The sequence below is a fragment of the Phoenicibacter congonensis genome (assembly GCF_902386915.1).
Classification (GTDB): domain Bacteria; phylum Actinomycetota; class Coriobacteriia; order Coriobacteriales; family Eggerthellaceae; genus Phoenicibacter; species Phoenicibacter congonensis.
In genome coordinates, this window is sequence record NZ_LR698997.1 from 1,038,087 (window position 1) to 1,095,757 (window position 57,671).

At 41.0% G+C, this 57,671-nt stretch carries 50 protein-coding genes, 4 tRNA genes and 1 pseudogene (2 of these 55 cut by a window edge); 13 read left to right on the top strand and 42 right to left on the bottom strand.

Annotation, left to right across the window (positions count from 1 at the left end):
* A protein-coding gene (locus FXZ76_RS04470) for a phosphate ABC transporter substrate-binding protein (protein ID WP_079536003.1) crosses the window boundary here: on the bottom strand, positions 1–711 show its 5' portion. 138 nt of this gene lie to the left of the window's left edge; the window shows 711 of its 849 coding nt (coding positions 1–711); the start codon lies at positions 709–711; the stop codon falls past the left edge of the window.
* Between the two features lie 187 nt (positions 712–898).
* On the opposite strand from FXZ76_RS04470, the gene FXZ76_RS04475 reads away from it, so the two are divergent.
* The 3 genes from FXZ76_RS04475 (at position 899) to FXZ76_RS04485 (ending at position 2,755) form a co-directional block, all read left to right on the top strand.
* A complete protein-coding gene (locus tag FXZ76_RS04475) occupies positions 899–1,600 on the top strand; it encodes a response regulator transcription factor (protein ID WP_079536005.1) in 702 nt (233 codons plus the stop codon).
* Entirely contained in the window at positions 1,597–2,643 is a 1,047-nt protein-coding gene (locus tag FXZ76_RS04480; protein WP_079536008.1) for a sensor histidine kinase, read from the top strand. Before FXZ76_RS04475 ends, FXZ76_RS04480 begins: the two co-directional genes overlap by 4 nt.
* Positions 2,644–2,678: 35 nt before the next feature.
* Positions 2,679–2,755, top strand: a tRNA-Pro gene (locus tag FXZ76_RS04485).
* Positions 2,756–3,022: 267 nt separating this feature from the next.
* Here the strand turns inward: FXZ76_RS04485 and FXZ76_RS04490 are convergent.
* The 18 genes and pseudogenes from FXZ76_RS04490 to ileS all read right to left on the bottom strand — a co-directional run bounded on the left by FXZ76_RS04490 (position 3,023) and on the right by ileS (position 23,749).
* A complete protein-coding gene (locus FXZ76_RS04490; RefSeq protein ID WP_079536011.1) occupies positions 3,023–3,376 on the bottom strand; it encodes a DUF2513 domain-containing protein in 354 nt (117 codons plus the stop codon).
* A gap of 108 nt (positions 3,377–3,484) precedes the next feature.
* A pseudogene (locus FXZ76_RS06525) lies at positions 3,485–3,733 on the bottom strand (CdiA C-terminal domain-containing protein); the annotation flags it as partial.
* A gap of 268 nt (positions 3,734–4,001) precedes the next feature.
* Complete coding sequence (locus FXZ76_RS04495) at positions 4,002–4,913, bottom strand: LysR family transcriptional regulator (RefSeq protein ID WP_079536013.1); 912 nt, start codon at positions 4,911–4,913, stop codon at positions 4,002–4,004.
* Between the two features lie 97 nt (positions 4,914–5,010).
* Entirely contained in the window at positions 5,011–6,849 is a 1,839-nt protein-coding gene (locus FXZ76_RS04500; protein WP_079536016.1) for an ABC transporter ATP-binding protein, read from the bottom strand.
* On the bottom strand, positions 6,839–8,599 hold the full coding sequence (locus FXZ76_RS04505; RefSeq protein WP_079536019.1) for an ABC transporter ATP-binding protein: 1,761 nt from the start codon (positions 8,597–8,599) through the stop codon (positions 6,839–6,841). The genes FXZ76_RS04500 and FXZ76_RS04505 overlap by 11 nt, the downstream gene beginning before the upstream one ends.
* A gap of 149 nt (positions 8,600–8,748) precedes the next feature.
* On the bottom strand, positions 8,749–9,705 hold the full coding sequence (locus FXZ76_RS04510; RefSeq protein WP_079536022.1) for an ABC transporter ATP-binding protein: 957 nt from the start codon (positions 9,703–9,705) through the stop codon (positions 8,749–8,751).
* Positions 9,705–10,682: an ABC transporter ATP-binding protein gene (locus FXZ76_RS04515; protein ID WP_079536026.1), complete on the bottom strand. Its 978-nt coding sequence runs from the start codon at positions 10,680–10,682 to the stop codon at positions 9,705–9,707. Before FXZ76_RS04515 ends, FXZ76_RS04510 begins: the two co-directional genes overlap by 1 nt.
* Positions 10,682–11,503, bottom strand: coding sequence for an ABC transporter permease (locus FXZ76_RS04520; protein WP_079536029.1), 822 nt, complete (start codon positions 11,501–11,503; stop codon positions 10,682–10,684). The genes FXZ76_RS04515 and FXZ76_RS04520 overlap by 1 nt, the downstream gene beginning before the upstream one ends.
* The gene (locus FXZ76_RS04525) at positions 11,503–12,462 is read right to left on the bottom strand and encodes an ABC transporter permease (RefSeq protein ID WP_079536033.1); all 960 of its coding nucleotides are present in this window, start codon (positions 12,460–12,462) and stop codon (positions 11,503–11,505) included. The genes FXZ76_RS04520 and FXZ76_RS04525 overlap by 1 nt, the downstream gene beginning before the upstream one ends.
* 94 nt (positions 12,463–12,556) lie before the next feature.
* A complete protein-coding gene (locus FXZ76_RS04530; RefSeq protein ID WP_079536035.1) occupies positions 12,557–14,176 on the bottom strand; it encodes an ABC transporter substrate-binding protein in 1,620 nt (539 codons plus the stop codon).
* A gap of 163 nt (positions 14,177–14,339) precedes the next feature.
* Complete coding sequence (locus FXZ76_RS04535) at positions 14,340–15,539, bottom strand: MalY/PatB family protein (RefSeq protein ID WP_079536038.1); 1,200 nt, start codon at positions 15,537–15,539, stop codon at positions 14,340–14,342.
* 31 nt (positions 15,540–15,570) lie between these two features.
* Positions 15,571–16,725, bottom strand: coding sequence for a double-cubane-cluster-containing anaerobic reductase (locus FXZ76_RS04540; RefSeq protein ID WP_079536040.1), 1,155 nt, complete (start codon positions 16,723–16,725; stop codon positions 15,571–15,573).
* Between the two features lie 79 nt (positions 16,726–16,804).
* Positions 16,805–17,575: an acyl-CoA dehydratase activase gene (locus FXZ76_RS04545; protein WP_079536042.1), complete on the bottom strand. Its 771-nt coding sequence runs from the start codon at positions 17,573–17,575 to the stop codon at positions 16,805–16,807.
* A gap of 507 nt (positions 17,576–18,082) precedes the next feature.
* Positions 18,083–18,787: a bifunctional phosphopantothenoylcysteine decarboxylase/phosphopantothenate--cysteine ligase CoaBC gene (coaBC, locus tag FXZ76_RS04550; protein WP_269457053.1), complete on the bottom strand. Its 705-nt coding sequence runs from the start codon at positions 18,785–18,787 to the stop codon at positions 18,083–18,085.
* A 75-nt stretch (positions 18,788–18,862) separates the two neighbouring features.
* Complete coding sequence (locus tag FXZ76_RS04555; protein WP_079536047.1) at positions 18,863–19,399, bottom strand: flavoprotein; 537 nt, start codon at positions 19,397–19,399, stop codon at positions 18,863–18,865.
* A 16-nt stretch (positions 19,400–19,415) separates the two neighbouring features.
* Positions 19,416–20,426, bottom strand: a complete 1,011-nt coding sequence (locus tag FXZ76_RS04560; RefSeq protein WP_231961753.1) for an RluA family pseudouridine synthase — start codon at positions 20,424–20,426, stop codon at positions 19,416–19,418.
* Between the two features lie 5 nt (positions 20,427–20,431).
* Positions 20,432–20,884 carry a signal peptidase II gene (lspA, locus tag FXZ76_RS04565; protein WP_157887297.1) on the bottom strand — a complete coding sequence of 151 codons (453 nt, stop codon included), beginning with the start codon at positions 20,882–20,884 and terminating at the stop codon, positions 20,432–20,434.
* Positions 20,885–20,917: 33 nt separating this feature from the next.
* Positions 20,918–23,749 carry an isoleucine--tRNA ligase gene (gene ileS, locus FXZ76_RS04570; RefSeq protein ID WP_079536052.1) on the bottom strand — a complete coding sequence of 944 codons (2,832 nt, stop codon included), beginning with the start codon at positions 23,747–23,749 and terminating at the stop codon, positions 20,918–20,920.
* A gap of 165 nt (positions 23,750–23,914) precedes the next feature.
* On the opposite strand from ileS, the gene FXZ76_RS04575 reads away from it, so the two are divergent.
* Positions 23,915–24,784, top strand: coding sequence for a DegV family protein (locus FXZ76_RS04575; RefSeq protein WP_172618933.1), 870 nt, complete (start codon positions 23,915–23,917; stop codon positions 24,782–24,784).
* A gap of 143 nt (positions 24,785–24,927) precedes the next feature.
* Entirely contained in the window at positions 24,928–25,806 is an 879-nt protein-coding gene (locus FXZ76_RS04580; RefSeq protein ID WP_079536055.1) for a DegV family protein, read from the top strand.
* 116 nt (positions 25,807–25,922) lie between these two features.
* On the opposite strand, the gene pta is transcribed toward FXZ76_RS04580, so the two are convergent.
* Positions 25,923–26,864, bottom strand: a complete 942-nt coding sequence (gene pta / locus FXZ76_RS04585) for a phosphate acetyltransferase (RefSeq protein WP_079536057.1) — start codon at positions 26,862–26,864, stop codon at positions 25,923–25,925.
* Positions 26,865–26,985: 121 nt separating this feature from the next.
* On the opposite strand from pta, the gene glf reads away from it, so the two are divergent.
* Both glf and FXZ76_RS04595 read left to right on the top strand, forming a co-directional pair.
* Complete coding sequence (gene glf, locus FXZ76_RS04590; RefSeq protein WP_079536059.1) at positions 26,986–28,200, top strand: UDP-galactopyranose mutase; 1,215 nt, start codon at positions 26,986–26,988, stop codon at positions 28,198–28,200.
* Between the two features lie 30 nt (positions 28,201–28,230).
* A complete protein-coding gene (locus tag FXZ76_RS04595; protein ID WP_079536061.1) occupies positions 28,231–29,271 on the top strand; it encodes a glycosyltransferase in 1,041 nt (346 codons plus the stop codon).
* A 117-nt stretch (positions 29,272–29,388) separates the two neighbouring features.
* On the opposite strand, the gene FXZ76_RS04600 is transcribed toward FXZ76_RS04595, so the two are convergent.
* From FXZ76_RS04600 to rnd, 6 genes are all read right to left on the bottom strand, one after another.
* Positions 29,389–30,576, bottom strand: coding sequence for an acetate/propionate family kinase (locus FXZ76_RS04600; protein ID WP_079536064.1), 1,188 nt, complete (start codon positions 30,574–30,576; stop codon positions 29,389–29,391).
* Between the two features lie 73 nt (positions 30,577–30,649).
* The gene (locus FXZ76_RS04605) at positions 30,650–31,018 is read right to left on the bottom strand and encodes a histidine triad nucleotide-binding protein (RefSeq protein ID WP_079536066.1); all 369 of its coding nucleotides are present in this window, start codon (positions 31,016–31,018) and stop codon (positions 30,650–30,652) included.
* A 26-nt stretch (positions 31,019–31,044) separates the two neighbouring features.
* Positions 31,045–31,299, bottom strand: a complete 255-nt coding sequence (gene xseB, locus FXZ76_RS04610) for an exodeoxyribonuclease VII small subunit (protein ID WP_079536068.1) — start codon at positions 31,297–31,299, stop codon at positions 31,045–31,047.
* Positions 31,277–32,536, bottom strand: coding sequence for an exodeoxyribonuclease VII large subunit (xseA, locus tag FXZ76_RS04615; protein WP_079536071.1), 1,260 nt, complete (start codon positions 32,534–32,536; stop codon positions 31,277–31,279). Before xseA ends, xseB begins: the two co-directional genes overlap by 23 nt.
* Positions 32,537–32,552: 16 nt before the next feature.
* The gene (locus FXZ76_RS04620) at positions 32,553–33,212 is read right to left on the bottom strand and encodes a zinc metallopeptidase (RefSeq protein WP_079536074.1); all 660 of its coding nucleotides are present in this window, start codon (positions 33,210–33,212) and stop codon (positions 32,553–32,555) included.
* An 81-nt stretch (positions 33,213–33,293) separates the two neighbouring features.
* Positions 33,294–34,442: a ribonuclease D gene (rnd, locus tag FXZ76_RS04625; RefSeq protein WP_157887298.1), complete on the bottom strand. Its 1,149-nt coding sequence runs from the start codon at positions 34,440–34,442 to the stop codon at positions 33,294–33,296.
* Positions 34,443–34,498: 56 nt separating this feature from the next.
* Here rnd and FXZ76_RS04630 point away from each other — a divergent pair, with 56 nt between their 5' ends.
* The gene (locus FXZ76_RS04630; RefSeq protein ID WP_079536080.1) at positions 34,499–35,413 is read left to right on the top strand and encodes a diacylglycerol/lipid kinase family protein; all 915 of its coding nucleotides are present in this window, start codon (positions 34,499–34,501) and stop codon (positions 35,411–35,413) included.
* 701 nt (positions 35,414–36,114) lie between these two features.
* On the opposite strand, the gene FXZ76_RS04635 is transcribed toward FXZ76_RS04630, so the two are convergent.
* The 16 genes from FXZ76_RS04635 to hyfB all read right to left on the bottom strand — a co-directional run bounded on the left by FXZ76_RS04635 (position 36,115) and on the right by hyfB (position 51,581).
* Positions 36,115–36,188 (bottom strand) — tRNA-Cys (locus FXZ76_RS04635).
* Between the two features lie 51 nt (positions 36,189–36,239).
* Positions 36,240–36,315, bottom strand: a tRNA-Gly gene (locus FXZ76_RS04640).
* Positions 36,316–36,406: 91 nt separating this feature from the next.
* A complete protein-coding gene (locus FXZ76_RS04645) occupies positions 36,407–37,225 on the bottom strand; it encodes a formate/nitrite transporter family protein (RefSeq protein WP_172618934.1) in 819 nt (272 codons plus the stop codon).
* Between the two features lie 39 nt (positions 37,226–37,264).
* The gene (hycI, locus tag FXZ76_RS04650; protein ID WP_079536082.1) at positions 37,265–37,786 is read right to left on the bottom strand and encodes a hydrogenase maturation peptidase HycI; all 522 of its coding nucleotides are present in this window, start codon (positions 37,784–37,786) and stop codon (positions 37,265–37,267) included.
* A complete protein-coding gene (locus tag FXZ76_RS04655; RefSeq protein ID WP_157887299.1) occupies positions 37,786–38,328 on the bottom strand; it encodes a formate hydrogenlyase maturation HycH family protein in 543 nt (180 codons plus the stop codon). Before FXZ76_RS04655 ends, hycI begins: the two co-directional genes overlap by 1 nt.
* 2 nt (positions 38,329–38,330) lie before the next feature.
* Complete coding sequence (locus FXZ76_RS06530; RefSeq protein ID WP_079536087.1) at positions 38,331–39,104, bottom strand: NADH-quinone oxidoreductase subunit B family protein; 774 nt, start codon at positions 39,102–39,104, stop codon at positions 38,331–38,333.
* Positions 39,104–39,634, bottom strand: coding sequence for a 4Fe-4S dicluster domain-containing protein (locus FXZ76_RS04665; RefSeq protein ID WP_079536089.1), 531 nt, complete (start codon positions 39,632–39,634; stop codon positions 39,104–39,106). Before FXZ76_RS04665 ends, FXZ76_RS06530 begins: the two co-directional genes overlap by 1 nt.
* An 18-nt stretch (positions 39,635–39,652) precedes the next feature.
* Positions 39,653–41,416, bottom strand: a complete 1,764-nt coding sequence (locus FXZ76_RS04670; RefSeq protein ID WP_269457038.1) for a hydrogenase large subunit — start codon at positions 41,414–41,416, stop codon at positions 39,653–39,655.
* Positions 41,409–42,044, bottom strand: a complete 636-nt coding sequence (locus FXZ76_RS04675) for a 4Fe-4S dicluster domain-containing protein (RefSeq protein WP_079536091.1) — start codon at positions 42,042–42,044, stop codon at positions 41,409–41,411. The genes FXZ76_RS04670 and FXZ76_RS04675 overlap by 8 nt, the downstream gene beginning before the upstream one ends.
* Positions 42,045–42,108: 64 nt before the next feature.
* Positions 42,109–44,283, bottom strand: coding sequence for a formate dehydrogenase subunit alpha (gene fdhF / locus FXZ76_RS04680; RefSeq protein ID WP_079536094.1), 2,175 nt, complete (start codon positions 44,281–44,283; stop codon positions 42,109–42,111).
* A gap of 22 nt (positions 44,284–44,305) precedes the next feature.
* Positions 44,306–44,854: a 4Fe-4S dicluster domain-containing protein gene (locus FXZ76_RS04685; RefSeq protein ID WP_197682106.1), complete on the bottom strand. Its 549-nt coding sequence runs from the start codon at positions 44,852–44,854 to the stop codon at positions 44,306–44,308.
* An 84-nt stretch (positions 44,855–44,938) separates the two neighbouring features.
* On the bottom strand, positions 44,939–46,492 hold the full coding sequence (locus FXZ76_RS04690) for a hydrogenase 4 subunit F (protein ID WP_079536097.1): 1,554 nt from the start codon (positions 46,490–46,492) through the stop codon (positions 44,939–44,941).
* A 9-nt stretch (positions 46,493–46,501) separates the two neighbouring features.
* Complete coding sequence (gene hyfE, locus FXZ76_RS04695) at positions 46,502–47,155, bottom strand: hydrogenase 4 membrane subunit (protein WP_079536100.1); 654 nt, start codon at positions 47,153–47,155, stop codon at positions 46,502–46,504.
* 10 nt (positions 47,156–47,165) lie between these two features.
* Positions 47,166–48,614 (bottom strand): hydrogenase 4 subunit D, encoded by a 1,449-nt coding sequence (locus FXZ76_RS04700; protein ID WP_079536102.1) that lies wholly within the window; start codon positions 48,612–48,614, stop codon positions 47,166–47,168.
* A 12-nt stretch (positions 48,615–48,626) separates the two neighbouring features.
* Positions 48,627–49,556 carry a respiratory chain complex I subunit 1 family protein gene (locus tag FXZ76_RS04705; RefSeq protein ID WP_197682107.1) on the bottom strand — a complete coding sequence of 310 codons (930 nt, stop codon included), beginning with the start codon at positions 49,554–49,556 and terminating at the stop codon, positions 48,627–48,629.
* A gap of 15 nt (positions 49,557–49,571) precedes the next feature.
* Positions 49,572–51,581 (bottom strand): hydrogenase 4 subunit B, encoded by a 2,010-nt coding sequence (gene hyfB, locus FXZ76_RS04710; protein WP_079536105.1) that lies wholly within the window; start codon positions 51,579–51,581, stop codon positions 49,572–49,574.
* A gap of 499 nt (positions 51,582–52,080) precedes the next feature.
* Between hyfB and selA the strand changes: the two genes are divergently transcribed.
* From selA to FXZ76_RS04735, 5 genes are all read left to right on the top strand, one after another.
* The gene (gene selA / locus FXZ76_RS04715; RefSeq protein ID WP_231961755.1) at positions 52,081–53,610 is read left to right on the top strand and encodes an L-seryl-tRNA(Sec) selenium transferase; all 1,530 of its coding nucleotides are present in this window, start codon (positions 52,081–52,083) and stop codon (positions 53,608–53,610) included.
* Between the two features lie 3 nt (positions 53,611–53,613).
* Positions 53,614–55,536, top strand: a complete 1,923-nt coding sequence (selB, locus tag FXZ76_RS04720; RefSeq protein ID WP_079536108.1) for a selenocysteine-specific translation elongation factor — start codon at positions 53,614–53,616, stop codon at positions 55,534–55,536.
* Between the two features lie 85 nt (positions 55,537–55,621).
* A tRNA-Sec gene (locus FXZ76_RS04725) sits at positions 55,622–55,719 on the top strand.
* A gap of 35 nt (positions 55,720–55,754) precedes the next feature.
* Positions 55,755–56,849: a selenide, water dikinase SelD gene (selD, locus tag FXZ76_RS04730; protein ID WP_079536111.1), complete on the top strand. Its 1,095-nt coding sequence runs from the start codon at positions 55,755–55,757 to the stop codon at positions 56,847–56,849.
* A gap of 17 nt (positions 56,850–56,866) precedes the next feature.
* Positions 56,867–57,671: the 5' portion of a glutamine synthetase family protein gene (locus FXZ76_RS04735; protein WP_079536114.1), read on the top strand. It continues 518 nt past the right edge of the window; the window shows 805 of its 1,323 coding nt (coding positions 1–805); the start codon lies at positions 56,867–56,869; the stop codon falls past the right edge of the window.

Below are 57,671 nucleotides of genomic sequence, written 5' to 3' on the forward strand. Positions count from 1 at the left end.
TTTGTAGGTCCCATCTAAGACAGTGTCTTCGGTGCTAGCAACTCCATCAACAGTTACAGCTTTAATGCCACTTTGACCTTCTACTGCTGAAAGCGAAGCATAACCAATTGCATTCTTTGAACTAGAGCAAGCTGTGATTACAGCTCCTGTTGAAGTGAGCTCCTGTGAAAGCTTGCATTTATCTTTTGTCTTAGTGATTGATTCAAATCCATCTCTCGTGCCAGAGCCTGATTCGCGACCGATGCAAGCGATGTCAAGATCTTCGCCGCCAACTTCTTTCCAGTTCGTAATTTTTCCAGTGAAGATGTCGGTAATTTGATCGAGTGTTAGGTTTCTTACTCCACAGTTGGAGTTAACAATGATGGCAATACCGTCTAGAGCAACAGTTGTTGCTTTGAGTCCAGTTTCGGAGTCTTTTAACTTACGTGAAGAAAGCCCAAGGTCGCAAGAACCGTTCTTTGCGCTTTCAATTCCTGTGCCAGAACCCGTTGCATCATATGTAACAGTCACTCCACTGTTTTCCTGCATAAAAGCTTCGCTTAAAGCTCCAATAACTTTTTCCATGGAAGTTGAACCATTTGTTGACACTGCACCAGACAACTTAGTTTGGTCAGAGCTGTTGTCGCTTGACCCGCATGCGTAAAGACCAAATAGCATGGCAACTGTCACGAACAGAACGGAAGCACTTTTTAGTACCGATTTCGTTTTCATTCTTTTCCTTTCAATTTTTTCTAACGAAATGTCTCTCCCCTTTTTGGGGCCTATCTAATTGAATGACTTACAGGAAAAGAAAATGTGGTTGCTCTGAAATAGTTTTGCAATTGAATTTCAAAGATTTTGTAAAGTTGAGCATGTGAAAATTGACAAAACATTTTCACAAGGTATGTAAAATGTAGGCATGATTTATTACGTAGAAGATGATGAAAACATTCGTGGACTTGCTTTGTATGCATTAAAGCAAGCTGGCCTCGACGCGCTCGGCTTTGAAGACGGCGAATCTTTTTTTCAGGAAGTTGACAAGAACAAGTGCGATTTAATCTTGCTTGACATAATGTTGCCTGGAACAGATGGTCTGACTTTATTGAGCGAGATTCGAGCAAACAAGCAAATCTTTAATACTCCAGTCATGATGCTTTCTGCAAAGGGAACTGAATATGATAAAGTGAGTGCTCTTGATGCAGGGGCTGACGACTATCTTGCAAAGCCTTTTGGGATGATGGAACTTGTGAGCAGATGCAAGGCATTACTCAGAAGAAATGGGCAAATTGCAAATAGCGATGATTCAACGTTGAGGTGTGGCCCAATAGAAATTAATGCTGCCGCACATGAGGCACTTTCTAATGGGACGCCTCTCGATTTGTCACCAAAAGAGTTTGAGCTTTTGCATGTTTTGGTTGAAAACCAAGGCAGAGTTCTCACACGCACACAATTGCTCGAAGACATTTGGGGAATTACTTTTGTTGGGGAAACACGAACGGTCGACACTCACATTCAAACGTTGAGAAGAAAACTTAATCATGCTTGTGAATTGTCAGGCAATGTAATTCAAACAGTACACGGAGTTGGTTATCGAGCTAAAGCCAGCGGGTTTACTCGATGAAGAAACGCAGGAGTCTATATTCCCTTTTGTTCATCGCATTATTTTCGTTAGGAATTTTTGTTGCTGTAGCAGTGACAATCGTTGTTACCTATTTAAACTATGCAGCATTAGGTGACGAATCAAACATATTTTCTTTTTTACTTTCATCGACAACTCAATTTGCTTCTTTTGCTTTAGTTCTTCTCATTCTGACGCTTGTGATTTCTCGAATTTTGACAGAAATAATCACTCGCCCTTTTAAAGACATAGATTTAAATCATCCTCTCACCAATGATTCATATGAAGAAGTTCAGCCTTTATTAAAAAGAGTTGATGATCAGAGAAAAATGCTTCAAGAACAAAATAAACTTCTTGAAGACACCAACATTATGCGACGCGAATTTACAGGTAACGTTTCACACGAAATGAAAACACCACTTCAAGTTATTGGTGGATATGCAGAATTAATGGAAAACGACATGGTTCCCCCTGAAGACATCAAGAAAACTGCAAAGTTGATTCGTCGTGAAGCAGAAACTATGCGTGATTTAATCGATGATGTGCTAACACTTTCAAAACTTGATGAAAATGCTTCTTTAGATGGAGATTTAATTTTACTTTCTGACACAATTGAGCGAGTTTCCGGAAGACTCGAGCAAAAAGCGTGTTCGCGAGGTCAGGTCATTAGGTTGAATCTTGATCAAAAACTCACCATAAAAGGCAGTTCCTCCCTAGCCGAACAAATTGTTTATAACCTGGTAGATAACGCAATTAAATACAACAAAGATGATGGAGTTGTTACTGTTGATTTATTTACAGATGGCAACAGAGCAAAACTTGTCGTTTCTGATGAAGGTCCTGGCATACCAATTTCCCAGCGAGAGAGAGTTTTTGAGCGTTTTTATCGCGTTGATAGCAGCCGATCTCGTCAAACTGGAGGCACGGGCCTTGGCCTTGCAATCGTAAAACACTCTGTTGAAGTCTTGCATGGGCGAATAAAAATTGTCGATAATCCTAATAGTGAAACTGGTTCAAGTTTCGTTGTCAACTTGCCACTAGCCTAAACCAGACGTTTGATTTAAAATTAACGAGTGTGTTTCGGGTTGTGGCGCAGTTTGGTAGCGCACTTGACTGGGGGTCAAGGGGTCGCAGGTTCAAATCCTGTCAACCCGACCATTTCTTTCCGCTTTTCTGGCAAAAACAATTTCGATTAGCTGAAAAAAACCCAAAGCGGGATTTTATATTGCAAAAGTTCAGACAGTCCCAAAACACTACTTTTAACTTTTCATAAGAATTTGTTCGCTCACTGTCATTTTCACACCGCTTAGGAATCAGTGATGTCTATATTTCTAATTAAAAAAATGCTTTTTAGTGCCAAGTGGTGTTAAATCTTTTAAATAAGTTATTTTTTGAAAGCATTTTTTCTCGTTTTATTTAGCTCAATTATTTGCATAGAGAGCTTCTTTCGGATTCATTTATTCGCCATTTACTACAACCTTTAAACAGATCTCCTAAAGCTTCTTCAATCCTCAGCGACCTACTGTGAATGTCATCTCCATCCCAAGTTAAACCATTTATGCAACTGTCTATAATTTCGCCGCTCAGGTCGCGCGTTAATTTTCCATCAATAAAGCCATGGGCAATCAAAAGTTCAACATGATAGATGATTTCGTTATTAGTGAATTCGCAGTCTTTAATTTTTCCGCGAGCTTCGAATAAATCGGCAAGTTCGAGATAATCCTCGGATTTTTCGACTTTTAAAAGAATACTGCGAACTAAATCTAAATTTCTTTTCATGTGAAAACTCCTACGTTGAAGGTTGTCAACAACAAACACGCCACTTTCTGCTAAGATGTCGCATGAGGGGTAAGTCCCGCCGAACTGTCGGGGGGAGTGCCCCTTAATTTATTTGGAAACTTTTAAGCTCGTACCATCTTTAGTTATTAATCTAACTTCGTCAAAACTCCACTGCTTCCCCTTATTTTTCCCCGTCCTGATTTTGTGATTCCAGTTAATGAATTTCATTACCTTTTCGTATGAGTCAACAATATCTAAAGAAGAGTTTGATAAGTCAATAACTAAGTTATTTGATTGCCCTGCGGCTTCTTCAAACTGATGATAAATAGTTTGTCCACCTCCGCCAGTAGGGGATTTAAATTCAAGAGTTCTCTTTTTTAAACCATTAGTGACATCATAGACATCACTGGATTTATCTTCGTCTTTATTTTTGTGGGCTTAAAAATTACTTTATCATGCTCGTCATCCACTAATGACAAATAATAATTAGTGAACTCTTTAGGCTCATAAATTGGATTGGTGCCATCTCACAAAAAACATTTCTGGTTTGATAGCTAGGTTTACGACTTGGTTAAAACTCTTAGAGTTTTTAAATCTTTTTTTGAGTAGAGAAAGGAATTAAAAACTACGCAATTGCTTGTTCTAGCCTTCCTTCTTTTTTAGGGATGTTCGCAAACACCTCTTCTGAAATTTTAATGATGTTGTCTACGAGAGGATTCTCGACATTGATGTTTGAGAAAATACCATAGCTTGCGCTGTAGTCTCCTTTCCATGGCAAGATCACCCTGTTGACGCCTGGAGATGCAAAAGCTGTTGGAATTAGTGTAAATCCATAGCCTGCATCCACTAAGGATAGTGCTTCTACGGTCGTTTCACAATATATTGTCTCTGGACCTGAAGCCTCGGGTAATGCTAGACGGAATTTAGCAGCGCGTCTGCGATATGCCAAAGGGACACACACAATTTGTTGTTGCCCCACGAGATCACTAGCCTGCAAAACATCATAATTCGCAAATTTAGAAGCAACGTTTGTCACAAAGCAAAGGTTATCCAACAGAATTTCGTTATAAAAAACGCTTTCTGTAACCAGTGAGTCGCCATAGAATCCAAAATATAAATCGAGAAACCCACGATTTAGACTTTCACTTGAATCATCGCGTGTTCCAAGTTTTAAAGTGATGCCAACATTCGGATGTTCTTCATGGAAGATTTTCATGACTTTTGATATGTGGTAGAGTTGCCCGCAATCGTTGTATCCAACGACGAGATGGCCTCCTGTAGCCTTCTTTTTTGCTTTTTCCGAGGCATCTGACATAATCTGTAAAATTTCACGCGCATCTGGCAGAAATGCTTCCCCTAGGTCAGTGAGGGACACTGTTCGTGTGCTGCGAGCAAAAAGCGTGCCACCAAGCTCATTTTCAAGTGTGGCAATGTGTTTTGTAACGCTTGGTTGTGAAAGTTCAAGTTCTTCTGCTGCGCGACGAAAACTTAGGCATTGCGCAACACTGACGAAGCACAAAAGCTGAGTATCATTCATTATTTACCTTTTCATTAATTCATTATTTCTATCAATAATAGCCATTTAATAGAAAAAATAATTTTGATTTCGTTAAGTGAAATTTACATGAATCAACTCATTCTTCAAATTGTGAGTTATATAACTCAGCATATTTGCCATCTTTCTTCAGCAATTTTTCATGAGTTCCACTCTCTACAATTTCTCCTTGACTCATTACCAGAATAAGATTTGCATTTTTAATTGTTGAAAGGCGGTGAGCAATTACAAAAGAAGTTCTTCCGCTCATTAATTTATCCATTGCATTTTCAATTAGTTGCTCAGTGCGTGTGTCAATTGAACTTGTTGCTTCGTCTAGAATAAGCATTGATGCGTTGCGAATCATTGCTCGAGCAATGGTAATTAATTGTTTTTGCCCAGCAGAAAGTGATTCGGTTCCATTCAAAACCGTGTTGTAACCGTTTGGAAGTGTCGTTATGTAGTGATGCAGACCAACAGCTTTGCAAGCATCGATTACCTGTTTATCGGTAACATTTTGTTCGCAATATATAATGTTTTCTTTAATCGTCCCGTCGAATATCCAAGTGTCTTGCAAAACCATACAAAACTGATTATGAACTGAAGCTCTTGTCATTTTAGTTGTCGGAATTCCGTCAATTTTAATGGAACCATCATTTAACTCATAGAATCTCATCAACAAATTCACGAGCGTTGTTTTACCAGCACCTGTTGGACCCACAATTGCAATTTTTTGTCCTGGTCTTGCTACTGCTGAAAAATCTTTGATAATAATCTTTTCTGGTTTATAACCAAATTTAACATGATCAAATTCAACTTCGCCTTTTGCATAGTCGATAGCTACGGAGTTTGAATCGTCGGGCTGTATTTCTTCTTGTTCAAGAAGCTCTGAAATGCGTTCTGTTGCAGCAGCTGCACTTTGAAGCGATGTTATAGCTTGGGCAATTTGACTTAAAGGCTCAGTAAACTGTCGCACATAAATCATAAATGCGACTACCACACCAAATGAGATGATGTGATTTAGCGTGAGTACAGCCCCCAGAATGCACACAACGACATAACCAAAATTCCCTACAAAACCCATCAAGGGTTGCATGAGGCCACTCAAGAATTGCGACTTCCATGCATTTTCAAATAGACGCTCGTTTGTCTTTACAAACTCTTCTTTTGATACAGATTCAGCATTACAGGCATGGACCACAGTGTGCCCTGCGTAGGTTTCTTCAATAATTCCATTGAGTTTACCAAGTTCTTCCTGCTGTTCATTGAAATATTTTTGAGAATGAGAAACTATTCCAAAAACGATAAAAAAACCAATCAGAGATGAAAGCACAGCTGCAATTGCCATTGTCCAGTTTGTAATGAACATAAAAACCACAGATCCAACAAGTAAAGCAAGCGCGCTAATTAATGTGCCGAGACTTTGGTTTAGAGTTGTCCCAATTATGTCAGAGTCATTAGCAATTCGAGACATTATGTTCCCAGTTGTTGTTGTGTCAAAATAGCTGAGAGGAACGTTATTAACTTTTTTGCATAAATTAGATCGAAGTTTTTTTGTAATGTTTTGACTGGCATGAGCCATGAGTAAATTAGATGAGAAGTTAAAAATCCAGCCTAATATATAAAGAAACAACAGGAAAACTGCAATTCTTAATACTGCTTCTACATCAATCGTTGCGCTCAAGCCCTGGGTCACAATGTCAGTAATTTTTGAAAGCTGACTTGGGCCGTAGACTCTTGTCATTTGACCACCGATTGATAATATTCCTGCCACAATGATTATTGGCAACCAGGCTTTAGAAAAACCGCACAATTTAACTATTGCATCACAAAAGTTTTTTGGCTTTTCTCCCCCTATTATTTTTTGACCTCTTGGCCCAAAACCACCTGGTTTTTGTTGTAGCCGAGGAGAATTCTGACTGTTATTTTCATCTTGCATTTTTCAACTCTTCTTCAGATAACTGGGATTCCGCAATTTCACGGTATACTTTGCAAGTTTTTAAAAGTTCTGAATGTTTTCCATGTCCAACAACGTGGCCATCGTCAATTACTAGAATTTGATCGGCATCCATAATAGTCCCAATGCGTTGGGCGACTATTATTCTCGTAGTACCACCTAACTCTTTAGTCAGAGCTTCCCTAACTGCAGAGTCGGTTTTATAGTCAAGTGCACTGAAAGAATCGTCAAATATGATAATTTCAGGGTTCTTATAAATTGCACGTGCAATTGATATGCGTTGCCGTTGACCACCTGACAAATTAGAACCGCTCTGTGCAACTTCTGAATTTAATCCCAAATCAAGGCTTTTAACAAAATCGCTTGCCTGAGAAATCATCAATGCTTTTTCAATTCTGGAGTCATCGACCTGGCCGACTTCGCCATAGATGATGTTAGATTTAATTGTGCCTTTAAATAGAAATGGCTTTTGTGGAATGTAGCCAACTATTTTCCGTAAAAAATGCTCATCTAATTCGCAAACATTATTTCCATCTACAAGAATTTGTCCAGACGTGCAGTCAAACAATCGAGGGATTAGTTGAACTAGGGACGATTTTCCAGAACCAGTTGAACCAATTATTGCGACTGTCTCGCCTTTTTTTGCGACAAAAGAAATGTTTCGCAACACTGCGTGTTCTGCATCAGGATATTTAAAAGTAACGTTTTTGAATTCCACAGTGCCAGCCATTGCGTCGTCGACTTTTGTTTTCTTGCCTGAGACAATTGCAATGTTTGTATCAAGTACTTCATTTATTCGTCCTGCAGCTACAAAAGCGCGTGGCCCAATGAAAAAAGCAACAGTAATCATCATAAATGACATGATTATTTGCATTGCATATGAAGAAAACACAACCATATCGCTAAATAGTGGCAACCTAGCAGGAACTGATGAATCATTTATGATTAGGACTCCAATTGTGTAAATTGCAAGAGTTAAACCACTCATTATCATTCCTACAGTTGGGAATAGAAACGACATTGAGCGAGTTGTAAACAGCTGAGTTCTTGTTAGTTCATTGTTGGCTTGTTCAAATTTATTTTGTTGGTACATTTCTGCATTGTAGGCATGTACAACGCGAATGCCTACAATGTTTTCTCTTGAAGTCTTGTTTAGGTTATCGGTCAGCTTCTGCATGATTTTAAAACGAGGAATTACAAGGCAGCTAATGGTTACCATCACCATGATTAGGATTATCACAGCTACAACAGTTGCAGATGTCCATTGCCAACTTTTGCCAGCAATTTTAAATGCAGCCCATGCAGCCATAATTGGTGCGCGTGCAATTGCTTGTAGGCCCATCGCAATAAACATTTGAATCTGCATAACATCGTTTGTAGTGCGTGTAATCAAAGAAGCGTTTGAGAATTTAGAAATCTCTTCCTTTCCAAAATCAATTGTTTTGGAATAGACTTTATTACGAAGAGTTTTTGCAAAGCCTGCAGCAACATGTGCGACAGTATAGCCAACAACAATTGTTGTTCCTGCGCTTAATAATGAACAAATAATCATTTTGCCGCCTGCATTGAGAACATCGCCAAGCTGTGATCCTTGAGTTTGCACTAGCTGAGTGATTTCTCTCATGTAGTCTGGCAATTTAAGGTCTAACCAAACACCCAGAATTACAAAGATAAGAGCTATGACAGCAAAACATCTCTCTTTTTTCGTTGTGTACTTGAGCAGTTTAAACATAAAAAATCGTCTACATCAACACTTAAAAATAATTAAATTGATAAAAAGCATCTCTAGCCAACAATTTGTTTTGGCTAGAGATTACGAATTAATAGATAAATTTAAGGAATACTAACGCTTAATTACTATTCCCAAAACACTGTTACTTTCTATTCACAGAGATGACAAGATGTGTAATGGCCTGGCGAAACTTCTTTGCGCTCGGGCGCACATGTTCTGCACTTTTCACTCGCATAAGGACACCTGCCAGCAAAGCGACATCCTGCTGGTGGATCGATTGGACTTGGAACCTGTCCCTCAAGAACAATTCTTTTCCTACTGCTTTCAATAGACGGATCAGGAATAGGAATTGCAGATATTAGAGCTTTAGTGTATGGGTGCTGCGGATTCGCATAGAGCTCCTCAGCGCTGCATTCTTCAACTACTTGTCCCATGTACATTACTAATATTCGATCAGAAATGTGTTTAACCATAGACAAGTCGTGAGAAATAAACAGATATGTGAGTCCATTTTTGTCTCTTAAGTCCATGAGCAAGTTAACGATTTGAGCTTGGATTGAAACATCGAGCGCAGAAATTGGCTCATCACAAAGCAATAACTCAGGCTTTACTGCAAGAGCTCTAGCAATTCCTATGCGCTGACGCATACCTCCTGAAAATTCATATGGATAGCGGTCCATGCTAGAGGGGTTTAATCCAACTTGTTTCATAAGAACTGCAACTTGTTCTCGTCGATCTTCTTGGTTCTTCGCAAGTTTTTGAATGTCAATACCTTCAGCAATTAAATCAAGAACTTTGTTTTTTCCGTCAAGTGAAGCATAGGGGTCTTGAAACACTGTTTGAACTTCACAACAATACTTCTTTCGTTCTGCACCTTTTAGACTGTGCAAATCTTTTCCTTTGTAAAGACACATGCCATCAGTTTTTTGATAAAGACCAATTGCACATCTTCCACAAGTTGTTTTACCGCAACCTGACTCCCCTACGATTCCTAGTATTTCGCCACGAGCAACTTGAAAGCTAACATCATCAACGGCTCTTAAATCTTTTTTGCCGACCTTGAAATATTTCTTTAAGTGTTCTACTTTCAAAACAGGATCAGCCATTATTTAACCTCCTGCTGGTGATAACAGGCAACTTTGTGCGTGTTTGTTATATTTTCAAGAGCTGGCATTGTTTTTCTGCATTTGTTATCTGCATAGGGGCAACGCTCAGCAAAAGGACAACCAGGCTTTTGGCCTATTAATTCTGGTGGAGCTCCATTGATTGTATACAAACGACCCTTCCCCATTTGGTCAAGACGAGGTGAAGCCGATAGCAAGCCTTGTGTGTAGGGATGCTTTGGATCGTTAAAGATTTCATCCACATTGCCCTTTTCCATAACATGACCAGCATAAAATACAACTACACTTTGTGCTAGACCTGCAACCACACCCATGTCATGCGTGATGAGCAAAACACTCATTTTGTTTTGTTCTTTTAGGCGAGATATCAAATCGAGTATTTGAGCTTGGATAGTAACGTCAAGTGCCGTTGTTGGCTCATCTGCAATGAGAAGTTTTGGATTGCATGCAAGTGCTGATGCAATCATTACTCTCTGGCGCATTCCACCTGAAAATTCATGAGGATATCTCTTCATTGCATCTTCAGCATCGGGGATACCTACCATTTTTAATAGTTCAATTGACTTCTCATTTGCCTCTTGTTTTGAGAATTTCTTGTGAAAGCTAAAGCACTCCGCAATTTGTTTGCCAATGCGCATAGTTGGATTCATTGCGCTCATTGCATCCTGAAAAATCATTGCTGATGCACTTCCGCGGTAGTTAATCCATTCAGATTCTGTAAAGTCAAGAATGTTTTGTCCTTTGTAAAGAATCTGACTTCCCTCCTCGCAAACTCCGTTTGTTGCTTCGGTAAGTCCCATGATTGCGCGAGCAGTTACTGATTTTCCACAACCAGACTCTCCCACCAATGCGACACATTCGTTCTCTTCAATCTCGAATGAGGCATCACTAACTGCCTCTACTTTTCCTCGAGTGGTTGAGAAGGTAACATGCAGGTTTTTGATTTCAAAAAGGCTCATTAGTTACCTCCAGTGTTTGAACTGAATGAATTCTTAACACCATTGCTCAAAACATAGAAGCAAAGCACTGCTAAAAGGATGCATAAACCTGGATAAACTGCTAGGTCTGGGTGAGTGAGAATGTATGTTTGAGCGCCTTGGAGCATGCCACCCCATGATGCATTTGGAATAGTTATGCCAAAACCAAGATAGCTTAGTGAAGACTCTGTCAAAATAGCGTTTGCAATTGCATTTGCAGCAGAAACTATAACCAGTGACATAACATTTTTAATAAAGTGTTTAGAAATCAACCATCCTTTGCTTGCGCCAAGGCCTTCAGCGGCTAATATGAAATCGCGCTCACGAAGGCTCAAGACTTCAGCTCGAACTATGCGCGCAACTCCCATCCACGAGAAGAAGCCGATCGTTATTACAAGTGTTGAAATTCCTGCGCTAAGGTAAATGTTTAATGTAATGATTATTAAGAAGCTAGGCACAGACATTAAAATGTCGGCAATTCTCATTAGAAAACCATCCACCATTTTGCTGGAACAACCAGCAACAATGCCATAAATCGTGCCAAACACAATCGACACAAGCATTGACAGGAAACCAACAAGCAAAGAAACGCGACCACCATATAACAATCTGGTGAACACATCTCTGCCAAAATTGTCGGTACCAAGCCAGTGTTCAGGCGATATTGGTAGGAATTTGTGCAAAGGGTCTACCGCATTAGGGTCATATGGCGACAGAGGTGCACATATTACACACAAAGTCATCAATATTAAAATTGCGCCACTAATGATAATTGCTTTGCGTGAACTGGAGATTTTTTTCATTATTTATCTCCCTTCATCGCTTTAATGCGTGGGTCTGCAAATGCATAACATACATCAGCAATCAAATTGCCAGCGACGAGAAGCAGACACGAAAGCATTGTAGTTCCCATAATCATGTTGTAGTCACGGGCATATATAGCACTCATGCCAGTTGTGCCCAAGCCAGGCCACCCGAAAATTGTCTCAACAATGTAGGCGCCACCAACTAAACTTCCTAAACTCATTCCAACAAGTGTAATTAATGGCAAGAGACAGTTTTTCAAAACATGATGACTCAAAATGTATCCCATCTTTGCACCTTTAGAGATGCCAAACAGAACATATTCTTCGTTCATCTCTCGTATCGTGGCTTCACGAATATATCGTGCATAAATCGAAATTTTTCCTACGCTCAAAACGATTACTGGCAAAATTGCGTGTGCACAGAGGTCAAAAAAGTTATCGACACCTGTGGTTCTCATTCCAGAACTCGGAAGAAGCCCGAGTTTAAGCGAGAAAATTACAATAAGCATAATTGCAAACCAAAATGACGGTATGGAGATTGCAATATAGTGTATTGCATTCATAACTTTGTCAAATATTGAGCCTCGATATCGACCAGCAAGCAATCCTAATGGGACAGCCATAAGAACAGAAAAAATAATCGATGCACCCATAAGCCCAACAGTTGCAGGAAGTTTTGCAACAATTAGTGGCCAAACTTCTGTGTGGCTGCTTGTTGAATCTCCAAAATCACCTTGAGCGACTTTTACTAGCCAACGTCCATACTGGACGATGACTGGATCGTTGTAGCCTAAATCAGTTTTTAGTTGCTCATATTCTTCGTCTGTCATATCAACAGTTCTATATTGCTGTGCAGGATCACCTGGAGCCATATACACAAGCAAAAAAGAGAATATCGAAACAACAAAAACTACAGGAATTGCAAATGCAATTCTCTTTAATATGTAGTTCCTCATAGTTAGGAAAAGGTCCTTCTTTATAGATAAAAAATAAGCAGAAAAGAGGCGCTGGTGGCTTTAATTTGAAGCCACCAGCATTTGAAAAGGGAGGTTATTCAGTGAAGTAAACCTTAGTTAGGTCAGAGAGACGATCGCTGTTCTCAAGACCTGCAAGGTTTTTCTGTGTTGCGCACACATAGTTTGTGTCGCAAACTGGCACACATGACCAGCAATTGTGGAGTTCCTCGATCGCGTCATTTAAAATCTGTTGACGTTTTGATTGATCCATTTCTTTGTCGAGATCATCCCACATGCTGTTCAATTTTTCAGTTGTGTACATGTTTTTGCCCGACTTAGTGTTGTTAAACAATCCAACTGAGCTGCTTGGATCGCCAATCATTTCGTTTGCCATGATTGAAATGTTGAAAGAGTCTGTTGGATAGAAATATGACTTGAAATATGCGGCGGTTTCCATTGAGTTGATTTGTGCATCAAATCCTACTGCATCAAGCTGACTCTTAATCATTGTGCAAAGTTCTTCTTGTCCAACACGAGCTGAGTTAAAGATGATGTTAATCTTGGCCCCTTCAAGATTGTTTTCCTTCATGAGCTTTTTGGCCTCATCAAGGTTCTGAGTGTAGTTCTTAATGTCATCGTTGTAGAACATTGAATCTTTTGGACGAATGCTTTTTGCTGAACGTGAGAAAAGCTCGTCACCATATGTTCCATAAACGAGGTCGTCGATGTTCAAAGCGTCAATTACAGCCTTACGTTTGTCCATCGAATCGGTGTTAGAAGCATTAGGATTGATCTCCATAAATGTGATGCGACCATCTGGATATGAAACAACGTTATATTTATCGTTGTTTTTGTAGTTAGCAAGTGTTTCAGAATTGCTGATTGTGAAGAGTGAAAATTCTCCATTTTGGAATGCAATTTCTTGAGTTGAAGCATCGGAAACAACGTTGACTTCAAAACCATCAATGTGGCCTTTGTCTCCATAGTAGTTTTCATTTTTGCTGCAAACAAGTTTCTCACCAGTGCTGAATGTGTCAATTTTATATGCGCCAGAAGTTGCAATTTTGTCATTTGCAGGGCTTGTGTAGACATCTGCTTGATCAACGTCTTTGAAAGTGTGAGCAGGCAGGATGATGAGAGAACCGAGAGCTTTTCTGAATAGGTTAGAAGAGCGCACAATCGTGAACTCCACTTCTGTGTCACTCGTTTTCTTATATTCACAGAATTTCTTGTCAACTTTGTAGGCTGAGGAAGTTTGTGGCTTTAGTTGCTCATTTGCAAGCAAATCCATTGTAAAAATAATGTCATCTGAAGTTAATTTTTCTCCGTCACTCCATTTGAGGTCATCACGAAGAGTGACTGTATATGTTGTTCCGTCGTCGCTGATTTTAATATCTTTGGCTAGTCTGTAGTCTGCAGAACCGTCTACATTAAATTTGCAAAGTGGTGCAAAAAGGTTTGCAAATACCTGTTTTCCGAGGTCAGTGTCGGAATTGTTGTAGTAGTTTAGAGATGTGATGGGCTCTTCAACAGCATAGACAACTTTGCCACCTTCTTTGATTTTAGCTTGCACAGCCGCACCAGAACCTGATGTTTTATCGCCAGAGCAACCTGTTGTGATGCCTAGTGCTGCAAGTGCTGCTGCAGCTGCACCGATTTTAAAGAAGTCACGACGTGACACTTCTGGACCAACATAATTAAAATTGACTGACATTTTAATTCCTTTCTAAAGATAGACTTTATGAATCACAAGCTTTTGCCTGTTAATTCCAATGTTTTGTTATGTTTTATGAGCCCTACAAAAAGTCCCCTCAGACGTTTTAATTAACATCTAAGAAGTAACGAGAACTAAACGAGTGCACAAAAAACTTAATGTTTTAAATAAAGACGTAATCGCGCAAACGGTTAAAAGCATCGATGACTCGTTCCTTTGGAAGAGCTAAATTCATTCGCAGGTGGTTTGGACCATAGAATTGGCGACCGTCCTGCCAAACTACTCCGCATTTATAACCTGCAATCTTCACATCTTCAAGTTCACGATGGTGCGAGTTGCAATATTCTTCACAATCAAGAAACAGCATGTAGGTGCCTTCAGGCTGATGAACGCTAACTCCAGGCAGCTCTTTACGAATGAACTTGCAAGCATATTTCACGTTTTCTGTGATGACCTGTCGAAGCTCATCAACCCATTCTGCTCCTTCGTCTGAATATGCACCTATGAGTGCATGCATCGACAGAACGTTCATTGAGTTGTAATGCGCAAGACTTGCTTGTTTCTTGACTTTTCTGCGAAGAAACTCGTTGTAAATAATGTGATAGGAACCAACTAATCCTGCAAGATTAAAAGTTTTAGATGGCGCATATAGTCCAACTGTTCTCATTCGAGCATCTTCAGAAATTGACTGAAGTGGAATGTGCTTGTGACCTTTTAAAATGATGTCAGACCAAATTTCGTCAGAAATAACAGTTAGTTCATATCTGCGGCACATGTCCATGAATTGCTCAAGTTCTTCCCTCTCCCAAACTCGACCTGTTGGATTGTGGGGCGAGCAGAATACAACGGCTCGTATGTCATTTCTTTTGATTTTGGTTTCCATGTCATAAAAATCCATGCGTGGAATGCCGAGTCGATCTGGTTTCAGTGGGCTAGTTACTAACTTGTAACCAGCATTTTTAATTGATCCCGAGAAGCCAATGTATGTTGGAGAGTGAACAAGCACAGCATCTCCCTGGCAACAAACTGCTCCAAGCGCGCTCATTACACCACCAAGAACACCATTTTCATATCCAATGTGTTCTTTCTCGAGCTCTTGAACGCCATTTCTGTTTTCTTGCCAGTTAATGATTGCATCAAAATATTCATCGCTTGTTATAAAGTATCCAAATAAAGGATGCTCAAGGCGCTTTTGCATAGCTTCTACAATGGAAGGCGCAGTCGCAAAGTTCATGTCTGCAACCCACATTGGAATCGAATCAAATCCTTCATCTGGTTGGAATATTGGGAACTTCTCAATGGCGTCAACTGCCATTGCATCTTTTCCAGATCTGTCCCAAATTGTTGTAAAGTCGTATTTCATTTTTTTCTCTTAAGTGATAAATCTCGAAAACTTAAAGCATCTCAATAAACGCTGCCATGCGGGTGTTGATTTGTTCAATGTCTGATTGAGAGAAATCTGTTTCAACTACTGTGTATGGAAGACCCTTCTTGTTTTTAATCAAATCTCCAACCAGTGCTGTTTCAACGTTATAGGTGTGACATGCTTGCAAAATGATGTCAACAACGCCGTCAATTTTGAACTCGTCACAAAGCTGATCAAGCATTTCTAACCTATTTGGATTTGGAGACATGCATGAACAACCAATGCCCATGTAGCGACGTGCAAGTGCATCATAAACATCTGGGTTTTCTTCATCGGTGAGACGCATAGATTTCAGACCTGCGCAGTTTTCGAAGGCAACCACAACAGCTCCATTGTCCTCGATTGCTTTTATTACTTTTTGTGCACCGCCGCCTGATGGAGAGCCTGTAACAAGGATTCTTGGTTTTTTACCAAAATTTTGCCCCGCAGCATATTCCTCTTCAATTCTGTCTGCAAGTTCATCAATTCGATCTTTAATTGAATCAATGTCCATACTAAAACCAGAGCCATATGCGGCATTAACAATGTCTAAACCACTGCAAGGAGCTGGGTCATTCTTCATCAAATATTGCAAGCGCATGAGTGATTTTGTAATCTCATTGCGCTTGTGAATTGCTTCGCGAATTTTATCTTCGGTGATTGTTACTCCAAAGGTTTCTTCGAGTTTTTCTTTAAACTTGATAATTTCTTCGCGGTATTTTTTGATGCCTTCTTCGTTTTGTTTGTGTGGCAACTCCATAACATAGACTGGTTTGTCTTTTGCCAAAATCTCATACATCTTTTTCTTGCCATCACAAGTTGTCTCTCCAACAATGAGGTCAGAAAAATAAAAGAATGGGCATTTGTCGGTAATGGCAAAGCCATAACTTGATTTAATGAGCGGACAAAGGTTTCTAGGAAGAACCTTTTCTGCATCTGGAATTGTTTCATCAGAAAGTGAGCATAGTCCAACAACTGCAGCGCCCATAGCGTCTGCAATCTCTTTCGGCAAGAAAGTGCAAAACACACCCACACAAGGAACACCTTCATCCTTTAATTTTTTAATTGCCAAAAATGAATTCTGACGTTGCTCAGCAAACTCATTAAAGATTTCAGGTAACTCTCTCTTTAATTCAACTGTCATGTTAATACCTTTCAAATATCCTAGATTTTGCGCAAATTTATAAGCCTGGCGCGCACTCAGGCATAATTAACCTTTAAATTTAGTTGTGTTGTTTGTTCAGACGTTTTTGCCCTAGCACTGCAGCACCCAAAGCCCCATTAAATTGACACAGTGGGCTTGTGTGAAGTTCTTTAACCCCTAAGAATTTAGTTAGCACAGCTTGAAAAGTTTTTGACTTCGCAAGTCCACCTGAAAAGAAAATTACAGGATCTTTTGGCATTAGGCGTTGGGCGAAAATTGCAGTTCGCCTACAAATGGAATAAATGCAGCCTAAAGCAATATCCCTAGAAGGTGTGTCTTGCGCAAGTAAACCAATAATTTCGCTCTCAGCAAAAACTGCACACATGCTGTTAATCGTGACGGGTTCAGCACCTTTCACGAAATCATCAATTTCGTCAACGGAACTTCCTACTCGATTCATAACCATTTCAACAAAACGACCAGTGCCAGCTGCACATTTATCATTCATGAGAAAATCTTTTACATTATGGTTCTCATCCAGTGCAATTACTTTGCTGTCTTGACCACCAACGTCGATAACGAAATTGCACTCAGGGCAAAGATAACCTGCACCAGCACCATGGCAAGCTATTTCTGTCATAGACTTGTCGGCTTTGTCCAAAAGTGAGCGACCATATCCAGTTGACATTACAAAACCAACTTCTGGAGAATAAAGCTCATCATAAAGGCTTGTTATAACCTTTACTGGTCGAACACCACTTGGCTCTAATCGTTTTGTAATTATGTTTTCGCCATCAAATAGTATGGCCTTTGTCGTTGTCGACCCTGAATCAATACCCAATGTGAGCAAGTTAGCCTCCAGCTAATTAAATGCTTAAAAATTACAGGTTTGTTTAAAGGGCAGTAAAAGACGTTCGCTTTTCATCGAACAGGCAGAAAATACAGCAAATTTAACAATCAATATTTACAGATATTAATCAATTGATTACTTTTTTATATCACATAGAAACCTAGAGAAATTAGAAAATTCTTAAAACTTATCGCGATAACATTTAAAATCACTTGAAATGATTAAGTTTTCCCTGCTAGACGCCAGATTTACCGTTCACCGAAAACATTTAAAATTTGTTTGACAAATAATGTTTTGTCTTTTTGTCACTTTTACTTGATTTGAATAGTTAAATAAATTGCATCTATCAATTTTTTAGTCAATAAAGATCGAAAAATTGGTTACCCAGAGAATTTATTTATAAAAAGAGCTTAACCAGATTTAATAAAAAAGCTATCGTCGATAAACTTTACTCGCCTGGCTATGATGTTTAAAGTGCTTGCCTTGATAAACTTAAAGTAGTGATATTTAAAATGTTCTTTCGTTGAATTCTTTTGAAATCAATTCAACAAGAAGATTTGCTAATTCTGCTTTTGTGCCACTCTTAAAATCAGTCGTAGAAGAGTCTGTGACAATTGTTGCAGAAGTGTCGTCTTTGCCAAAAACTTTGCCTTCACTCACATCATTTGCGACAATCATGTCACAAGATTTTGATTTCAACTTTGATTTCGCGTTGTCAATGACACTATTTGTTTCAGCACAAAAACCGACTACATACTGGTTTTCATTTTTAAGTTTGCTTAATGTTTTTAGAATGTCTGGATTTTTTGTTAGCTCGATGCAAGAAAGTTTTTTGTCATCTTTTTCTTTTTTAAGCTTTGAATCAAATTTATGTTTCGGTCGATAGTCGCAAACTGCGGCACAGCAAATTGCAATGTCGGCACTATCAAACTCGTTTTTGCAAGCTTCAAACATTTCTCGAGCAGATTCGATGATGATAACTCTTTCTGCTGAATCATATTTGATGCTCACTGGACCTGTCACGACACACACATTTGCTCCAGCTCTAGAAAATGCATCACTGAGTGCCTTCCCCATTTTGCCTGAAGAAAAATTTGATATGTAGCGCACTGGATCTATGCGCTCGACAGTGGGTCCAGATGTAATTAACACTCTTTTATTTTTTAGATTGAACATAATAAAGTGCCGTAATTTTTTTAATAATTTATTCAGATTATCATTCTTACAAAAAAATTTTTAAAATGCAAAAACTGAAAAGCTAGATTCTGCGTTGCATAGAAATTGAATTTATAAATGATTTAAGCAACAAGCGATGATTTCATCGACACTCGCTAGCTTTCCTTTGCCCACGTCTCCACAAGCAAGCAGGCCTTCATCAGGTTCAAGAATTGTCATTCCACGGTTTTTGAGCTTGCTCAAATTTTCTTGGGTTGCAGGATTTTCTAGCATTATCGAATTCATTGCCGGCGCTAAAATAATTGGGCATGTAGCAGCTAATGCACATGCGGTTAGTGCGTTGTCGGCAATTCCATTGGCAATTTTTGCAATTGTGTTAGCACTTGCGGGTGCGATTAGAAACAAATCAGAATTCTGTCCACACTTTATGTGCGCATTAGGTGAAGTTGGGTCAGTGAAAAGGTCACTAACAACGTGATTTTGTGACAAACTTCTCCACGTTATGTCTCCCACAAATTTTAGTGCAGAAGGTGTTGCGACCACAGTTACGTTGTGCCCTGCCTTCATTAATCCACGAACAACATCGCATGTTTTGTATGTTGAGATTGAGCCTGTTACTCCTACTAAAATGGTTTTTGAATCTCCCATATTCTCCTCTTATTTCTTAAAGCAGTGAAGAATAATTCTCATATGCATCGGTTATCTCAAACATACGTTCTTTGATGCATAAAAGCGTGTTGCGGAGGTCTTTTGGCAGAGCGTCTTCAAAAGATAGGTGATCATTTGTTATCGGATGATTAAATTCAAGGTGAGTCGAGTGCAAAAACTGCCTTGTAAGACCTAGTGATGCCGATTTTGCCTTTGGAGCATATGATTTGTAAAGCTGGTCGCCAACAACAGGATGCTTAATAAACTGCATATGAACTCTAATTTGATGAGTTCTTCCTGTTAAAAGCTTACATTCAAGCAATGTATAGCCATCATCGTTTGTTGCTGATGAAAACCTGGCTAGTGTGTTAAATGTAGTTATTGCGTCGCGTGCTCCAGGCCCCTCTCCCACTACCATTTTTGTGCGATGAGTAGTGTGTCGTCTGATTGGAGCCGAAATCTTTGCGTTATTATCCCTGATTATTCCATGCACTAAAGCTAGATAGCGTCTGTCAATTTCTCTTTTTCTAATTTGTTCGATTAGCGCCTCGCCAGCCTCATTAGTTTTAGCACAAATCATCAATCCTGATGTGTGCGCATCAAGCCTGTGGACAATCCCAGGTCTGTCTTCGTTTCCTTGACACAAGCAAAGCCCGTCTTTTCCATAACGCTGAACAAGTGCATGCATTAGCGTGCGTTTCTGCGCATCATTGCTTGGATGAGTTATCAAATCAGCTTGTTTCGAAATAACTAGAATGTGTTCATCTTCAAATCGGATGTCAAGCGGAATCAATTCATCTATTTGGTCTGCATCTTTATTGGCTGTTTGCACAAATGAAATAACATCATCACTTGAGACAATGTAGTTTTTCTTGACTAAGTTGTTATTGACTAGTACCTGCTTGTTTGCAACAGCCTTGGCTGCAGCACTTCTGCTTGAAAAGAAACCACAATTAAATAACACAAGATCTATTCTTAAATTAGAATCATTGGGAGTTACATAATATGTTTCAGGCAATGTATCCAAGCTAATTATCCCCTTTTGTTGAAAAAAAGCATGTTAATACAAAGCAGAACAACGCCAATTGTTATCGCACAGTCTGCAACATTAAAAACGGGATAATCAATAAAAACAACTTCAATCATGTCAACTACATAGCCATTGATAAATCTGTCTATTGCATTTCCGAGGCCCCCAGCAAAAATTAGTGAGCATGAAATGACCATTAGCGCATTTGTGTTGTTTGAGTTAAACATGACAAAGCACAAAATGAAAATACAAACAACGAGTCCGAGGACTACAAGCCCGTTTGTCCAATCGCCAAACATCCCCCAAGCAGCACCAGTGTTGTGAACGAGCGTTAACTGTAAAACTCCAGGGATTAAAGTTGAAAAAGTCTCTCCAACTTGGTGAGCGTTTGCCAACTGTTTAGTAAATTGATCAATGAGCATCACAATAGCAGCAATCACTAGGAAAGCTGCCACTGTGATAATTCTTTTTTTACTGCCTTCCATGTGTTAGCCAAGAACATGTGCACAGCGAGGGCAAACGTCAGCGTGTTCACCTTCTCCGGAAAGTTCAGTGTAGTTCCAGCAGCGTGGGCATTTAGCCAAATTTGTTCTATCAACTTTTGCAGTTGTTTCGTCAACGTTTTCGACAACAAACTCAACTTCAGCGCAAATCAAGAGGTCGGCAATGACGCTCTTGTCAAATTTTGCAGCTATGTTCATTTGTTCTTGGCTGAGCGTTACAGTCACTTTAGCTTCTTGACTTTTCTTTATCGTTCCATTGCCGCGAGCAACCTCAATTGCCTTAGTGGCAGCGTCGCGAATTTCAAACAATGTTTTAAAGTCGTCAAGGACCTCGTTTGCTTCATTTTCGGGAATTTCCGGCGTGAAATTCTTAGCATTAGGCCAACCAGCAAGCTGAACAGAGACTGGCCTTTCTTGTTCTTTTAGGCCTTCTGGCCAAAAGCCCCAAACTTCTTCTGTGGTAAAGCTCAAAATAGGACTTAGCACGCGCACAAGGACGTCTAACACATTTTCAAGAACTGTTTGAACAGCACGACGACGGGGTGAGTTAGCGGCTTCAGAATATAGGCGGTCTTTTGCGACATCCATGTATATTGCACTCAAGTCATTGTTTACAAATTCATAAAGTACACGATATACATAGTGGAATTTATAGTTTTCATATGCTTTGTTGACATCGTTTAAAACTTCTGCCAATTTTGCCATAACCCATTTGTCAATTGGCTCAAGATCGTCATAGGAAGTTACACGATCGGCAGGTGTAAAGTCGTCCAGGTTGCCAAGCAGGAAACGGAAAATGTTTCTGAACTTACGATAGGCATCTGAAGTGCGTTGCAAGATTGAGTCAGAGATGCTCACATCTTGAGAATAATCAACGCTTGACACCCACATGCGCAAAACATCAGCACCAACTTTGTTCACAACTTCGCTTGGGTCCACACCATTTCCAAGCGATTTACTCATTTTGCGGCCTTTTTCATCGACTGTAAAGCCACAGTGCATAACCGATTTGTATGGTGCTCGACCATATGCACCAACTGAAGTTAAAAGCGAAGATTGGAACCATCCACGATGCTGATCAGAACCTTCAAGATACATGTCGGCAGGCCATGTTAGGCCTTCGTTTGCACGATGTTTTAGAACAGAATCGTGGGACACTCCGCTTTCCCACCAAACATCCAGGATGTCTTTTTCAGGAATGAGCTCTTCACATCCACAGTGTTCACATTTAACTCCAGCTGGGAGATATTCACTTGGCTTCTTTGTAAACCAAGCATCGGCTCCCTCTGTGTTAAAGAGATTAATCACTGCATCAAATGTTTCCTCTGTGGCAATTGTTTCTCCGCATTTTGCGCACTTAAACACAGGGATAGGAACACCCCAGCTTCTTTGGCGAGAAATGCACCAGTCTGGTCTGTCTTCAACCATTGCACCAATTCTGTTTGAAGCCCATTCAGGAATCCATTTGACGTTGTTGTCAATTTCATCCTTTGCTTTTTTGCGAAGGCCAGTCTTATCCATAGAAACAAACCATTGATCAGTAGCTCTAAAGATAACAGGCTCGTGACATCTCCAGCAATGAGGATAGCTGTGAGTGATGCTAACTTTTGCAACGAGAGTGCCCTGCTCTTCTAACCATTCAATAATTTTTGGATTTGAGTCATCAGTCGAAAGACCTGCGAATTGACCTGCTTCTTCAGTCAAAATGCCATCATCATCAACTGGCATGAGAGTTGCAACTCCTTCAAATTGCGATGCAACAACATAGTCTTCGACGCCGTGTCCAGGGGCAGTGTGAACACATCCTGTGCCTGAGTCAAGCGTTACATGATCGCCATAAATGACTTTACCCTTCAAATCTTGACGGATTGGGCAAGTGTATGTGAGACCGCAAAGAGAAACACCGTCGGTGGTTACAACTTCTCCATTTGAGTCTTTTGCAAGTGTATAACCTTTCCAGCCTGCGACTTCAGCAACTGTTTCAACAAGCTCTTTTGCCATGAGCATTGCCTTGTCTCCAAGAATAACCATGACGTATTCTGCTGTTGGTGCAAGGGAGACAGCTGTGTTTGCAGGAAGAGTCCAAGGAGTCGTGGTCCAAATCAGAACACAAGGTGTTTTGTCTTTTGCATCCGTTTCAGCAAATTGCTTTGGTGTTTCGTCCAAAACAAAATTTACATAAATTGAAGGAGATGTCTCATCACCATATTCAATTTCGGCTTCTGCAAGAGCTGTGTGACAGCGGCTGCACCAGTGAATTGGCTTGCGTCCACGATAAATTGATCCATCGAGGTACATTTTTTTGAAAATTTCAACATTTCCAGATTCGTAGTTTGGTGTAAATGTGAGATATGGATGATCCCAATCGGCGTTAACACCAAGGCGTTTAAAGCCTTCGCGTTGCAAGTCTACACATTTAACAGCCCAATCATGGCAAAGCGAGCGTACCTCTGATTGAGGCATGCTTTTCATTTTTTCTGTGCCCAACTGCTTTTCGATGATGTGCTCAATCGGTTGGCCGTGGCAATCCCAGCCGGGAACATATGGTGTGTAATAGCCACGCTGAGCATGTGACTTGATGACAAAATCTTTGAGAATTTTATTAAATGCATGTCCAATGTGAATTGGTCCGTTTGCATACGGAGGTCCATCATGAAGAACAAAAGGCTCGCCGTCTTTGTTTTTCTCCAATACTTTTCCGTAAATGTCTTCCTCTTGCCACTTCTTCAAAATTTCTGGCTCGCGATGCGCTAGGTCTCCACGCATTGGAAAGTCAGTTTTAGGTAAATTCATCGTGTTTTTATAATTATCTGCCATTGTGTTCCTCATCTAGAATTCTTCAGAAATTTTCAAGCCATAAAAGTATACCGCTAATGCATATCAACACTATCTTAATGCGCTTGAATGTGAAGTTGAAATGTATAATCTTATTAATTTTGATAAGATAACATAGGCTAACTCGTGTTAAAGGAGCTAATTGCAATGGCATTCAAAATTGTTACCGACACAAGTGCAAACTTAACTGATGAAATTGTCGAAAAATATGACTTGGCAGTTCTTCCACTCACTTTTATGATTGACGGTGTTCAGAGAAAATCCTACAACAAGCACGAAAAATCTAATCTTCCTGCTTTTTACAAAGAAATGCGCGAAGGAAAAGTTGTGACTACTTCTCTTCCAAACTTGCAAGATTCAAAAAATGAACTCGAGGAAATTCTTAAAGAAGGAAATAATCTTCTCTACATCGGCTTTTCTTCAGGATTGTCGGGCACATACACTGCTATTGACCTAATTCTAAAAGAACTCGCATCGTCATATGAAAACTCAAAAATCTATTCGGTCGACACTTTAGCTGCTGCTGCCGGACAAGGTTTGCTTGTGTGGACGGCTGCAGAAATGCGAGAAGATGGCAAATCTATTGAAGAAGTTTATCGTTGGGTTGAAGATAACAAATTCAAAGTTGCACACTGGTTTACCGTCGACGATCTTCATTTCTTGGAAAGAGGAGGTCGTGTTTCAAAAACCGCTGCCTTTGCTGGCACAATGCTAAATATTAAACCTGTGTTGCATGTTGACAATGAAGGACACCTCATTCCCATGGAAAAAGTTCGTGGCCGCAAAAAGTCCATCGATGCGCTTGTAAAGCACATGGAAGACACAATGAATCGTCCCTATGACTACAAAGTTTTAATTTCCCACGGTGATTGCGAGGATGAGGCACAATTCTTGAAAGACAAAGTGATCGAGAAAACAGGAGTCAATAACGTTCATATCAATTGTCTCGATCCTGTAATTGGCGCCCATTCTGGTCCAGGCACGCTTGCTTTGTTTTTCTTTGCGGCTGGCAGATAGTCTTGAACAATTATTATACAAGCGAAAGTAAACTGGATTTATTTGCTAACAAATTTGCGCAGCCGTTTAAGCGCGGCTGCTTTTTTATTATCTCAGCTTAAAATCTATCAAATTGATTAGATTAATGCTTTTTAGAGGTGTTCTTGAAAATAGCAGTTGCGACAGACATTAACAGCGGAATTTCGCAAGTAGAAGCCGACAAGCTCGGTGTTTTTATCAAGCAGTCGCCTGTGATTATCGATGGTGCTGCCCATTTTGAAGGTGTTGACCTCTTGCATGACGCATTTTTTCAAGCACTCAGCGATTGTGAAACAGTTTCAACATCACAGCCTTCATTGGGTGATGTCTCTAGCTTTTGGAATCAAATTTTAAAAACTCATGACCAAATTGTCTATATTCCAATTTCGAATGGACTTTCGACTGCCAGCTCTAATGCTTCAGCACTCGCTGAAAGTGAATACAAAAATAAAGTGTTTGTAGTTGATAACCATAGAGTGTCTGTAACTCAAAAAAGTTCTGTTCTTGATGCTGTCGCACTAGTTGAATCTGGTTTCGCCGCATGTGAGATAAAAAAACAGCTCGAAGCAACAGCTAATGATTCAATTATTTACATTGGAGTGGATTCATTAGAATATCTTCTTAAAAGTGGCAGAATTACACCTACTGCAGCAGCGATGGGCACTGCACTTAAAATTAAGCCACTACTAATGATTAAAGGAGAGCGGCTTGATGCATTTGCAAAAGTGCGAAGCACAGATGCTTGCAAGAAGAAGTTGCTAGAAGCTGCTGCCACTGCGATTTGTGATTATGCAGAAAAATGGGACATTGATGTTGGAATTTCGCACAGCTATCCAAATGAAAATGATGCCATCAAATGGGAAAAGGAATGCCGAAAGAGGTTTCAAGGAGCCACTTGTTTTGCTGACCCGTTAACTTTTAGTGTTGCAAGTCATGTGGGTCCAAATTCTTTTGCAATTGGCATTAGCAGGCGTTTAGCCAGGAGTGAGCTTGAGACACTCTGAGCCTGAGCAAAAGAATTAAAAAAAATAATCTTTGAGATTTAGTTTCTAATAGCAGCCTATTTATCCACTCTTTAATTCGAGAATATAGACTTACGCAACATCGAAACGTTGAATGGCTACATGCTTGCTTGGATGGCAGTGATAGCAGCAACGCCAACAATGTCATCGGTGCAGCAACCGCGCGACAGATCGTTTACAGGTGCAGCTAGACCTTGTGTGATCGGGCCATATGCCTCAGATTTCGCAAGCCTTTGTACAAGCTTGTAGCCAATGTTTCCTGCATCAAGGTCGGGGAATATTAAAACATTTGCTTTTCCTGCAACTTCAGAACCAGGGAATTTTGACTCTGCAACTTCTTTAATGAGTGCTGTGTCAAGCTGCATCTCGCCATCAATTTTTAACTCTGGCATTTGTTCTTTTGCAAGTTGAGTTGCGACAACAACTTTTTGAGCATCTGAGTTTTTGGCGCTTCCCAATGATGAGTGCGACAACATAGCGACTCGTGCTTCTTGGTTCGTGAAAGTCTCAAACGACTTTGCCGATTGAACTGCAATGTTTGAAAGTTCTTCCTGATCGGGATTAACATTTAAGCCACAGTCAGAAAAAACAAACGTGCCATTGTGTCCAAATTCACACTCGGGAACACACATGATAAAAAATGCAGAAACCAAACGTGAATCAGGAGCAGTTTTGATGATTTGCAGCGCAGGACGCAAAACATCTCCTGTTGCATGAGTGGCTCCTGCGACAACACCATCAACTTTTTGATCTTTTAGAAGCATCATTCCAAGATATAGAGGGTCTTCTATTAGTTCTGCAGCTTGCTGTTCTGTCATTCCTCTTTTTTTTCTGAGTTCAAACAGTTTTTGTACCAAGCCTGGTTTTAATTGATTTATTTCATTCGGAGTTTCTTCACCAAGAATAACAACGTTGGCAATTCCTTTTTCTTCAATGATTTTTGCAGCAGCTTTGACGCGAGGGTCATCGCCTTCAGGAAGGCAAATTGTTTTATTTAGTTTTCTTGCACGGTCAATTATGAGGTCAATAAAAGATGACATACAGTTGTAAACTCCTAAAAAGCCAGTGTATGAACGGTAAACGTCACTAACGCACTTAGTTTATAACAAGTATAATGAATATGTTTGAAACTGCACATTTTTTTAGGTAAGGAGTAATGGCGTGACCATAAATTACGTTGATTATTGCAGCTTGAATATCAGCGACTTCGACACTGTGGTTGTTGGAAGTGGCTTTGCTGGAAGCGTTTGCGCGAGAGAACTTGCAGAGCGTGGAAATAAAAAAGTTCTAATTCTTGAGAAGCGTCCACACATTGGTGGAAATATGTATGATGAATTCGATGAATTTGGTGTATTAGTTCATCGCTATGGCCCACACATTTTCCACTCAAATGACAAACGCGCATATGACTACATTTGCAGATTTGTTGAAATGAGCAACTACCAGCATGAGGTGCTTGCAAATGTACATGGCACCTACATGCCTGTCCCTTTTAACAAAAATTCAATGAAACTTGCCTTTGGCGAGGAAAAAGCGGATCACCTAACGAAAAAATTGATTGATAAATTTGGGGACGAGCGAAAAGTTACAATTACAGAATTGCGTGCTCAGGATGACCCTGAATTAGCAGAAATTGCAGACTATGTCTATAACAACGTTTTTTTATATTACACACAAAAGCAGTGGGGCCTAACTCCTGATGAAGTTGACCCAAGTGTCGTCGCTCGAGTGCCTGTGTTCATTTCAACAGACAATCGTTATTTTCAAGACAAATATCAAGGAATGCCTCAGCCTTCCTACACTGCTTGTTTTGAAAGCATGCTTGACCATGAAAACATTACCATTTGCCTTAACACCGATGCTGCTTCAATGCTTGAGTTGGACTTTGATGGGAGCGGAGAGGATGCGCTCGTTTCATCTATTAAATTAAAAGACGAAGAAGTAAAAGGCGACATTATATACACTGGACCACTTGATGAGTTGTTTATTGCAAAATTCGGACGTCTTCCCTATCGAACACTTGACTTCGTTTATGAAACATATGATGAAGAAAAAGTGCTTCCTTGTGCAACTGTCAACTACACAGTTTCAGAAGATTACACACGCATCACTGAATTTAAGCAACTAACAGGTCAAGTTTGTAAAAATACCACAATCATGAAGGAATATTCAAAGGCATACACCGACCCAACATGTGAAATTCCATATTACGCAATTCTTAACGATGAAAACAATGCTCACTATGAGCGTTATCGCTCTTTAATGAAAAATATGACGAATTTCCATCCATTGGGCCGTCTTGCTGAATACAAGTATTACAACATGGATAAAATAATTTCTTTGGCACTTGATTTGTCAGATGAGCTTTTAAAATAATTTTTTGTTTTTAATTTATATGGGTGAACTATGTCAAAAAACGAAATAACTATATCTTTTGCTGTACCATGCTATAACTCAGCTGAATATATGGACAATTGCATAATGTCGCTTTTATCTGTTGGAGAAGACATTGAAGTGATTATCGTTGATGATGGCTCAACAAAAGATAACACCGCTGACATAGCACGCAAATGGGTTAATCATTTCCCAGATCGTGTAAAAGCAATTATCAAAGAAAATGGCGGGCATGGTTCTGCTGTAAATGCTGGTCTTGCTGCATCTAGTGGAGCCTACTACAAACCAGTAGACTCAGATGACTGGGTTGATGTGCACGAGATGAAAAAAGTGCTGCATTTCCTTCGTGAACAGGCAGCGCTTGAAAAAGAAGAAGACAGATGTGATCTCGTGATTGCTAACTACATTTATGACAAAGTTCATGAAGACAAGCAGACTGTCATGAAATACAAAAACGTTTTTCCTCAAAACATTATTTTTGGCTGGGAAGAAGTTGGCACATTTAAGCCATCTCAATATCTATTGATGCATTCTGTTTATTACAGAACAAATCTTTTAAAAGACATAAATTTGACGCTGCCAGAACACTGCTTTTATGTCGACAACATCTATGTGTATGTGCCATTGCCACATGTTAAAACGATGTTCTACATTGATGCTGATGTTTATCATTATTTCATTGGACGCGAAGACCAATCAGTAAATGAATCTGTCATGATGAATCGAATTGACCAACAGTTAAAAGTCACTCGCACAATGATTGACTCAGTGGATGTCATGAACACTCACCCACGACGTTTGCGGAAATATCTTGAAGGTTATTTGTCAATGATGATGTGCATTTGTTCTGTATTTTTACGAATGCGCAACGGTGATGAAGACAACAAAAAACTCGAAGAAACTTGGAACTATCTCAAGAATAAAGATAGTGCTCTCTACGTGCGCGTCCGCAGCAGCGTTTTAAACATTACAACCAACCTGCCAACTAACGCAGGCAGAAAAGCAGGGCTTTCAGGCTACAAACTCGCACAAAAGCTTTTCAATTTCAATTAACAACATTTACGGATATAGGGCTTAGAGTTGGCCCTATCTCTTCAAAAGTTCACACTAAAAAAGGACCCGCAGTAAAATGCAGGTCCTTTTTTTAAGTCAACAATTGATTAAGCTAAACTATTTAACGAGATCGTAGGTGTCTTTTGCAATCATAAACTCTTCGTCTGTTGGGATTACGAGAATCTTTACCTTAGAGTCATCTGCAGAAATAACGCGGTCGCCGCCAAAAGTGTTGTTCTTTTCTGGGTCGAGCTTAATTCCAAGTCCCTCAAGGCCTTCGAAGACCATCTTTCTCATGCGAACATCGTTTTCTCCAACACCTGCGGTGCAAGTGATAACATCAACGCCGCCCATTGCAAATGTGTACATACCGATGTATTTCTTAATGATTGAAGATGCCATCTCATATGCAAGTTTTGCACGGTCATTGCCTTCATCGGCTGCTTTTGCAACATCACGTAAATCAGAAGAAACGCCACTGATTCCGAGGAATCCAGATTTTTTGTTGAGAACAGTATCCATCTCTTGTGGAGTTAATCCTTCCTTCTCTTCGAGGAAAGTGACAATAGAAGGGTCAATCGCGCCGCAGCGTGTTCCCATCATGAGACCATCAAGAGGTGTGAGACCCATTGAAGTGTCGATTGCAACTCCGCCCTTAACAGCGCTGCAAGATGCACCGTTGCCAATGTGGCATGTAACGATGTTGAGGTTCTTGATGTCCTCTCCAAGGAATTCAGCTGTTCTTTGAGCAACATAGCGGTGAGATGTGCCGTGGAATCCATATTTTCTTACTGCATATTTCTCATAGTACTCATATGGAATTGGGTACATGTAGGCTGAAGCTGGAAGTGTGTTGAAGAATGAAGTGTCAAATACTGCGACCATTGGTTTGCCAGGCATGAGTTTTTTGCATGCTTCAATTCCAATGAGGCCAGCACCATTGTGAAGTGGAGCAAGGCTCTTGAGTTCTTCTACGCGAGCAATGAGCTCATCATCGATGATTGCGCTTTGACCGTAGTATTTACCGCCATGAACAATTCTGTGTCCAACTGCACCAATTTCGTCGAGAGATTTTATAGGAGCACCTTTGCCGTTAACAAGAGAATCCAAAACGAGCTTGAGTGCTTCTGAGTGGTCGTTCATAACAGGGTTTGAAGTGACCTTCTCATCGATGCCATATGAGAAAATTCCCTCTCCAAGGCCAATCTTCTCGCAAAGACCTTTTGCAAGGACTTCATGAGATTCAACATCGATTAATTGGAACTTCATTGAAGAAGAACCAGCGTTAACAACTAAAATCTTCATTAAATTTTGCCTTTCTTGATTTTTAATTAAACAACGACGCTAATATTTTAACAACTTTGCAACTAGCGTGCGTCTATTTTCCCATGTTTTGTTTTAGCGGAGATCCAGTGTCCATCTGAGCACCGCCCATCACATGGAAATGAACATGGTTTACGGCCTGGCAGCCGTGTTTTCCTGTGTTTACACAAACTCTGAACCCATCTTCTTTGATTCCTTTAATTTCTGCGACCTTTTGAACGCCATGGATGATTGCTGCGCTCACATCAGCAGGGAGATCGTCGGCGATGTTGTCGTAGTGATTCTTTGGAACAACAAGTGTGTGCACAGGCATCATAGGGTTAATGTCGTCAAAGGCATAAACCATGTCGTCTTCGTAAACCTTTGTTGAAGGCACTTCACCTGCGATAATTTTACAGAACAGGCAATCATCTTTCTTTTTCATGACATCTCCTTATGTCCATAAACGATTTACGCGTGAGATACAGAGCTATTGTCGAGACTGTCGGTGTCTCTGTCAATTTCCCCCGCTATTTTATTAATGATAACCTCTGAATCATCTAGTTTTGCCTGCAATTGGGCTAATATTTTGACTCCTTTAGAATATTCATTCAGGCTGTCTTCGAGCTCAAGTTCGCCTGACTCTAATTTTTGAATTATGTATTCAAGTTCAGAATAAAGAACTGAGAACTTTTCATTATCTTTAGTTTTGGATGATGTTGCCATTATTCTCCTTTTGATTAGAGTCAAACAGTGAATTTGAAGAGATGCCTTTTACTTCACAATTAAGGCTTCCGTCAATTAGTTCTATGTTGACAAGACTTCCTAAAATAACGTCAGAAACATGACTCACGACGTTTCCATCTTCATCAAAAACGCAAGAATATCCTCGTGAAAATGCTGACAATGGTGATAAATCGTCAAGTCTTTTAGCAGCACTTTTAACCCTCACTTCAAATGATTTATGAGAGTTGTTCACAGCTAACATGAGTCGATTCAAATCGTTGTCAAATCGAATTCTGTGATGTTCAAGGACCCTTGTTGGAGACAGTGAAGTAAGTCTCAACTTTAATTCGTTTTGAATTCTAATTTGCTCATTGATAGACTTCGTAATTAGCGATTGTAAACGCTCTCTTGTTGGATTTATTTTTGCTTTTAAATCAAAAAGACCTTCTGTAATTTTTTCTGCTGCGGCCGTTGGAGTTGCCGCACTGTAATCACTAACAAGATCACTGATAGTGTTGTCAGGTCGATGGCCAATTCCTGTTATGACAGGCGTTTTCACCGAATAAATCGTTCTAGCTAAAGCTTCCTCATTAAAAGGCATCATGTCTTCAAATGAACCCCCGCCACGAACGAGCAGAATTGCGTCAAGTTCGCAGGCGTCAAGCGCCTCTAAAGCTTTTATCATCTCATAAGCTGCCTTCGCACCTTCAATTGGAACACCATAAAAGTTAATTTCAATGCAGTTACATCGACGCTTAATTGTCGAAATTACATCATGAATAACAGCTCCGCTTCCTGAAGTTATAACTCCAATTCTTTCAGGATATTGCGGAATAGGCAATTTGTGTTCCTCTTCAAAAATGCCTTCTTCCTGCATTTTTTTTATTAGGTTTGCAACTTTTAATCTAAGAGTACCCTCTCCTGCTGGCTCAATGTTATAAACATCGAAAGTTAAATTTCCCTTTTTTGGATAGATAGAAAATCTGCCAGTTAGATTAACAAGCATTCCTTCTTCTAAATTTAGATCAAGCGATGAATATCTGTTTTTCCAAATCAAGCATGATAGAGAAGCTTTGTCATCATCGTCTTTTATCGTGAAATATACAGCAGAATATCTTGGCGACATTGACATGCTGCTAATTTCACCTTGAACGCACAGAACAAAATGATCTAGAGCATCCTGGGCAATCGATATAGCTTGCTTTACCGACAGAACATCATTTTCAAATTGAAACATGTCTGTGAGCCCTTGACTAGCGATCAGCCTGCATATATATCCAAATTAGCTGAATGATAGCTGTTAGTGCTGCAACGACATATGTTAACGCACACGCTGTGAGCAATTTCTTTGAACAACTCAGTTCGTTTGATGACATTCCAAGCGATTTTGCATAGCTCAGAGCGCGTGATGAAGCGTTAAATTCAACAGGCAGAGTTACTACTTGAAAGAGCACGACAAATGCATAAATCAAGCATGCAAGCATTGTTAAACCTGAAAGTTGAGCTGAAACACCAATTAAAAATATAAAAATCCAAGCGTTTGAGCAGAAGTTAACAGTTCCTGCCATCGATGAGCGAATAAAAAGCGGCCTGTAGTTTGTTGCATATTGAAGGGCGTGACCTGCCTCATGATAGGCTGTGGCAGTGGCGGTTAGCGATCTTGAATTAAAGTTGCTTGGAGATAGCGCAATTGTGTTTGTGCGAGGATCAAAATGATCCATGCCTTCTCTGCCTTGTACAACCGACACGTTGTTTACGCCGTTGTCAAAAAGCATTTTTAATGCCGCTTCTCTTCCAGTTAATCCAGTTGAGACTCCAATTCTCCTATATTTTTTCATTCTGCCGTTGACCATGCCCGAAACTGCCATGCCCAAAACTAGCGAGAGAATGACGATTAAGTAATAACTATACATTTTGCCTTCCTATAGGGTTTCCTATAACTTTAAAAACGATGTTACCAGCGTTAAATAGATATTGAGAGGTAATAATTGTATTTAGACTAAATGTTGTATTCTGAGTGCACCATTGCTGCAAGTTATGCCAATTTTGCCATCTAACAAATCAAGAAGCTCATTTCCCACAATCTCTTTTCGCCAGCCTTTAAGAAGTTTTGAATGTTTCTTATGCCCTCGTGCGAGGTCGGTTAGTTCGTGGTTGTTACCAATGATTGTTGGGCAAACAGAGTTTTGTGTAGCCCTAAGTTTCACCAAAGCATTCATGAGATAGACAATGTCTTCTACATTTCCTTCAGCAGAATTTGGCTCTTCTAAATGAGGATAGTTTTCTACGTCACAAGATCTTCCAAGCTTTAAAACAGCGATAACTTCCCTTGCCTCGTTGGTGTTAAGCGCATTTTGGACACCTCTCACGTTAAAAAGGGCATCGATTGACTTTGGATCCCGCTTGCAAATCTCAGTAATTTGTTCATCAGTCAACACCCATTTTCGCGGAAGATTTAAATGCTGTGCTTTCTCTTCCCTCCAAGCTGCAAGTTCTCTTGCAAGGGCAAGTTGCTTTGGTTTTAACTTGTTTACATGCTTTAAATGCACGAACCGTTCTCGTGGGTCAATCTCGAAACGATCCTGGCGACAGAGTTCATGAAATTCATCATCAAGCCAGTGCTCGCGTCCTAATTCCTTCATCCTTTTAATTTGGTGTTTGTAAAGCGCAGGCAAATATAAAACATCTTCTGCTGCATATTTAAGTTGGCTTTCAGACAAAGGACGTCTGTTCCAGTCGGTAAACCCTTCAGTTTTTTCAATCGTGATGTCAAGCGATTTTTTTAATAGATTAGCAAGCCCTGGTTGATTAGTTCCTTCCGTGATTGACGCAGCAATTTGTGTGTCAAAAATCGGATGAGGAACCACGTCGGTTTCAAAATATAGAATTTCTAAATCCTGACATGACGCATGGAACACTTTTAAAACATTTTCTGCATCGAACAGGGGTGCAAGTGTTTTGACGCTTTTAAAGCAAAACGGGTCATAAAGATAGGTTTCATCTTCAACTTGAAATTGAATTAAGCTGAGCTGCGGATAATATGTTTTTTCACGCATAAATTCAGTGTCAACACACACGAATTTAGCCCGCAATGCAACTTTTAGAAAGTTATTTAGTTTTTCGTTTGAATCAATGTAGACCAATATAAATCCTAATTTCTTATGCCATTATAATTATGATAACAAAGGAGATGTGCAATATGAAACTGCTTGTAATCAACAACCAAGACTCTGGACTTTCTAATAAGTCAGTTTTTTCATATATGCGCCAAGTGTCACAGTTTGCCGATGAGATTACTGTGCGGTCTTGCTGTAGAAGCTGGGATCCTTCTGCTTTTTTGTATGATGCCGACGAATTTGATGCAGTAATTTGTGCTGGCGGTGACGGCACTTTCGCAGCACTATCTCACATGATGGCCTACACTGGAATTCCAATTCTTCCCTATCCTGCAGGAACTGCAAACTTGATGGCTTTAAACCTGTTTTTGCCAACCGACGATCCTGCTTTGGCAAAAATTACATATCAAATGAAAACTCTAGATTTTGACTTAGGTGAGTTAACTCTCAGCAATGGTACAAAAAAAGGCTTCGCAATAATGGCAGGTGCTGGCTACGATGCAACTATTATGCAGGAAGCTATTCCTGGAAAAAAGATTTTGGGCCCGCTTTCATATGCAACTGCTGCCCTGACCAACTTTGCTCCTCAGCATGCTGACATTATGTTAAACGTAGACGGTAAAGAAATTACCACGTCAGGTGTTGGTGTTTTACTAATCAATTTTTCGCGTATACAATTTGACCTTTCGGTTGTTCATGACAACAATCCTGTTGATGGAATGTTTGACGTTGTTGTGTTTAACACTTCCGATGCTATTGGGCTGATTCCTGCTCTTTGGGCTGCCATACTTGATAAATCGGGCGATTTTCCTTCTCGCTCAGGTGCTTTTCAGGTCTTTAGCGGAAAGCATGTTGAAGTAGTAACTGACCCTCCTTTACAAATACAATTCGATGGTGAACCTTCAAAACTAACAACTCCATTTTCTGCTGATATTTTGCCAAAAGCAGCAAGAATTATCGTCGGGTCTGACGCAATAAAGAATTTTTCCGAATATTAGGATTTTGTCTATACTGCTCTGATGTTGATAATTTCTCTTTTTGCATCTCATTTATATTTACACCATCATCTCAGAGCTCGTTAGTTCGTTTAATGCTCTAACTTTTTTTGACTTCTGTGGATTTGACATCTTTTGGACTTCGTTCAAACTCTCGTTTTTAACAACTTTTTAATCAAAAAAATAATTATCTTGCTCAGAATAAAAGATAGCTTCAGACACAATTTTTGTCCGAGTAGGAAAGATAAAATTAATGGTTTTTTGCACCTCAAAAATGCCTGTTTATGCGCTTAAAATTGTGTTATCTAACACAATTTTGTCTGAAATTTTTTCGTTTTAAGGATGGATAGAAGGAGCGAAAAGTGATCTGGGCGAGCAGAGTTTCGCGAAAACACGAGGGGGAAAGACTATATAACGTGTCATACTCTCAACGAAGCGATAATTCTTCTGAGAATTCAGATTTGCCCGAACGGAAATGTAGCTGACCTTTGCGTCGCGAAAATTATGAAGGGTTCAAGCAAAGCGTTATAACCACTTCAGGCTTGATATAAGGAGAGAAAAGCAATCTAAAACGAGTAAGATTTTCGTGAAAACGTGAGGAGCTGTGCTTGTGCATTGCCCAATCGTTTGTGTCAAAAAAATGACGTTCAGATTGATTTGCAGCGTCTGGAACTTCCGTTTTTTGTTAAAAAACGGAACAATTTTGGAGGCGACGTCCGGATTCGAACCGGAGATGAAGGCTTTGCAGGCCTCTGCCTTACCACTTGGCCACGTCGCCATTTAAGAAAACAGCCAGCTCAAATTGATGAACTGGCTGGTTTGTTAAAAATGGAGCGGACAACGGGGTTCGAACCCGCGACCCCCACCTTGGCAAGGTGGTGCTCTACCAGCTGAGCCATGTCCGCAAAGTGCTTGAGCCATCCCCAAGCGCGTTAATTATTCTACAACATAACTTTCACTAAAGTGTCGCAAAAACTAAAAATAATTTAAAAATTTTTAAGCCTGCTTCTTGTGGTAAACGAACCAGTATGCAAGGCCAACAAGAATAGCGCCACCAACAATGTTTCCAGGAATGCTAGCAGAGAGATTGTAGAGAATGCCTGTGATGTCTACTTTTGAAGGGTCTGCAACCATTCCCATTGGGAGGAAGAACATGTTTGCAACGCAGTGCTCAAAGCCGCATGCAACGAATGCTGAAATAGGAAGAATAATGCCGACAACTTTATCAACAATAGTTTTTCCAGCAAAGCCAATCCAAACAGCCAAACACACTAACATATTACAAAGAATGCCACGGAAGAAAATTTGAACCCATGGAAGGCCAATCTTTCCAGCAGCAACAGTTGCCATGTTTGCGCCAATCGTAGAATCGCCTGCTTTTATGCCTGCTATTCCAGCCATTGCTACGATAAACACGAGGAGCAACGAACCTACAAGGTTTCCAAGAATAACAATAATCCAATTCTTGAGTAGCCCACCCCAGGTAATCTTTTTGCTTGCAAGAGCCGCAACCATGAGAGAGTTGCCAGTGAAGAGTTCAGCACCACAGCAAATAACAAGAGCGAGTCCTAAGCAGAAGCAAATGCCACCAACAAGCTTCTTAACACCAAAAGTTAAAGTTGGATCTGCTGTGAACGTCAAAAAGAATGTTGCACCAAAACCAATAAACACACCAGCAGCCATTGCAAGAACGAAGCATTTTGCTGGTGAGAGTCCAACTTTACCGACTGCAACGGTTTCGCACTTTGCTTCGATTGCTGCAGGAGCCAAACAGTCAGACTTTACTCCTTCCAAATCCTTTACTTCAATTGCCATAATACCAATCTCCTTTCATTTGCTAAAATGACAAATTCCCTAGCTTAAAGGGGAAATTTCATCGAATCCCCTGTCGCCGTGTATAGCATAGTAAACTTGCATAACCGAATCTTTAACTTTTGGTGTGAGAGGTCCGAAAAACTCGGTATGTGCAGGTTGAATTCCAATAAAAATTAGGTTGTTGCAGGCGTTTTCTAATTGTGAAAGCAAATGGGTTATCGGCATTGAATGTGTAGTAAACAAAAAGCTTGTCTTAACATCTTCTTTTTTGATTTTTCTAATAGAACCTGGCTCTAGGCCCATGTCAGCAGCATCAATCATCAGAATCGTGTCTGGATGCATTCTGCGCAAATAACCTATTTCGTTTTCTGGGGTTTGATCGCCCTCAACTAACGTCCAACCATCGATTGGATTGTCGTTAAAGAGTTTTGCGAGATAGGGTCCCGCGGCATCGTCACCGCGAAGAACACTCCCAACTGTAAAAAGAACCCTCTCAGGGGTTTTTTTGGGAAGAATAATTTCATCAATTAAATTGTCATCTGTGTTGAGAAAGTCATCCATTATCTTGTTGTTACCCGTCTTGCAAGGCAATAGACTTGTGGTTCACATTTGATATCATTCATAAGTTTTATAAATGCAGCCCTAAATTCATCTATATTTCCAACTCTCACGTCTTTGTACCTGTCATCACTTGAAGGTTTTGAGAAAGAAAAGTCATCATCAAAACTAGCCTGCTCCATAGCCTCGACTAGCATGTTGGTGTCTTCTTTCATTATTTGAATCTCTCCAAATTTTTCGATTCTTGTGAGCTTAAATTTAGCATCACCTTCAGATAGAGAGTCACAAATTTTATCGAAAGTCGCTCTATCTAAAGCAAGTTTTGGTTCAAAACAGTCGATGACGCCAGTGTTGTGGCCCATTGAAAGTGTATAGTAAATCACATCCCTAGCTTCTTTAGGGATGTCCGTCTTATCTTCGACAAACTTTTTTCCTAAGAGATAAAAAACAACATCAGTTGCTGTTAGAGCGTCGGTAGTGTGAACTGCCGTGTCCCTAACAGCTTCTGCGTTTTGAGACCTAATGTTGTTAGTTAAAAGAGTCACTTTTATGCAACAATTTTTGACTGAAGAAGATTCTTTAAGTCGGTAAACACCTCAACTTTTCTAGGATCACTTTCACCAGCAATTAGTGCATCTGCTCGAGTCAAAGCATCACCATCACCTGAGGTTAGCGATTCCATAAATTCGTTTACGATTTGAGCGCCAGAATAATATCCACTCATTAAACGTGCTTCGCGCTCAAAAGCAACTCTAATTTTGTATGGAATGTCTGGGAAAGCTGGAGGGAATGCAAACCCAGTTTCTTGATGATGTGACTCATGAAGTTTTTGATCCAAAAGCCCAAGAGTAATTGCAAATCCATAAATAGTTTGTGCTGGAGTTGGAGGGCAACCGGGAATGTAAACATCAACTGGAATAATTTTGTCAGTACCTCCCCACACACAATAATTGTCGTGGAAAATACCGCCTGTGCATCCGCAGGCACCATAGGAGACAACTAGCTTTGGCTCTGGTGCAGCCTCATAAGCGCGAATTGCAGGTAATCTCATTGCACGCGTCATTGCGCCTGTGTAGACAAGAATGTCAGCATGACGTGGTGAAGGTGTGTTTTTAATGCCAAAGCGTTCTGCATCAAACACCGATGTGATTGTTGCAAAAATCTCAATTTCGCAGCCATTGCATCCACCGCAGTCAACACGATAAATATAAACTGATTTCTTAATGTCATTTAACAGTTTTGCTTTAGCTTCAGCTACCTTTTCATCTAACTCAATCTTTGTTGGCTGAAATTGAAGTGAAGGGAAGTTATCTTCAATCATTATCTGCCCCCTCTCGAAGCTCGTTTTGCTGCCTCAGCATCATTTCTTCTCCTGCAATCTTCGCACAGGTCACAAGCATCTATGCTTGCAGCAGTTTCTCCGCCTATTGCGAGAAGAATTTGTTTGCCATATTCAACTTCTTTTTCAGAAGCATAAGGTTTCCCACATTGAGCACACTTCTTAATAGGGTATGAGCAACTCTCTGTCAAGTCTGGCTTGCTCATTACAGCAAGTTCAAACTCGTTTTTGAGTTCAATTGCATCTACTGGGCAAACCTCATGGCACCTTCCGCAGAATATGCAACGACCATATGAAATGTCCCAAACTACGTTCTCACTGTTTTCGTCAAGCGACATTGTGATTGCATTTGGTGGGCAAGCGATTGCGCAAGCGCCACATGCAATACAAGCAGCTTCAACATGCTCAGGTTTACCACGGTAGCCGTCAGGCAAATCTAGCGGTGCTGCAGGATATTTTATCGTTGCGTCACCAGCATCGCTGATTTCTTTAAAAAGATTCAAAAAACCCATTATCTACACTCCCCCATCCTAGTCTTTCAATGGTGAATGTTTACGATTAGCAGCATAGTCTTCAAGCTGCTGCTTGCTAATCGTTTTTTCCTTATGTGTCTTAACGTCGCAAATTGTGACACGGTCAGTGCATGAATAGCAAGGATCCATTGACCCGATGATAACTGCAGCATCAGAAACTGTGTTTCCTTGCAATGCATAACGCAAAACTGGCCAGTTTGAATATGTTGCAGCTTTTGCTCTCCAACGATATACCTTTTGGTTGTCGCCAGTCATAGACCAGTGCATGTCTTCTCCACGAGGTGCTTCAGTAAAGCCCATTGCGAATTTACCTGGTTCATACTTGAAGTCTTGCGTAAGAATTGGACCACTTGGAAGACCGTTCACGAGCTGCTCAATCATTGTTATTGAGTCAAGGAACTCACCAATTCTAACTGTCGTTCTACCTAAGACGTCACATGAATCGGCTGAGTGCGCTTTAAGTCCCTCAATGTATTTATATCCAGAGAATGGATGATCAAAACGAACATCACGAGCAAAACCAGAGCCACGAACCATAGGGCCAACAGGACTAAAATCACGGCAAACTTTTCTGTCAAGATGGCCAACGCCTTTAGTTCTTGATTCAAAGTTTGGCGTTGTTGTCAACATGGAAACCAAACGTGTAACTTCTTCACGAAGCTCACCTACAAGTTTTAGCGTTGCTTTTCTGTGATCTTCAAGAATATCACGACGAACGCCACCAATGAGATTCATGCCATATGTCTTGCGAGCACCTGTGAGAAGCTGAGCCAAGTCCATAGCTTTCTCACGAACTCTGAAGAAGTGCATAAAACCTGTGTCAAAGCCACAATAGTGACAGACGAGACCAAGGTTGAGCAAGTGTGAGTGAAGTCTTTCAACTTCAAGGAAAATCGCTCTTAAATATTCTGCACGCTTTGGAATTTCGATTCCCATTGCATTTTCAATTGTTTGCACATATGCAACGCTGTGAGCAAAACCGCAAATTCCGCAAATTCTGTCTGACAAGAAAGGAATCTGATCATATGTCATGCGAGCTTCTGCAACCTTTTCCATGCCACGATGTGCATAGAACAAGCGGTAGTCGGCGTCAACAATGTTTTCGCCTTCGCAGAACAAGCGGAAGTGACCTGGTTCGTCTGATGTGATGTGTAAAGGACCCATTGGAATTTCTGTTGGATCTTCAACACCCGACTCGTCCAAAAACTCATAGTTTTCGACGTCAACGGCAGGTTCAGGACGATGGCGATAATCCATCGAGTCTTTTAACAGAGGATGAAGTCCGTCTGGCCAGTCGTCTGGCAAAACAAGGCGACGAGCGTCTGGAAGCCCAACTGCTTTTAGACCCATCATGTCGTATGCTTCGCGCTCTGACCAAACACAAGCTGGAACGCGTGGTGTCACCGATGGAAACTCGCGCGTGATTGGGTCGACTTTAGTGCGAACTGTCAGATAGCACTTGTCTTCCTCTTCCATGCTCATTAAATAGTAAAGACGGAAATAACCATTAAGGTGTCTTTCGTCGTTTACAACCATGTCTGGAATCCAGCCGCCGCGGTTGTAATACATAAACTCAACGCACTCAGGAAGTTTCTCAGTTGGAACATCAACTGTTACCTGGTCCTCAGTTTGCCAAGTGGCTTCCAGAACTGAACCTGGAATTGCCGCGGCCATTGCTTTAACGTGGCTCTCGCCACGACGCAACCCATTAGTTGAATTTGCCTCAGGCATCATCTCACCTCCGTTTTGAAGATTATTCATAATCTTCCTTAACTTCCCTGACCTTAGTCAACGTTTCTTCAAAACGTGTAACTTTAGACCTAGTCACATTAATGACCTCGGTGGCTTTCGCCTCTTTCTTCATCTTTTCTTTCTTCTCAGCAGCGCCACTGAATTCTGTGACTAATGAGAGAGCCTTTGTGGGGCACACCGCAACGCAGTGCGGCCCCAGTTCAGGATCATAGGCACAAAGATCGCATTTAACTGCACAAGTCGGAACGCCAATCTCCCACTTTAACATTGAGGATGTGCTCTCAGGCATGTTAGGGATGTTGTTGCAAATACCAGCGACCCCACCAATGCCAGTTCCAGATGGATGAATCGCTCCAAAAGGACAAACGCAAGCGCAAAGTTTGCAGCCAATGCAAGTCTGTTCATTTACTTTAATTCTGTCGCCCTCATGAGTAATTGCATTTACAGGACAGACAGCCAAGCAAGGTGCTCCCTCGCAGTGATGACATGTGATGGAAGCAGTTACATCCTTTGTAAAAACTACAGAAAGGCGTGGCTCTGCTTGCTCACCAACGCTCGCATGTCCAGCAGAACATGCAGCCTGGCAGGTCCCGCAGCCAATACACCTGTTGGTGTTTATCGATATGAATGAGTTCATTTAAGTCCTCTTTCTAAATCGGTTTGGATAATACTAATTACTCAGATTCCAAACAGAAATCTAACTATTTCACTCCCTGATATTGAGGAGCAGCTTCGTCGCGAAGTCTCTTCTTCAAGGATGTGTATTGTTCATCGAGGTATTTTTCAGCCCAGGTTTGGTCTTCAATAGCCTCAACTTGAACAGCACAATATTTGTCTTCAGGTGTATGTGAATTTGCGTCAACTTTATCCATTGTTAAGTCGTTACATTTTCCAATCCACCATTGATACGTCATGTAAACAGCTCCTGGCAAAACACGAGAATCTACGCTCGCACGTGTGATCACTTTTCCACGGCGTGAATAAATAAACATGAGCTGCTGGTCCTTGATGCCATATTTCTCGGCATCTTCAGGGCTGATTTGGCAAAAGCCTGGCTCATCAGCAAGACCAGCCAAAACTTTGCAGTTGCCAGTCATTGAACGACATGAATAGTGTCCAACCTCACGTACAGTTGTGAGAACAAGTGGGTATTCATCATCAACGGGCTCGGTTGGTGGCACCCAATCGCAACTTAAGAGCTGCGCTTTTCCAGAAGGCGTAGTGAATGCACCTCCAAGGAACAGGTCAGGAGAACCCTTATGCTCAATTGTTGGAATTGGCCATTGAGCATGTCCACAGCCTTGCATCTTTTCATATGTTGCACCATATGCTTTATCCCAAAGTGCACGACACTCTTGATCCCAAATCTCCTGAGTGTTGTTGTAGTGCATTGGGTAGCCCATTCTAGTTGACAGGTCTGCAATGATGTCCCAGTCGTGACGACATTCACCTTTTGGAGGAACAGCTGCACTGAAATATTGGAAAGTTCTGTCGCAAGCGGTGAAAACGCCCTCATGCTCTCCCCAACTCGTAGCTGGTAACAAAACATCAGCTTCTGCGGCAGTTTGAGTCATAAAGATGTCTTGAACGATGAAGATATCGAGCTCCTTCAAACGCTCTTTGTAAACTTGAGCATCTGGCTCTGTTTGCAGTGGATCTTCACCCATGATGTAGTAGGCATGAATCTTGCCTTCATGTATGAGCTCTGGAACGTCGGTTACTTTATAGCCAGGTTCTGGGTCAATTGATCCAGGCTCTAAGCCCCATGCTTTCTCAAACTTTTCACGAATTGCAGGGTCTGTAACCTTTTGATAACCAGGGAACATGTTAGGCAAAGCACCCATGTCGCATGCACCTTGAACATTGTTTTGTCCACGAACAGGTGCAACACCAGAATTTGGTTTTCCAATCTGGCCTGTAATGCAAGCAATTGCTGCACACATGCGAACTGCTTCAACGTTTTGGAGGTGTTGGCAAACGCCCATGCCCCAACAAAGAATAGAAGAAGGTTCAGCAGTCGCGTAAATTCTTGCTGCCTCGTGAACAGCTTCAGGATCGCAACCCGTGAGTTCTGCAGTGTTTTCAGGAGTGTATTTCTTAACTGTCTCCCACCATTCATCAAAGTGCTCTGTGTGTTCTTCGACGAATTTCTTGTCCATGAGTCCTTGAGTAACAATTGAGTTAGCAAATGCATTTAAGAATGCAATGTTTGTGCCAGCTTTAATTGGCAGATAGATATCAGCAATGCGTGATGTCTCAATAACTCTTGGGTCAGCAACAATAATCTTTGCACCCTTTTCTCTTGCGCGCAAAATTCTGCGAGCTACAAGTGGGTGTGATGTATTTGGATTGTATCCAAAAAGGAACAAGCATCCTGCGTCTTCCATACCTGGAACGCCGCAGCTCATTGATCCAGCACCGAGTGTCTCCATAAGACCGAAGACAGTTGGCCCGTGTCAAGTGCGAGCGCAATTATCTACATTGTTGTTCCCAATGCAAGCACGTGCAAATTTTTGCATCACAAGGTTCGATTCGTTACCTGTGCCACGGGAAGAGCCAGTAACATAAATCGATTTTGGACCATACTTTTTCTTGGCAGCCAAAAGCTTCTCAGCACAAAAATCAAGTGCCTCATCCCAGGTCACTCTTTGAAATGGCTTGCCACGCTCTGGGCGGATCATCGGGTAAAGGATACGAGGTGTCAAGATTCCGGTGTCATTAATGAAGTCGTATCCATGCCATCCTTTAAGACAAAGGAAACCTTCATTAGTCAGACCAGGGAGTGGTTCAGCGCCAACAACTTGGTCGCCTTCAACAAGGAGGTTGAATTTACATCCAGTGCCACAATAAGGGCAAACTACCATATGTTTTTCCATTGTATTCACTTCCTTTCTGTCTTTAAGCAACAGCGCCATAGACTGGAAGTGAAGAATGAGCTTCTAGTCTCTTGGCTTCTTGTTGGAACTTATCTTTTCTGTCTGCCATCATCTCGTCGCGATCTACGAGTCTTAATGCCTTTGTTGGACAGGCTTCAACGCACGCAGGACCATTCTCTCGGTCATAGCAAAGGTCGCACTTTACCAAAAATGATTTCTTTGCTCCTGAAACTGGAATGCCTCCAAGCATTTGAACATTGTCGACTGGAACAACCTCAACAGCTCCAAATGGACATGCCTGAACGCAGTTGCGGCAACCAATGCATCTTTGCTGACGGATAGCCACACGGTCGCCATCATAATAGAGTGCTCCTTCAGGGCATGCATTTACACATGCAGCGTCAGCGCAGTGATGACAAGCGATAGGTGCAGATACCGTGAGCGTTTGCACGACATTTAAACGTGCTTTTGACAAATCGCCAGGCACGTCATGTTTGTTCATGCATCCTGCCATGCAGGTTTGGCAGGAAATGCAAAGACCAGGGTCTGCTTGAACAAATTGTCCGCTCATAATTCCTCCTTCACTTTCTTTACTCCTGTGAGAATTAAATTCTCACAAACCCTCAAAACAAGTTAATGCAGCCTTTACCCTACATTAACCCTCGGTTGCTGCGAAAACATCTTTAAACAAAGGTGCTTCGTGCAACACATCTGTGTCTGTCTGCAGAACGGTCGCTGTAGCAGACTCAATCCCGTTTAATACTGGTTGAGGCATAGCTACGCCGAACCAGAGGATTACGATAACCATGGCGAATTCTGGAATCAATGCGAAGGCTCCAACATCGCCTTTCTTTACAGTTGTAGGGGGTTCGCCAAACACAGATCCTGTGACAACATGAACGCATGCAGCAATGACAACGGTCAATGCCACTCCAAACAGAACAACCAAAACGATGTGTCCTGAAACTACTCCTGAGATAAATGCCATTATTTCAGATAAGAACATTGCAAATGGTGGGAAACCGGCGAGTGCGAAGAAGCCGATTGCCATCAAAATTGCAGTTGCAGGTGCGACTTTCAAAATGCCTGAAATCTTATTCAAATCACGAGTTCCATATTTCATGAGGACGTTGCCTGAAATGCAGAACAGGAGCGCTTTGGTAAAGCCGTGAGTTACACAGTGCAACAGAGCTGCAGCAATTCCTAGTGGACCACCAAAGCCAAGGCAAAGGGCAACAATTCCAATGTTTTCACATGAGTGGTATGCAAGTTTTCTCTTCAAGTCGTCTTGAGCAAAAACCGCAAATGCAGCAACGCCAACGCTCAGCGCGCCAAGAATGAGCATTAAAAGCTGTGGGAAGAATGTTCCGACTGCTTGGATGCAGAGAATGTAAAAACGAATGATGATGAGCATTGCACACTTCAGTAAAACGCCCGAAAGCAAAGCTGACACTGGCGAAGGTGCTTCTGAGTGAGCGTCTGGCAACCAAGTGTGCATTGGGAAAAGACCAGCCTTTGTGCCAAAGCCAATAGCTGCAAAAACAAAAGCAATTTGAATCAACATTCCATCAAACTGTTTAGCAATTGGAACTAATGAAGTCCAGAAAACAGCTTGATGAGGATCGCTCATAATTGAAGCTGCATCTGCATAAATGAGCACTGTGCCATAAAGTCCAAACGCAACACCAGCTGTGCAAACTATCACATATTTCCAAGAGGCTTCCAAGGTTGTTTTTTGGTTGTAACAACCAACCAGGAATACTGTTGATAATGTTGTTGCCTCAATTGCAACCCACATCAAAATGATGTTGTTTGAAAGAACAACCAAAAGCATTGAGAAAACAAACAAGCTAAAGAATGCATAGTAGGACTTCACTTGCCCAGGCCCAACATTTCCAATTTCAATGTCGTGGCGCACATATGGAATCGAATACCAACCTGTCAGGAATCCAATCACACCAATTAAGGCTAAGAAAATCATTCCTAAACCATCGAGGTGGAACCAAATCCCGACTGCATCAATCGAATTTCCTGTTGAGCCAACTTGAACTACGAGGAGAATGGCCATGACAAGGACAGCCGTAACGCTAGCAAAATGGATAACCTCATAGGCGACTTTTGGAGTTGACTTCGATGGGAGAAAAGCAATCAGAACAGCCGCAACAAGCGGAACAACCATGATTGCAATCATAAGTGTTGAATAATCCATGTTTATCCCCTATCCCTTCAATTCCATTAACTCGTCAGAATTCATTGTGTTTACCTTTTTGTACACACGGTAAACAATAATTGCCATGATTACGACAGCGAAAATCGCGTCGGTTGCAATACCAATTTCGACAAGCTCTGGAGCCTGTGGGGCAAGCAAAGCTAGTGTTAAGTGTGAACCATTCTCCATTAAGCAATAACCAAACATTTGTTTCACAATGTTTCTTTGTGAAATGATGCATGTCAGACCAATAAAGAAGTGTGCCAGAGAAACAGCAAGAGCTGGTAAAACTTCTGTTGTGGTTGGAAGCTTGATGTATTGAACAATGAGATAGCAAATTGCGACTTCAACAACTGCAAGAATCACAGTGACAATTGGTTTTACCAAAGGTTCAATCTTTTCATCGGGGTTGCCCATCTTCTTCAATGTGAAAAGAACAACAGCAGGCACAAAAATTACTTTTGTAAAGAAAGCAGTTCCTGACCAGGTAAACAACTCTGTTGAACCAGTAGTTACACCCAATGCAATGAAGATCCCAACTAAAACAAGTGATTGCACCCCATATGCATAGGCAGTGCTTTTTGGTGACTTCATCAAAATCACGATTAGAGACGTGAGGATGAGAAAGCAACCAAGTACGTTTACTAGTGCGTATCCGCTCATGAAAGACCCCCTATCCAATCCAAGAAGCTGCTATAAAGCTTGAGCAGACTGTCATTATGATCAACACCACAAAAGCGATAACCATGTAAACTGGAAGCTTTTGCGATTTTTCAACAACTTCTGAAGGCTCGCCTGGAAGAACTTGACCCATCCATTTGAGAAACCAAGCAAAGCATCCAACAGTTTCAATCAGGAAAACAACAACGATTAGCATCAAAAGCCAATTGCCTTGTGCAGCTTCAAATGAACCTGCAATGATTGAGAACTTTGAGAAAAATCCGTTAAATGGAGGACATCCTGCAATAGCAAGAGCAGCGCATCCAAAGCCTACTGCAAGAAGTGGTTGTTTCTTTATGACACCTTTAATTTGTGGAAGCATTCTCGTTCCCATTGTGTAGCTAAAAGCGCCAGCTACCAAGAAGAAGAGAGTCTTTGCAAATGCATGGTTGAAAATGTGTTGGACACCACCATTGAAAGCCATTTGTGAACCAAAAACGAAGAAACCAAAGCCCAAGAAGATGTAGGACAACTGAGAAATTGTTGAGAATGCAAGCAGTCTCTTCATGTCTTTTTGTGGCAGATACATTATGAATGAGAAAATCATTGTCGCAATTGCACCGATAACAATAACCCAGCCAACGGGCTCAGGAATGACTCCTGCGCTCATCAGACATCTTGCCAAAACAGCTACACCAACTTTAACCATTGATGCACCATGGAGATACGCCGAAACTGGCGTTGGAGCCTCCATGGCAGATGGCAACCACATGTAGAAAGGCAGTTGGGCTGATTTACCCCAAGCAGCGATGATTACACAAACAAGAACGAACGTTTTCCAATAATCATCAAGGCTTGCAATTGCTGTCACTTCAAGAGTTCCAGTTTGTAGATACAAACAACCTGCTGCAATATAGAGTCCAAGAGCACCAATGTGAGTCAAAATTAGAGCTTTCATTGCTGCTTTTTGAGCAGTAGGTGTGCCATAGTAACCAATTAAAGCCCAAGAACAAGCTCCTGTAATCTCAAAGAAAATGAGCTGCGAAAGGATTGTGTTTGAATAAACAAGACCAGCCATTGCTCCAATAAACACTGTAAAGAAAGCATAGAAGCGCCGACGCGGAACATCAGGATGTTCACGGTTCTTATCGTTCATGTAACCGACAGAGTAAATTGAAATAATGAGACCAATTCCAACAAAGCATGGAGCAAGCATTACGCTCACCTTATCGAAGATGAACGAAATGATTGTTGCATCTCCCAGAGCAGCAATCGTGAGTGTTTGTGTTTCAGCGCCGTTGCTTGCAAGAGTTACCCAAACTCCAATTGTTAAGCAAGTCGAAACTGCTGCTGCAGCAATGCACAGCCATTTTGCGCATTTCTGAGGGCAGACAACGATGATAAAGGCAACGATAAATGGAACAAGTATCGATGCAATGGACATTATTGATAAACTAGCCATCGTTGATCCCCCTTAAATTCCCAAAATGCAGAGCAAGAAGCCACAAGCCGAAAGGCCAACGATTGCCCACGTTTTGGTTCCCAAAAACTTATATCTAACTCTGATGAGTGCATTTTCAATAACACCGCAAATCAGGAAGAAAACGCCAACTTTAACGAACCAGACCACAAGTCCGATTAGAAGAGAAACAATGCTAGCATCCATAGCGCTTCCCCATGGAATGAAGATTGCAAGGAACCATGAAACAACGATAATTTGCTTCATTGACATTCCCATCTTCATGAGTGCAAGTGAAGGTCCAGAATATTCTGCAAGAGGTCCCTCTTGAATCTCCTGTTCCGCTTCAGCCATATCAAAAGGAACTTTACCAAGCTCAACATAACAAGCTGCAGCGAAAGCAACACCCGCAACAATAACGCCAATTGGACTAATCACAAACAGGTTTGAAATCATGTAGCCCATGCCACCAAGATATGTTGTTCCTGTTGCCAGAGCAACTACAACTAAAGACAACATCATTGCTGGTTCGACTAATACGCCAACAAGCAGCTCACGAACACCGCCAAGTCCTGCATAGGTGTCACCTGAGTCAATCGATGCAAGCGAGAAGAAGAAACGCGATAACGCAAGCAAGTAAACCACCAAGATGACATCACCAAGCGCTGGAATTGGTGAATAAGTTGTAATCATTGGCACACCAACAGCTAAAACAAGCATTGTAGCGAAGAAAAGTATTGGTGTGATGCGATGAACAAAACTTGATTCTTCTGAATGAACATCTTCACGCTTGAAGAGTTTTGCAATGTCATAGTAGTCTTGCAAAATGCTTGGTCCACGTCTGGAGTGCATCTTGGCACGAAGCCATCTTGAAGTGCCTGAAACTAGAGGAGCAATCAGGACAACAAGTAAGGCTTGAACTATGGCAATTAAAATGCTAATCATAATCCTTTAACCCCCTTAGTTAAGACCCACGGCCATTGCCAAGAAGACAACAAGCGCGACAACAATGTAGATAACATAAATTCTGAAGTTACCATGTTCTATCTTTTGAGCTTGCTTTCCAACCCAAGAGATAAATGCAGCAACTGCATCAACAATGTATTTATCGCCAACAGTTTCAGCTTTTTGCGCACCATGAACTGTTGCATTAAAGAAATTGGTGAACTTAGTAGAAGTCGAAGTAATCGCTGTTCTGGCTGCATAGATTGGCTTTAGGAACATTTGCACCTCAGCTCCCACTGTCCCAGCTGTAATAGCCATTCCAGTTTCTGTGTTGTAACCACAAGACCATGGTTCGCGATCGCATGAAACTTTCGACTTTGAAAATGCCATCTTAAATGCAAGAACAAGCAGGACAAACGAAATGAGAAGAATTGCTACAAGAGGTGTTGAGACAACTGACCCAATAACTGGATTTACAACCCATGTGCCATATGAAGTAATGATGTTCATTTGGCCCAGCGTTGAAGCTGCAATTCCTTCCATAATTGGAGCCACGAACGGCGCACCCAAACCAAGGCAAACGCAAACAACTGCTAAAACAATCATCGCGATTGTCATTGGAACAGGAACCTCTTTTGCATTGGCAGCCTGATCTGAACGTGGGCGACCTAAGAAAGTCACTCCATAGCACTTAACGAAACAAGTTACCGCCAATGCGCCCGTGATTGCAAGAGCAACAGTTGCAAAAGCTGCAAAAATCTTAATAACTAAATCTCCTGCCATTGCAGTCGTTATCATTGACTGGTAGGTAAACCATTCTGAAACAAAGCCGTTCAAAGGAGGTATTGCAGAAATTGCAAGTGATCCAAGCAAAAAGCACACACCTGTAATTGGCATCACTTTTTGAAGGCCACCAAGAATCTGCATATTTCTTGTTCCTGTTGAGAAAAGTACTGAACCTGCACCAAGGAATAAAAGCCCTTTAAACATTGCATGATTCAAAAGGTGATAGAAGCCCGCCATAAAACCAAGCGCTGCGAGTACCGGTTGGTTAACAGCAACTCCCATAAATCCAATGCCGACACCAAGAAGAATAATTCCGATGTTTTCTACTGAGTGGTAGGCAAGAAGTTTTTTAATGTCGTGTTCAGCTAAAGCATAGGCAACACCGAGAACTGAAGAAAGAGCGCCAATTGTGAGAACTACAAGACCCCACCAAAGTTGCACCTCAGATCCTTGAAGAAGGTCAATTCCAACTTTTACTATGCCGAAGACGCCGATTTTAATCATGCCACCTGACATCAAAGCTGAAACGTTTGAAGGAGCAGCAGGATGTGCTTGTGGCAGCCATGAATGGAATGGGAACATGCCAGCCTTGCAACCAAATCCAAAGAATGCAAGCATGAACACAAGAGATGCAATTCCGGGATCAAACGAAGCAGCCCTAAATGCTGCAAAGTCAAGACTTCCTGTGATTCCTCCCATGATAAGGAATGAAATCATAATCATCAAGAATCCAATGTGAGCCATGATTAAGTAAAGGAAGCCACCACGAATTGATTGTTTATTCTGTTCAACAATTACTAGGAAGTAAGATGTGAGCGACATCAGTTCGAAGAAAACCAAGAACCAAAAGGCGTTATCAACGGTGAGAACCATGTTCATTGAAACTATGAACAAATTCATAAAGAAGCCGATTGAACCCATCCCGTGACCATGATATTCATCGAAGTAGGAGAAGCCATAAATCCAGGCGACCAAAGCTAGCAAGTTAATTACAACCAGCAGCAGGCCAGACAAAGGATTCAGTATCACCGTAAAGTTTGCAAAAGCAAACGGTGTTGTGAATGACGCGATTGCCGTTGGGGCAAAAATACCAGCTATGCCAGCACCGATTGCAAAGCATGCTGAAACAATGCCAAATATGCAAGCCAAAGTTTTAGAAGCAGACTCTGCCTTACTTATTAGGATTGCAACAATTGCGCCCACAACAGAAATCCCAGCCGAGATGAAGAGCATTTCCATTGCTACCACCTTTCCTGTACTTTAATAAGACTCACAGAAAAAGAACAGAGAGAATCACTCTCTGAAACTTCAAAATAACGGATTAAAAGATTTTTCAATTGAGAATTGCGATGAGTCTTTGACCCAGCAGATAGCCCAAACAAAGAACATCTATTTAAACAGTCGGGAAACACAGATAACCCCGTCCCAATATATATACTCCTAATCCCTGTCGCAATTATAGTCCACAAATCAAGCAGTTTTACCGAGAAACGACCATATTCTCAAAAACGAGTTTAATAATTAATTGAAGCAAAATTGCAGTTAAACTAATTACTTTTTCATAACGCGAGCACTTTTTCTTTTGAAGTAATATGCTTTTCTAAGTTTGCTAAAATAAAGCGTCTGTAAATACATTTTGCAATGAAAAAATGCATATTCTGCCATCGACGTTTTTATAAACAAATCGTGCAATAATTAGTTTGATATTTCACCATTTATAAAAGGGATACATTTATATATGAAGAAAACAGCGGATACCGAAAAAGCTACAGTAACAAAAATGGTTACTGAGAAGAGCTCTAAAAACGCGATTAAAGGAAATAAATTAAATGAAATGCTCAGAGGTCTTCCTCAAGTTGATGAGGTAATGAGTAATTCTAACATCACTACTTTAAGACATGCTTTAGCTCACGACTTTTTAAAAACCGCTGTTCGTGATATCTTAGATGAAATTCGTGAAGACATTAAAGCTGGTGTTTCTGATGAATACACAATTCCAACAACTGACGAGATTGCACACAAAAGTTGTGTTCACGCATTGCAGTTAATCAAACCATCTTTGCGACATGTAGTTAATGCAAGCGGCGTTATTATCCACACAAACCTAGGAAGAAGCCCCCTTTGCGACGAAGCAATTAAGGCGGTCAATGATGTTTCACGAGGCTATTCCACTCTTGAGTATTCAACAAAAACTATGTCACGAGGTTCAAGGCATGCGCACATTGAACAGTTGATTTGCACTTTAACTGGAGCTGAAGCGGCAATTGCAGTTAACAACAATGCAGCTGCTGTGATGATGGTTTTAAATGAGTTTGCAAAAGGATATGAAGCTATCGTGTCTCGCGGTGAACTCGTAGAAATCGGTGGGTCATTTCGCGTGCCGGACATTATGGCGATGTCAAACGCAAGAATGATTGAAGTTGGAACAACAAACAAAACACATGTTTCCGACTACGAAAACAACATTAACGAAAACACAGCCATGCTTCTTAAAGTACATCCATCTAACTACCGCATGGAGGGCTTTGTAGAAGATGTGTCAATTAAAGATTTGCAGAAAATTGCCACAGCCGAAAATAAAAGAAGAAAAGTTGCAGGGCAAAAAAATAAAGTCATTGTTTATGAAGACCAAGGATCTGGCGTCTTGATTGAAGATGATTTCTTCAAGAAAAATGGCGAGCACACAATAACAGATGCACTAAAACTTGGCGTTGATATAGTTAGCTTTTCAGGTGATAAACTTTTGGGTGGTCCTCAAGCTGGAATTATTGTGGGCAGAAAAGAGTTTATTGATCGCTTGAAAAAGAACCCTCTTGCTCGTGCCCTACGTCTAGATAAAATGACACTAGCTGCGCTTGAAGCCACATTGCGAACCTATTTAAATGAAGATGAGGCTCGCAAAAAAATCCCTACGTTAAGAATGCTCACTGAAGATTCTTCCTTAACGAAAAAACGTGCAGAAAAACTAAATAAAGCATTCCAAAAAGAAATTAACTCTGATGATGTTACTTTTAAAGTGATTGAAGAAATATCAAGAGCTGGCGGCGGAAGTCTTCCAATGTGCGACATTAAAACCTACTGCGTGCGCGCAAGTTTCACTAAAGGTAATGCCGAGGCAGCTGATAAATATTTAATACAAGAATGCGAACCACCAATTATTTCAAGATTAACTAAAGAATGTTTGTACTTTGATGCAAGAACGCTAGAAGAGTCTGACTTTCCTTTACTAGTTAATGGGGTTAAAGAATATCTATCAAAGGTTAAATAGATTATGTCTGAGTCACACAAAAAAAGCGTAATCATAGGAACTGCTGGTCACATTGACCATGGAAAATCAAGTCTTGTTTTGGCTCTGTCAGGAAAAGACCCTGACCGTTTGGCTGAAGAAAAAGAGCGCGGAATCACAATAACTCTTGGATTTGCAGAGCTCAAACTTCCGAATGGGATTCATGCAGGTGTAGTTGACGTACCAGGACATGAACGCTTTGTGCGCGAAATGATTGCAGGTGCCACAGGGATAGATGTGGCACTTTTGTGCATAGCAGCAGACGACGGAATTATGCCTCAAACAAAAGAGCATTTGAGCGTGCTGCAACTGCTCGGCGTTCCAACTTGTGTTGTTGCTCTAACGAAATGCGACACAGTTGACAAAGAATGGGCAGATGTTGTCGAAACAGATATCAGCAACTATCTAATTGGCACAACATATGAAGGCTCACCAATTATAAAAGTCTCAAGCAAAACTGGTGAAGGTGTTGAAGATGTTCGCAATGCTTTGGCAAAGGCTTGCGAAAAAACTGAACATCACTTTGAAGGGATAATCGCTAGACAACCAATAGATCGTGTTTTCACAATTAAAGGCGCTGGCACAGTTATAACTGGAACTTTGTGGAGCGGACAAATTAATCTTGACGACACACTTGAAATCCTTCCAACTAGAAAAAAGACTCGTGTTAGATCAATCCAAATTCATGATGTTGCGCAAAAGACTGCATATGCAGGCAATCGTGTTGCGCTGAATCTTGTTGGTGTTTCAACAGAAGATGTGCGACCAGGATATATGTTAGCCACGCCTCACTCAATTTCTCCAAGTGATGCTTTTGACGTGGAATTTACATATCTAGCGAGTGCCGATGGTGCAAAACCACTTAAAAGTGGCTCAAATATTCACTTTGCACATGGCACAAAAGAAGTTGTTGGACGCCTTCTTTTATTCAATGGGAAAAACGAAGTGCTCCCAGGGGAAAAAGTTTTTGCACAAATTAGAACGAATGAAAAGATGCCCGTTAGTTATCTTGACAGATATGTTGTTCGAAGCTACTCCCCTGTTGAAGTTATTGGTGGCGGGACCATTCTTCGATGCCATCCAAGACGCAAAACTAACATTAAAGAATCTGAGATGAAGCTAATCAAAGCATTGGCCTCTCGTGATCAGGACGACATTGTTGCAGCTGCTTTTGAAATGCAACAGCAGCCAATAACACCAAAAAGCTTGGCTCGATTCTGTGGGCTTTCTGAAGACGACTGCAAAGTGTCTCTCATAAAAATGAAAGCAGTTGATAAATCGGTTTGCGTTGACCAAAAATGCTGCATTTTTGCAACCAAAGAAATATTTAACAACTGCATTAACACAATTGAAGCTGCGCTAAAACGTTTTCATGCTAAAGAACCAACTGCAACAGGTGTTTCAAAAGAGCATTTAAAAGAACTATCATTTTCCCACATCGACTCAGAGGTTTTTGATGCTTTGCTGGGAAGACTTGTCGAGCGAGGTGCTGTCTTTGTCAATGGCGGCGAGATTTCTCACACTTCTGCTGGAGCTGGAGCAAAGGCAGTTCAAGGAGAAGCAGAAACTAAGGTATTAAACCTTTTGAAAGATGCTGATCAAAATCCGCCTTTCATTAAAGACATTGCTGGAAAAATAAAACTCGACACAAAACTGTGTTCAAAAGCGTTGACCGCACTTGAGAACAGCGGTGACATCGTTAGAATTGGAAAAGACTTCTATTTTGAAAAAAACGTTTTAAAACGCTTGAAAAAAGAAGTAGAAAAATCGTTAAAAGACGGTCGAGGCACTGTTGCTGATTTAAAAGAATCTATGAACACTTCGCGTAAATATGCAGTACCAATTCTTGAATATTTTGACAAAATTGGCTTTACCAAACGTGAAGGAGAAGGCAGAGTTTTAAAGTAAAATTGAAGCTGTTTGAGCATTAAAAATAACTTCAAAAGTCAACGTAAAACATGTTATTTAAGATATAATAATAGCGTTTGAAAATGGGAGTGGATGGGGCCTGGTGGCTCCCGCGGCCTTCAAAGCCGTTGTGGGACGATGCAGAACGTCCCGGGTGTGTTCGATTCGCATGCATTCCCGCCATTTAACTCTCTGACTTCTTAAAGAGGTTCATATCCATGTCATGTAACAAAATCGCAGACACGGTCTTTCCAGATGGTAAGGTCCGTCTAACTAAACTCACGGAAAAAGGCGGATGAGCAGCAAAATGGGGGCCAGGCGAGCTCTCAGAAGTTCTTGCTAATATACAGCAAGACGTTTCTGTGTTAGGAGGCAGACTCCTTCTTGGTTTTGATACAGCTGACGACGCAGCAATTTATCAAGTTAGCGATGACGTTGCAGCTGTTCTCACTCTAGACTTTTTCACACCTGTTGTTGATGACCCCTATGAATTTGGTTGCATTGCAGCTGCCAATGCGCTTTCTGACGTTTTTGCCATGGGCGGAAAAGTGCAGGTGGCAATGAACATTCTTGCTTTTCCAAAATCTGTTGGGACTGAAGTTGTTGGCGAAGTTCTTCGCGGTGGAGCCGACAAAGTTAGAGAGGCAGGAGGCGTTATTTGCGGCGGCCATACTATCGAAGATGATGAGCCAAAATATGGCCTTTCGGTTTTTGGAACTGTTCACCCTCAAAAGGTAGTCAAAAATGAGGGCGCAAAAGTTGGAGATATTCTTTACTACACTAAAAAAATTGGTACTGGAATTCAAAACAGTGCTTTTAAGGCTGGCCTCATTGGCGACGAACAAATGGCCGAAGTCATTAAGTATATGAAAGAACTCAATCGCGCGGGTGCAGAAGCGATGATGCTTGCAGACGTTAACGCTGCTACAGACGTTACTGGATTTGGCGTTGCTGGTCATTTGCATGAGATGTTAAAACCGTCTGGTGTTAGTGCTGAACTTGTGTGGGACAACCTCCCACTTTACGACAGAACATATGAGTTTTCAGAACTGTATTGCAGACCTGGCAAAACTGACGGAATTATTGAATTTGCATCTGATTTTGTGGAAAAAGGCGACATGGATGATGTCGAATTTGACGACCACATGGGAGTACTTTGCGATCCACAAACATCTGGTGGGCTTTTGTGCTCAATTTCTCCTGACAAATGTGATGTATTTGAAAAAGAATTCAAGAGCAGATGTGGTTTTGAGCCTTGGATTATTGGTAAAATTACTGATGGTGAAGCTGGAAAAATTAAAATCATAAAATAGCTTTTAAAGGAGCCAAAATGAAGCAATACAGTGCTCAAGAAGATTACGTTTTAAACACAGTTAACAACAGAGACGTGCATTTCTTGAGATTCTGGTTTGCAGATGTTCTTGGCAACTTAAAATCTTTCGCAATCGTTCCAAATGAGCTTGAAAGAGCTTTTGATATTGGCATGCCACTCGACGGCAACTGCATTGCAGGCTTTGAGTCAACAACCGAATCGGATGTAATTGCCTGGCCAGAAGCCTCTTCTTTTCAAATTTTACCATGGAGACCAAATGAAAACTGCGTAGCCAGAATGTTTTGCAACATAAAGACTCCTGAAGGCGTTCCTTTTACTTCAGACACACGTCACATTTTAAAAGAAGTCCTGCGAAAGGCTTCAAAAATGGGATACATAGTAAACGTTAAGCCTGAAATTGAGTATTTTTATTTTCAGAGCAAAGACAAACCAATTCCTCTTGATGACGGATCAACTTTTGACCTAACTTCCCTTGACAGCGCAACCGATTTGCGCAGAGACACTGTTCTCACACTTGAAAGCATTGGCATTCCAGTTCAGCAATCGCAACATGAAGCTGGTCCTTCTCAAAATCAAATCGACTTGAGAACACAGGACGCCTTATCGATGGCCGACTCTATTATGACCTACAAGCTTGCTGTCAAAGAAATTGCTCTAAAACATGGCGTTTACGCATCATTTATGCCAAAGCCTCGAAACGACCAGCCAGGAAGCAGCATGCACCTGCACATTCATCTTTCGAACGAAAATGGTGATAATGCTTTCTTTGCTGAGAATTCAGGAGATAAATACTGTTTGAGCA

Excerpts from the sequence above, each read along its gene's own strand:
- FXZ76_RS04595 (WP_079536061.1), top strand. The coding sequence starts at position 28,231 with ATGTCAAAAAACGAAATAACTATATCTTTTGCTGTACCATGCTATAAC.
- FXZ76_RS04555 (WP_079536047.1), bottom strand. The coding sequence starts at position 19,399 with ATGGGAGATTCAAAAACCATTTTAGTAGGAGTAACAGGCTCAATCTCA.
- FXZ76_RS04480 (WP_079536008.1), top strand. The coding sequence starts at position 1,597 with ATGAAGAAACGCAGGAGTCTATATTCCCTTTTGTTCATCGCATTATTT.
- FXZ76_RS04530 (WP_079536035.1), bottom strand. The coding sequence starts at position 14,176 with ATGTCAGTCAATTTTAATTATGTTGGTCCAGAAGTGTCACGTCGTGAC.
- FXZ76_RS04645 (WP_172618934.1), bottom strand. The coding sequence starts at position 37,225 with ATGGCAATTGAAGTAAAGGATTTGGAAGGAGTAAAGTCTGACTGTTTG.
- selA (WP_231961755.1), top strand. The coding sequence starts at position 52,081 with ATGAAGAAAACAGCGGATACCGAAAAAGCTACAGTAACAAAAATGGTT.
- hyfB (WP_079536105.1), bottom strand. The coding sequence starts at position 51,581 with ATGGAAATGCTCTTCATCTCGGCTGGGATTTCTGTTGTGGGCGCAATT.
- FXZ76_RS04500 (WP_079536016.1), bottom strand. The coding sequence starts at position 6,849 with ATGCAAGATGAAAATAACAGTCAGAATTCTCCTCGGCTACAACAAAAA.
- ileS (WP_079536052.1), bottom strand. The coding sequence starts at position 23,749 with ATGGCAGATAATTATAAAAACACGATGAATTTACCTAAAACTGACTTT.
- FXZ76_RS04540 (WP_079536040.1), bottom strand. The coding sequence starts at position 16,725 with ATGACAGTTGAATTAAAGAGAGAGTTACCTGAAATCTTTAATGAGTTT.
- FXZ76_RS04675 (WP_079536091.1), bottom strand. The coding sequence starts at position 42,044 with ATGAACTCATTCATATCGATAAACACCAACAGGTGTATTGGCTGCGGG.
- FXZ76_RS04495 (WP_079536013.1), bottom strand. The coding sequence starts at position 4,913 with ATGAATGATACTCAGCTTTTGTGCTTCGTCAGTGTTGCGCAATGCCTA.
- FXZ76_RS04665 (WP_079536089.1), bottom strand. The coding sequence starts at position 39,634 with ATGGGTTTTTTGAATCTTTTTAAAGAAATCAGCGATGCTGGTGACGCA.
- xseA (WP_079536071.1), bottom strand. The coding sequence starts at position 32,536 with ATGTTTCAATTTGAAAATGATGTTCTGTCGGTAAAGCAAGCTATATCG.
- FXZ76_RS04525 (WP_079536033.1), bottom strand. The coding sequence starts at position 12,462 with ATGAGGAACTACATATTAAAGAGAATTGCATTTGCAATTCCTGTAGTT.
- FXZ76_RS04605 (WP_079536066.1), bottom strand. The coding sequence starts at position 31,018 with ATGAAAAAGAAAGATGATTGCCTGTTCTGTAAAATTATCGCAGGTGAA.
- FXZ76_RS04490 (WP_079536011.1), bottom strand. The coding sequence starts at position 3,376 with ATGAAAAGAAATTTAGATTTAGTTCGCAGTATTCTTTTAAAAGTCGAA.
- FXZ76_RS04510 (WP_079536022.1), bottom strand. The coding sequence starts at position 9,705 with ATGGCTGATCCTGTTTTGAAAGTAGAACACTTAAAGAAATATTTCAAG.
- FXZ76_RS04630 (WP_079536080.1), top strand. The coding sequence starts at position 34,499 with ATGAAACTGCTTGTAATCAACAACCAAGACTCTGGACTTTCTAATAAG.
- FXZ76_RS04475 (WP_079536005.1), top strand. The coding sequence starts at position 899 with ATGATTTATTACGTAGAAGATGATGAAAACATTCGTGGACTTGCTTTG.
- FXZ76_RS04705 (WP_197682107.1), bottom strand. The coding sequence starts at position 49,556 with ATGATTAGCATTTTAATTGCCATAGTTCAAGCCTTACTTGTTGTCCTG.
- FXZ76_RS04505 (WP_079536019.1), bottom strand. The coding sequence starts at position 8,599 with ATGTTTAAACTGCTCAAGTACACAACGAAAAAAGAGAGATGTTTTGCT.
- xseB (WP_079536068.1), bottom strand. The coding sequence starts at position 31,299 with ATGGCAACATCATCCAAAACTAAAGATAATGAAAAGTTCTCAGTTCTT.
- FXZ76_RS04690 (WP_079536097.1), bottom strand. The coding sequence starts at position 46,492 with ATGGATTATTCAACACTTATGATTGCAATCATGGTTGTTCCGCTTGTT.
- FXZ76_RS04685 (WP_197682106.1), bottom strand. The coding sequence starts at position 44,854 with ATGAGCGGACAATTTGTTCAAGCAGACCCTGGTCTTTGCATTTCCTGC.
- FXZ76_RS04700 (WP_079536102.1), bottom strand. The coding sequence starts at position 48,614 with ATGGCTAGTTTATCAATAATGTCCATTGCATCGATACTTGTTCCATTT.
- FXZ76_RS04670 (WP_269457038.1), bottom strand. The coding sequence starts at position 41,416 with ATGAATAATCTTCAAAACGGAGGTGAGATGATGCCTGAGGCAAATTCA.
- FXZ76_RS04520 (WP_079536029.1), bottom strand. The coding sequence starts at position 11,503 with ATGAAAAAAATCTCCAGTTCACGCAAAGCAATTATCATTAGTGGCGCA.
- FXZ76_RS04600 (WP_079536064.1), bottom strand. The coding sequence starts at position 30,576 with ATGAAGATTTTAGTTGTTAACGCTGGTTCTTCTTCAATGAAGTTCCAA.
- selB (WP_079536108.1), top strand. The coding sequence starts at position 53,614 with ATGTCTGAGTCACACAAAAAAAGCGTAATCATAGGAACTGCTGGTCAC.
- FXZ76_RS04575 (WP_172618933.1), top strand. The coding sequence starts at position 23,915 with ATGGCATTCAAAATTGTTACCGACACAAGTGCAAACTTAACTGATGAA.
- FXZ76_RS04620 (WP_079536074.1), bottom strand. The coding sequence starts at position 33,212 with ATGTATAGTTATTACTTAATCGTCATTCTCTCGCTAGTTTTGGGCATG.
- hycI (WP_079536082.1), bottom strand. The coding sequence starts at position 37,786 with ATGGATGACTTTCTCAACACAGATGACAATTTAATTGATGAAATTATT.
- pta (WP_079536057.1), bottom strand. The coding sequence starts at position 26,864 with ATGTCATCTTTTATTGACCTCATAATTGACCGTGCAAGAAAACTAAAT.
- hyfE (WP_079536100.1), bottom strand. The coding sequence starts at position 47,155 with ATGAGCGGATACGCACTAGTAAACGTACTTGGTTGCTTTCTCATCCTC.
- FXZ76_RS04515 (WP_079536026.1), bottom strand. The coding sequence starts at position 10,682 with ATGAGCCTTTTTGAAATCAAAAACCTGCATGTTACCTTCTCAACCACT.
- FXZ76_RS04535 (WP_079536038.1), bottom strand. The coding sequence starts at position 15,539 with ATGAAATACGACTTTACAACAATTTGGGACAGATCTGGAAAAGATGCA.
- FXZ76_RS06530 (WP_079536087.1), bottom strand. The coding sequence starts at position 39,104 with ATGATTGAAGATAACTTCCCTTCACTTCAATTTCAGCCAACAAAGATT.